Annotated in this window: 50 protein-coding genes (2 of these 50 only partly in view); 24 read left to right on the top strand and 26 right to left on the bottom strand. The window is 71.6% G+C overall.

What is annotated here, in order from left to right:
• Together ACWH95_RS06315 and ACWH95_RS06310 are read right to left on the bottom strand one after the other, a co-directional pair.
• Positions 1-959 carry the 5' portion of an ABC transporter substrate-binding protein gene (locus tag ACWH95_RS06315; protein WP_136030061.1) on the bottom strand. Its footprint begins 577 nt before the window's first position, so 959 of the gene's 1,536 nt are visible here — the first part of the coding sequence; the start codon lies at positions 957-959; its stop codon lies beyond the left edge, outside the window.
• A gap of 144 nt (positions 960-1,103) precedes the next feature.
• Entirely contained in the window at positions 1,104-2,465 is a 1,362-nt protein-coding gene (locus ACWH95_RS06310; protein ID WP_136030063.1) for an MFS transporter, read from the bottom strand.
• A 149-nt stretch (positions 2,466-2,614) separates the two neighbouring features.
• Between ACWH95_RS06310 and ACWH95_RS06305 the strand changes: the two genes are divergently transcribed.
• Positions 2,615-3,277: a GntR family transcriptional regulator gene (locus ACWH95_RS06305; protein WP_136030065.1), complete on the top strand. Its 663-nt coding sequence runs from the start codon at positions 2,615-2,617 to the stop codon at positions 3,275-3,277.
• Complete coding sequence (locus ACWH95_RS06300; protein WP_247638114.1) at positions 3,274-4,131, top strand: SDR family NAD(P)-dependent oxidoreductase; 858 nt, start codon at positions 3,274-3,276, stop codon at positions 4,129-4,131. Before ACWH95_RS06305 ends, ACWH95_RS06300 begins: the two co-directional genes overlap by 4 nt.
• 206 nt (positions 4,132-4,337) lie before the next feature.
• Here ACWH95_RS06300 and ACWH95_RS06295 read toward each other — a convergent pair whose 3' ends face one another.
• The 8 genes from ACWH95_RS06295 to ACWH95_RS06260 form a co-directional block, all read right to left on the bottom strand.
• Entirely contained in the window at positions 4,338-6,041 is a 1,704-nt protein-coding gene (locus ACWH95_RS06295; RefSeq protein WP_454120382.1) for a glycoside hydrolase family 26 protein, read from the bottom strand.
• Between the two features lie 284 nt (positions 6,042-6,325).
• Entirely contained in the window at positions 6,326-8,473 is a 2,148-nt protein-coding gene (locus ACWH95_RS06290; protein WP_247638112.1) for a peptidase C14, read from the bottom strand.
• Positions 8,474-8,633: 160 nt separating this feature from the next.
• On the bottom strand, positions 8,634-9,650 hold the full coding sequence (locus ACWH95_RS06285) for a hydroxyacid dehydrogenase (RefSeq protein ID WP_136030481.1): 1,017 nt from the start codon (positions 9,648-9,650) through the stop codon (positions 8,634-8,636).
• On the bottom strand, positions 9,647-10,732 hold the full coding sequence (locus ACWH95_RS06280; protein ID WP_241115065.1) for a dihydrodipicolinate synthase family protein: 1,086 nt from the start codon (positions 10,730-10,732) through the stop codon (positions 9,647-9,649). The genes ACWH95_RS06285 and ACWH95_RS06280 overlap by 4 nt, the downstream gene beginning before the upstream one ends.
• Entirely contained in the window at positions 10,732-11,766 is a 1,035-nt protein-coding gene (locus ACWH95_RS06275; protein WP_206252045.1) for an NAD-dependent epimerase/dehydratase family protein, read from the bottom strand. Before ACWH95_RS06275 ends, ACWH95_RS06280 begins: the two co-directional genes overlap by 1 nt.
• A gap of 19 nt (positions 11,767-11,785) precedes the next feature.
• Entirely contained in the window at positions 11,786-12,691 is a 906-nt protein-coding gene (locus ACWH95_RS06270; RefSeq protein ID WP_136030487.1) for a carbohydrate ABC transporter permease, read from the bottom strand.
• Positions 12,688-13,593 carry a carbohydrate ABC transporter permease gene (locus tag ACWH95_RS06265; RefSeq protein ID WP_136030489.1) on the bottom strand — a complete coding sequence of 302 codons (906 nt, stop codon included), beginning with the start codon at positions 13,591-13,593 and terminating at the stop codon, positions 12,688-12,690. The genes ACWH95_RS06270 and ACWH95_RS06265 overlap by 4 nt, the downstream gene beginning before the upstream one ends.
• Before the next feature lie 68 nt (positions 13,594-13,661).
• Positions 13,662-14,903, bottom strand: a complete 1,242-nt coding sequence (locus tag ACWH95_RS06260; protein ID WP_454120380.1) for an ABC transporter substrate-binding protein — start codon at positions 14,901-14,903, stop codon at positions 13,662-13,664.
• Between the two features lie 188 nt (positions 14,904-15,091).
• Here ACWH95_RS06260 and ACWH95_RS06255 point away from each other — a divergent pair, with 188 nt between their 5' ends.
• The 6 genes from ACWH95_RS06255 (at position 15,092) to ACWH95_RS06230 (ending at position 21,728) form a co-directional block, all read left to right on the top strand.
• Complete coding sequence (locus tag ACWH95_RS06255; RefSeq protein WP_136030493.1) at positions 15,092-16,261, top strand: ROK family transcriptional regulator; 1,170 nt, start codon at positions 15,092-15,094, stop codon at positions 16,259-16,261.
• Positions 16,258-17,304, top strand: coding sequence for a Gfo/Idh/MocA family protein (locus ACWH95_RS06250; RefSeq protein ID WP_454120379.1), 1,047 nt, complete (start codon positions 16,258-16,260; stop codon positions 17,302-17,304). Before ACWH95_RS06255 ends, ACWH95_RS06250 begins: the two co-directional genes overlap by 4 nt.
• Complete coding sequence (locus ACWH95_RS06245) at positions 17,301-18,335, top strand: Gfo/Idh/MocA family protein (protein ID WP_454120378.1); 1,035 nt, start codon at positions 17,301-17,303, stop codon at positions 18,333-18,335. The genes ACWH95_RS06250 and ACWH95_RS06245 overlap by 4 nt, the downstream gene beginning before the upstream one ends.
• Before the next feature lie 264 nt (positions 18,336-18,599).
• Positions 18,600-19,394, top strand: coding sequence for an SDR family NAD(P)-dependent oxidoreductase (locus tag ACWH95_RS06240; RefSeq protein ID WP_452312143.1), 795 nt, complete (start codon positions 18,600-18,602; stop codon positions 19,392-19,394).
• A gap of 398 nt (positions 19,395-19,792) precedes the next feature.
• A complete protein-coding gene (locus tag ACWH95_RS06235) occupies positions 19,793-20,797 on the top strand; it encodes a magnesium and cobalt transport protein CorA (protein WP_136030501.1) in 1,005 nt (334 codons plus the stop codon).
• A 64-nt stretch (positions 20,798-20,861) separates the two neighbouring features.
• Positions 20,862-21,728, top strand: coding sequence for an alpha/beta fold hydrolase (locus ACWH95_RS06230; RefSeq protein WP_454120377.1), 867 nt, complete (start codon positions 20,862-20,864; stop codon positions 21,726-21,728).
• Positions 21,729-21,737: 9 nt separating this feature from the next.
• Here the strand turns inward: ACWH95_RS06230 and ACWH95_RS06225 are convergent, their stop codons facing one another.
• Complete coding sequence (locus ACWH95_RS06225) at positions 21,738-22,265, bottom strand: cytochrome C5 (RefSeq protein WP_136030505.1); 528 nt, start codon at positions 22,263-22,265, stop codon at positions 21,738-21,740.
• Positions 22,266-22,319: 54 nt separating this feature from the next.
• Between ACWH95_RS06225 and ACWH95_RS06220 the strand changes: the two genes are divergently transcribed.
• Positions 22,320-23,051, top strand: a complete 732-nt coding sequence (locus ACWH95_RS06220) for an SGNH/GDSL hydrolase family protein (RefSeq protein ID WP_378803160.1) — start codon at positions 22,320-22,322, stop codon at positions 23,049-23,051.
• Positions 23,052-23,128: 77 nt separating this feature from the next.
• Here ACWH95_RS06220 and ACWH95_RS06215 read toward each other — a convergent pair whose 3' ends face one another.
• Positions 23,129-24,166, bottom strand: a complete 1,038-nt coding sequence (locus ACWH95_RS06215; RefSeq protein WP_454120376.1) for a lactonase family protein — start codon at positions 24,164-24,166, stop codon at positions 23,129-23,131.
• Positions 24,167-24,257: 91 nt separating this feature from the next.
• On the opposite strand from ACWH95_RS06215, the gene ACWH95_RS06210 reads away from it, so the two are divergent.
• From ACWH95_RS06210 to ACWH95_RS06200, 3 genes are read left to right on the top strand one after another with little or no spacing between them, the layout of a single operon-like run.
• Complete coding sequence (locus tag ACWH95_RS06210; protein WP_454120375.1) at positions 24,258-25,040, top strand: Type 1 glutamine amidotransferase-like domain-containing protein; 783 nt, start codon at positions 24,258-24,260, stop codon at positions 25,038-25,040.
• A 30-nt stretch (positions 25,041-25,070) separates the two neighbouring features.
• On the top strand, positions 25,071-26,426 hold the full coding sequence (locus tag ACWH95_RS06205) for an anaerobic C4-dicarboxylate transporter family protein (RefSeq protein ID WP_136030513.1): 1,356 nt from the start codon (positions 25,071-25,073) through the stop codon (positions 26,424-26,426).
• 20 nt (positions 26,427-26,446) lie between these two features.
• The gene (locus tag ACWH95_RS06200) at positions 26,447-27,814 is read left to right on the top strand and encodes a threonine/serine ThrE exporter family protein (RefSeq protein WP_454120374.1); all 1,368 of its coding nucleotides are present in this window, start codon (positions 26,447-26,449) and stop codon (positions 27,812-27,814) included.
• Positions 27,815-27,889: 75 nt separating this feature from the next.
• On the opposite strand, the gene ACWH95_RS06195 is transcribed toward ACWH95_RS06200, so the two are convergent.
• The 3 genes from ACWH95_RS06195 to ACWH95_RS06185 form a co-directional block, all read right to left on the bottom strand.
• Positions 27,890-28,486 (bottom strand): DUF305 domain-containing protein, encoded by a 597-nt coding sequence (locus ACWH95_RS06195; RefSeq protein ID WP_206252055.1) that lies wholly within the window; start codon positions 28,484-28,486, stop codon positions 27,890-27,892.
• 73 nt (positions 28,487-28,559) lie between these two features.
• Positions 28,560-29,018: a DUF6153 family protein gene (locus ACWH95_RS06190; protein WP_454120373.1), complete on the bottom strand. Its 459-nt coding sequence runs from the start codon at positions 29,016-29,018 to the stop codon at positions 28,560-28,562.
• A gap of 43 nt (positions 29,019-29,061) precedes the next feature.
• A complete protein-coding gene (locus tag ACWH95_RS06185) occupies positions 29,062-29,613 on the bottom strand; it encodes an ECF transporter S component (RefSeq protein WP_454120372.1) in 552 nt (183 codons plus the stop codon).
• Between the two features lie 116 nt (positions 29,614-29,729).
• On the opposite strand from ACWH95_RS06185, the gene ACWH95_RS06180 reads away from it, so the two are divergent.
• Both ACWH95_RS06180 and ACWH95_RS06175 read left to right on the top strand, forming a co-directional pair.
• A complete protein-coding gene (locus ACWH95_RS06180) occupies positions 29,730-31,094 on the top strand; it encodes a hypothetical protein (protein ID WP_454120371.1) in 1,365 nt (454 codons plus the stop codon).
• A gap of 69 nt (positions 31,095-31,163) precedes the next feature.
• Positions 31,164-32,270 (top strand): LuxR C-terminal-related transcriptional regulator, encoded by a 1,107-nt coding sequence (locus ACWH95_RS06175; protein WP_454120370.1) that lies wholly within the window; start codon positions 31,164-31,166, stop codon positions 32,268-32,270.
• A gap of 55 nt (positions 32,271-32,325) precedes the next feature.
• Here the strand turns inward: ACWH95_RS06175 and ACWH95_RS06170 are convergent, their stop codons facing one another.
• The 3 genes from ACWH95_RS06170 to ACWH95_RS06160 all read right to left on the bottom strand — a co-directional run bounded on the left by ACWH95_RS06170 (position 32,326) and on the right by ACWH95_RS06160 (position 40,167).
• The gene (locus tag ACWH95_RS06170; protein WP_454120369.1) at positions 32,326-36,630 is read right to left on the bottom strand and encodes a DUF7927 domain-containing protein; all 4,305 of its coding nucleotides are present in this window, start codon (positions 36,628-36,630) and stop codon (positions 32,326-32,328) included.
• A gap of 253 nt (positions 36,631-36,883) precedes the next feature.
• Complete coding sequence (locus tag ACWH95_RS06165) at positions 36,884-39,400, bottom strand: FtsX-like permease family protein (protein ID WP_454120368.1); 2,517 nt, start codon at positions 39,398-39,400, stop codon at positions 36,884-36,886.
• On the bottom strand, positions 39,400-40,167 hold the full coding sequence (locus tag ACWH95_RS06160; RefSeq protein WP_454120367.1) for an ABC transporter ATP-binding protein: 768 nt from the start codon (positions 40,165-40,167) through the stop codon (positions 39,400-39,402). The genes ACWH95_RS06165 and ACWH95_RS06160 overlap by 1 nt, the downstream gene beginning before the upstream one ends.
• Positions 40,168-40,275: 108 nt before the next feature.
• On the opposite strand from ACWH95_RS06160, the gene ACWH95_RS06155 reads away from it, so the two are divergent.
• The 6 genes from ACWH95_RS06155 (at position 40,276) to ACWH95_RS06130 (ending at position 44,504) form a co-directional block, all read left to right on the top strand.
• Positions 40,276-41,508 (top strand): sensor domain-containing protein, encoded by a 1,233-nt coding sequence (locus ACWH95_RS06155; protein ID WP_454120366.1) that lies wholly within the window; start codon positions 40,276-40,278, stop codon positions 41,506-41,508.
• The gene (locus tag ACWH95_RS06150) at positions 41,496-42,134 is read left to right on the top strand and encodes a LuxR C-terminal-related transcriptional regulator (protein ID WP_136032203.1); all 639 of its coding nucleotides are present in this window, start codon (positions 41,496-41,498) and stop codon (positions 42,132-42,134) included. The genes ACWH95_RS06155 and ACWH95_RS06150 overlap by 13 nt, the downstream gene beginning before the upstream one ends.
• Positions 42,135-42,255: 121 nt before the next feature.
• Positions 42,256-42,606 carry a PadR family transcriptional regulator gene (locus ACWH95_RS06145; RefSeq protein WP_136032205.1) on the top strand — a complete coding sequence of 117 codons (351 nt, stop codon included), beginning with the start codon at positions 42,256-42,258 and terminating at the stop codon, positions 42,604-42,606.
• A 1-nt stretch (position 42,607) separates the two neighbouring features.
• A complete protein-coding gene (locus ACWH95_RS06140; protein ID WP_136032206.1) occupies positions 42,608-42,976 on the top strand; it encodes a DUF1048 domain-containing protein in 369 nt (122 codons plus the stop codon).
• On the top strand, positions 42,973-43,740 hold the full coding sequence (locus ACWH95_RS06135) for an ABC transporter ATP-binding protein (protein WP_136035319.1): 768 nt from the start codon (positions 42,973-42,975) through the stop codon (positions 43,738-43,740). The genes ACWH95_RS06140 and ACWH95_RS06135 overlap by 4 nt, the downstream gene beginning before the upstream one ends.
• On the top strand, positions 43,737-44,504 hold the full coding sequence (locus ACWH95_RS06130) for an ABC transporter permease (protein WP_454120365.1): 768 nt from the start codon (positions 43,737-43,739) through the stop codon (positions 44,502-44,504). Before ACWH95_RS06135 ends, ACWH95_RS06130 begins: the two co-directional genes overlap by 4 nt.
• A 105-nt stretch (positions 44,505-44,609) precedes the next feature.
• Here the strand turns inward: ACWH95_RS06130 and ACWH95_RS06125 are convergent, their stop codons facing one another.
• The 8 genes from ACWH95_RS06125 to ACWH95_RS06090 all read right to left on the bottom strand — a co-directional run bounded on the left by ACWH95_RS06125 (position 44,610) and on the right by ACWH95_RS06090 (position 53,726).
• Positions 44,610-44,972, bottom strand: coding sequence for a hypothetical protein (locus tag ACWH95_RS06125; RefSeq protein ID WP_136035321.1), 363 nt, complete (start codon positions 44,970-44,972; stop codon positions 44,610-44,612).
• Between the two features lie 255 nt (positions 44,973-45,227).
• Positions 45,228-46,703, bottom strand: a complete 1,476-nt coding sequence (locus ACWH95_RS06120; protein ID WP_454120364.1) for a lipase maturation factor family protein — start codon at positions 46,701-46,703, stop codon at positions 45,228-45,230.
• A 121-nt stretch (positions 46,704-46,824) separates the two neighbouring features.
• Entirely contained in the window at positions 46,825-47,802 is a 978-nt protein-coding gene (bsh, locus tag ACWH95_RS06115; RefSeq protein ID WP_136032217.1) for a choloylglycine hydrolase, read from the bottom strand.
• A 105-nt stretch (positions 47,803-47,907) separates the two neighbouring features.
• Entirely contained in the window at positions 47,908-48,687 is a 780-nt protein-coding gene (locus tag ACWH95_RS06110) for a CPBP family intramembrane glutamic endopeptidase (protein ID WP_454120363.1), read from the bottom strand.
• Positions 48,688-48,842: 155 nt separating this feature from the next.
• A complete protein-coding gene (locus tag ACWH95_RS06105) occupies positions 48,843-49,748 on the bottom strand; it encodes a glycine betaine ABC transporter substrate-binding protein (protein WP_454120362.1) in 906 nt (301 codons plus the stop codon).
• A gap of 175 nt (positions 49,749-49,923) precedes the next feature.
• Positions 49,924-50,892, bottom strand: a complete 969-nt coding sequence (locus tag ACWH95_RS06100; protein ID WP_378822294.1) for an ABC transporter permease — start codon at positions 50,890-50,892, stop codon at positions 49,924-49,926.
• Complete coding sequence (locus ACWH95_RS06095) at positions 50,892-52,196, bottom strand: quaternary amine ABC transporter ATP-binding protein (RefSeq protein ID WP_454120361.1); 1,305 nt, start codon at positions 52,194-52,196, stop codon at positions 50,892-50,894. The genes ACWH95_RS06100 and ACWH95_RS06095 overlap by 1 nt, the downstream gene beginning before the upstream one ends.
• A 330-nt stretch (positions 52,197-52,526) precedes the next feature.
• Complete coding sequence (locus tag ACWH95_RS06090) at positions 52,527-53,726, bottom strand: class I SAM-dependent methyltransferase (protein WP_454120360.1); 1,200 nt, start codon at positions 53,724-53,726, stop codon at positions 52,527-52,529.
• 90 nt (positions 53,727-53,816) lie between these two features.
• Between ACWH95_RS06090 and ACWH95_RS06085 the strand changes: the two genes are divergently transcribed.
• The 4 genes from ACWH95_RS06085 to ACWH95_RS06070 form a co-directional block, all read left to right on the top strand.
• Positions 53,817-54,803, top strand: coding sequence for an ABC transporter ATP-binding protein (locus tag ACWH95_RS06085; protein ID WP_206252069.1), 987 nt, complete (start codon positions 53,817-53,819; stop codon positions 54,801-54,803).
• Positions 54,803-56,425: an ABC transporter permease gene (locus ACWH95_RS06080; RefSeq protein WP_447653431.1), complete on the top strand. Its 1,623-nt coding sequence runs from the start codon at positions 54,803-54,805 to the stop codon at positions 56,423-56,425. The genes ACWH95_RS06085 and ACWH95_RS06080 overlap by 1 nt, the downstream gene beginning before the upstream one ends.
• Positions 56,426-56,429: 4 nt before the next feature.
• On the top strand, positions 56,430-56,969 hold the full coding sequence (locus ACWH95_RS06075; RefSeq protein ID WP_378803147.1) for a GbsR/MarR family transcriptional regulator: 540 nt from the start codon (positions 56,430-56,432) through the stop codon (positions 56,967-56,969).
• A gap of 514 nt (positions 56,970-57,483) precedes the next feature.
• Positions 57,484-57,671, top strand: partial view of an SIR2 family protein gene (locus tag ACWH95_RS06070; RefSeq protein ID WP_452312132.1) — the 5' portion only. Its footprint extends 1,015 nt past the window's final position; 188 of the gene's 1,203 nt are visible here — the first part of the coding sequence; its start codon is at positions 57,484-57,486; the stop codon falls past the right edge of the window.

Genomic DNA, 57,671 nt, shown 5'->3' with positions numbered 1-57,671 from the left:
CCGAGGGCGTTGTTGGTCGGGGAGACCGTGCCCTGGCCGTAGTACGCGGCGTCGAGGATCGCCTCGCGGTCGATCGCGTATGCGAGGGCCTGCCGCGCACGCACGTCGTTGAACGGCGGGGAGGTGGTGTCGACCTCCCACGACGGCCACTGGCTCGGGTTCTCCGGCTTCACGAGCGCGATGTCGCCGCCAGCCTCCAGGCCCTCGACGTCGCCCTGCGGCACCGACCACAGCACGTCGATGTCGCCCGAGCGCAGTCCGGTCACGGCGGCCGTGGACTCGGCGGCCTTCACGATCCTGATCTCGTCGAGCGCGGGGGCGTCGCCGAAGTACTCGGGGTTGGGCACGAGCGTGAGGCTGTCGTCGGGTGTGAAGGCGTCGACGATGTAGGGACCGGTGCCGATGGGCTCCTTGTCGATGGTGTCGAGCGCGTCGACGTCGAGCATCTTGACCCACACGATGCCGGCGTCGAACGTGGCGATCGGCTCGGAGAGCGTGATGACGACGGTCTTGTCGTCGGGGGCGGTGACGTCGGTCACCATGTCGATCTTGTTCTTCTCCTGCGTGGCGGTCTCGGGGTCGAGGTAGTACTCGAAGGAGGCCACGGCGTCTTCCGCGGTGAACGGGTCGCCGTTGGAGAACGTGACGCCGTCGCGGAGCGTGAACGTCCACGTCTTCTGGTCGTCTGAGGTCTCCCAGCTCTCGGCGAGGTCGCCGACGATCTCGCCGGACTCGTCGGTGGTGGTGAGGCCGTTCCAGAGCAGCGGGAACAGCACCTCCTCCCACGCGAAGGTGCGGATGGCCGGGTTGAGCTGCGGGATGCCCTGGGCCGCGGCGACGGTGAGCGTGCCGCCGTCCTGGGCGGAGCCGTCGGGGGTGGATGAGGTGCTGCAGCCAGCGGTGATCAGCGCGGCGGTGAGCAGCGCTGCTCCGCCGAGAAGGACGCGACGACGCGACATGGGTGCCTCCAGGTGTCGGGTGGTGCTTCGGGTGATGCTTCGGGTAAGGGTGTTCGCTATAGCATGTAGCAAAAGCGCGAGGGCGTCTAGAGCGAACCGGATCGGCGGGGTTACGTTCTCGTTACGCCCGCCGATCCGGACGGCTCAGCGCGCGGCGGGCGCCGACTGCGGCGCCGGTGCGGGCGCCGTGGTGAAGTCGGCGCGACGGCTCAGCACGAACGCGATCGTCGCCCCGAGCAGGGTGAGCCCGGAGATGAGCAGCAGGCCCCACACGGCGGATCCCGTGGTCTGGCTGATCCAGCCGATCGCGTACGGTCCGGCGAACCCGGCGAGATTGCCGACCGAGTTGATGAACGCCAGTCCCGCCGCTGCGGCCGTGCCGGTGAGCACCATGGGCGGCAGGCTCCAGAACAGCGGCGTGGTCGAGAACAGGGCGGACATCCCGACGCACAGCGCCGCGAGCGCGAGGATCGGAGTGCCCTGCGCCGCGACCGCTGCGATGAGCGACAGGGCCGTGATGCTCAGCGTGATGCCGATCTGGAGCGGGATGTTGCCCTGCTTCCGCGCGGCGCGCTCCCACGGCAGCATCACCAGCGCCGCGCAGAGGTTGGGCAACGCCACCAGCCATCCGGTCGTGGCGTTGGAGAAGTCGCCCATGCTCTTCACGATCGTCGGCAGCCACATGCCCAGGCCGTACGCCCCGAACACGACGCCGAAGAACAGCACGATCAGCGTCCACAGCCGCCCGTTGCGGAAGACCTCGCCCAGGCGGAGGCGGCCGTGGCGCTGCTCCGTGGCCTGCGTCTCGGCGGCGAGCGTGTCGGTGATCCACCGCTGCTCGGCCGGGTTCAGCCAGCGGGCGTCCTGCGGGCGGTCCGGCAGCCAGAAGAACACGACGAACGCGAGCAGCACGGCGGGCACGCCCTGCAGGAGGAACACCAGCTGCCAGCCGTCCAGACCCCACAGCCCGTGGAGCTCGAGCATCCAGCCCGACAGCGGTGCGGCGACGGCGTTGGCGATCGGGTTCGACAGCACGAACACGGCGAGCACCTGCGTGCGGTACTGCCGCGGGAACCAGAGCGTGAGGTAGAGCAGCACGCCGGGGAAGAACCCGGCCTCCGCGATGCCGAGGATGAAGCGCGCGATCGCGAACTGCGTCTCGTCCTGCACGAAGGCGGTGAGGGCGGCGACGATGCCCCACGAGATCATGATGCGCGCGATCCACTTGCGGGCGCCGAACTTCTCCAGCAGCAGGTTGCTGGGCACCTCGAAGAGGAGGTACCCGATGAAGAAGATGCCGGCCGCGAAGCCGAACGCCGCCTCGGTGATGTTCAGCGCGGCCGTCATCTCGAGCTTGGCGAAGCCCGCGTTGTTCCGGTCGATGTAGGCGACGAGGTAGAGCAGTCCGAGGAACGGGCCGAGCCGCCAAATCGCCTTCTTCATGGCCGCGGCTCCCACCGCGGCGTCGGCGGCGCGCTCCTGGGCGGCCGAGTCAGTGCCGGACATGACAACTCCTTCGTCATCGCTGGGTTTTGCTATAGCATCTAGCACCAGCGTCGTTCTGTCCAGTCCTGTCGCGGATGCCATAGCATCGAGCGAGCGAAGAGGCCCCGCGCGACGAGCACCGGGCCGCGCGAAACCGAGAAGGGCCCCGGATGCGCAGCGTGTCGGATCAGAACATCGCCGAACAGGTCACCGACGAGCTTCGGGCCGCCATCCACTCGGGCGAGCTCGCGCCGGGCGAACGGCTGGTGGAGCGCAAGCTCGCGGAGCGGCTCGGCGTGAGCCACATCCCGGTGCGCGAGGCGCTGACCCGCCTGGCCGAGGAGCGCCTGATCACACGCGAACCCCGCCGCGGCGCCCGCGTGGCCCAGCTCACCGCGCAGGACCTGGAGGAGATCTCGAGCCTGCGCATCGTGCTCGAGCAGTTCATGGCCATCCGCGTGCAGGAGCGGTGGAACGAGGAGTCGGCGGCACGCCTCGGCGCCATCATCCAGGCGATGTCCGATGCGGCGCCCGGCGACATCGCGGAGGTGCTGCGCCAGGACCGGCTGTTCCACGAGACGCTGGCCGACCTCGCCGAGCACCGGTTCCTCGACGAGCTGAGCGCCCAGCTGCGTGGTCGGATCGCCGGGTTCATCCAGGCCGCGAACGCCGCGCTCGACCCCGCCGAGCAGGAGGAGCACGTGCGCAGCCACCAGCAGATCATCGACGCCGTGGCCAGCGGCGACCCCGATCGCGCTCGCGCCGTGATCGCCGAGCACGTGACGCGCGCTGTCGAGCGCATCACCCCGACGGTCGAGGCGGAGGCCGAGTGACCGCGACCGGCCGCCGCACCATCGTCCTGACCGGTGCTTCCGACGGCATCGGCGCTGCCGCCGCGCGTCAGCTCGCCGACGCCGGGCATCGGCTGATCCTGGTCGGGCGCTCCCCGGAGAAGACCCGCGCCGTCGCGGAGGAGACCGGAGCCGAGCATCACGTGGCCGACTTCGCGCGGCTCGACGACGTCCGCTCCCTCGCGACCCGCATCGACGCGGCCGTGGGTGACGACGGCATCGATGTGCTGGCCAACAACGCCGGCGGCATCTTCGGCGACCGCACTCCCACGGTCGACGGCCACGAGAAGACGCTCCAGGTGAACCACCTGGCGCCGTTCCTGCTGACGAATCTGCTGCTGCCCCACCTGCTCCGGGCGCGCGGCGCCGTGATCAACACGTCGAGCGTGGGCCACCGGCTGTTCGGGCACCTCGACCTGGACGACCTCGACAACCATCGCCGCTTCAGCCCCAACAAGGCCTACGGCGACGCGAAGCTCGCCAACATCCTGTTCGCGAAGAGCCTGCACGAGAGGTTCCACGCGCGGGGCCTCAGCGCCGTGGCGTTCCACCCCGGCACGGTCCGCACGAACTTCGCGGCGGACTCGTCGAGCATCATGCGGCTGGTGTACCGGTCGCCGCTGCGGCACGTCCTCCTGATCGGGACCGACCGCGGAGGGGCGACCCTGCGGTGGTTCATCGACGGGACCCCGGGCGAGACCTGGACCTCCGGCGCCTACTACGACGAGCGCGTCCTCACCACCCGGGTGAACCCGCAGGCGAACGATCCCGTGCTCGCGGAGGCCCTGTGGCAGCGGAGCGCCGAGCTCGTCGGACTCCCCGCCGCCGAGGACTGATCCCGCGGACGCCGGTCGCGTCGCCTGATCCCGCGGACGCCGGTCGCGTCGCCTGATCCCGCGGACGCCGGTCGCGCGTCGCCGGATCCCGCGGACGCCGATCGCCCGCGGTCGTGACACGAGGAGCGCCCCCTCGCGCACCGGTGTGTGAGGCACCGGCGCCCGAGGGGGCGCAGTCCTATCGAGCGGAGCGGCTCGACGCGGGGTCAGTTCCCGCGCGTGTTCACGAACGGATCCAGACCCGCGTCCTTGAACGACTCGAGCATGCCGGGGCCGTTCTCGATCTGGAGCGTGCACTTCTCCCCCGTGCCCAGGGCACCGGGCGAGTTGAACCGCACGAGCGCCTTCAGGTTCGGGTAGTCCTTCAGCGCATCGGGGATGTCGCGGTGCCAGTCCTGCGCGAGCGCCGGGTCGGACGTGTTGTACGAGGTGCCGTACTCGGACAGGATCTGCGGCTTGGTGCCCAGGCTGCCCTGCGTGAAGAAGTGGTACTTCTGATCGATCTTGTCGGCGAACGTCGTCCACCCGGTGCCGTTGCACGTGTAGAAGTTGTACGGGTCGTAGCCCACCCAGTCCACGTAGGAGTCTCCGGGGTAGCCCTGCATGATGCGGTCGTCGTTCCCGTCGCCGAGGTACCCCGTCGACACCCAGGCCCACGCGACGTTGGTCACGCCCTTGGCCTCGAAACGGTCATGGATGTGGCGGTAGGCGCTGGCGTAGTCCGCCATCGTTCCCTTCTCCTCGTTCGGGCCGTTGTCGAACTCGGGATCGAACGCGATCATGACCTGCTTGCCGAACGCCTTGACCCGGTCGGCGGCGGAATCGATGTACGAGTCCATCTCGCCCTTGGTGATGCGCGACCACGCGATCATGGTGTTGGTGTCGGAGACGCGCGACTGCCACGAGAACAGCAGCGTGCGGTCCTGACCCAGCGTCTGCTCCTCCGCGTCGGGGAACTGCCCCTGATGCACGTGGGTGGAGAAGTCGTGGTACCGCATGGTCATGTCGAATTTGCGCCCGACCTTGGCCTCGAGATCGGTGACCGAGGTCACGAGGTTCGATCCGCCCTCGGTGGCGTACACGCCCCACAGGGCGCCGCACGACGGGGCCAGCATCGCCTGAGCACCGCAGGCATCGGGGTCGCTCGTCGCCGACCCACTCCCGTCCGTCGCCGGCGCGGGCGCGGGAGCGGGGGCGGGGGCCGGCTCGGGTGCGGGAGCGGGCTCCTCGGCCGGAGGTTCCTGCTCGCTCGCCGGCGGCGCGACCTGCGTGGAGTCGTCCTCCGGAGCCGGGGCCGGAGCCGGAGCCGGGGCGGGCGCGGGAGCCACGGCCTGACCCGACGGGGTGTCTTCCCGCACGAGGTGTGCGTCGAAGCTCACATTGGGGGTCGCGTGGTAGTTGGCCAGCACCTGCACCGCGATGGTGTTCTCGCCCTCGTGGAGAAGGTTCACCGGGATCGAGAACGACACCGGGTTCGAGCGGGCGGAGGTGGTCGACGGCGCGGCGGTGGCGTAGCTCTTCGCCGTGATGTCGCCCTTCGGCGCGTTCTTGCGCCCGACCTCGGTGCCGTTGATCCACACCACGATGCCGTCGTCGGCCCAGGTGTTGAGCCACGACCACTCGGGGAGGTCCGAGGTGAGCGTGAAGCTCTTGGTGAAGAAGGTCGACAGCGGGCGATCGGTCGACGACGGGATCTTCGTCGCGACGCGTCCGACCCGCGAACCGGCGCCGAACGGAGCCTTCGCGGTGTCCCACGACGACGAGCCGGTCTGCCAGTCGGACGAGGGCGCCGTGGTCGACCGGTAGTACGACCACTCCGACCCCCTCTCGATCACGGAGGCGATGGCGTTCGACGCCGCGTCTGCGGCGGAGGCCGAGGAGGGTGCCGCGATGGCACCGGAGCCGATCACCGCGACGGCGGCGAGAGAGGCGAGCAGGGTAGAGCGGACAGGGTGAATCGAATTACGTAGTGATCTCATCATTTCGAAGGGTCAGGAAGACCGCCCGGATCTCTCGGGATGTCACCGGGTTCTTCTGGTTCGGATGCGGGCCGAGCTTTCCCCCTCGTGCATCCTGCGAACAGATAGCGGTGTCCACCCTATGCGACAGAATGTAACGCGTTACCCATATTCCAGAGCGATACGATCCTGACGGCCGCGGGAGAGCCGACGAACGGCCCTCCCGCGGCGCACCCTCACACCAGCAGATTCGCGGTGTCGACCACGCGGTCGCCCGCGTCGGGGAAGGCGGTGCGAGTCACCCCGGCCTCGACGTTCCCGGTGTGCAGCAGCGTCGACTCGGCACCGAACGCGTCGGCCCCCAGCTCGAGCCTGCCGCCCTCGAACCGGTTCCCGACCGCGCGGTAGTGCGTCGCGCCCGAGGTGAGGGAGACGTGGGTCGTGCCGCCGTCGCCGCGGAAGGTGCTGTCGCTCAGGGTCACGTGCAGCTCGCCCGCGCCCGTCCGCCCGATCCCCGTGCCGCCCTTCGCCGCGACGTCCGCACCCGCGAACTCCAGCGTCTGCCGCTCGCCCCTGGCCGCCGCGATCCGCACGTTGCGCAGGGTCGCGCCCTCGAACCGCAGCCGCTCGGACGACGACGCGAGGGGCGCGGAGTCCTCCGCGGCGGTGAGGGTCGAGCCGCGGAACGTCACGGCGCCCGCCCCGCCGATCTTCACGCCGCCGACGTTCGTGAGCACGGTGTCGACGAAGGTGACCGGGGTCGTGACCGTCGCGTTGGTGAGGTCGCCCGGAGCGACGAACGTGATGTGCGAGTCGGCGATCACGGTCGGGCGGGCGGAGTTGTCCGACGCCTGCGTGATGATCAGGGTGTCCGACGCGGTGCACCCGCGCAGCTGCGCGCCGTCGGCGTTGATCCACAGCATGCCGGAGCCCGACAGCGACGGCTTGCCGATCACCTGCACGTCCTCCAGCGTGAGGTCGGTGATGCGCACGCGCGCCACGAACCACGAGCACACGTGCTTGCGCACCGTGATGCGCTTGGCGGCCGAGCCCCACGCGGCACCCGAGTTCGCGAACGTCATCAGGCCGGAGTTGCCCGTGTAGGTCAGGTCGTGCTCGTACTGCCCGTGCGTCACGAACGGGCCCTGGTCGTCGCCGTCGCCGTGGCAGTTCTCCACCAGGCAGTAGGCGCTCGCCGTGAAGTCGTTGAGGTGCCGCGCGTTCGCGGTGTGGCAGTTGGCGACGTACCCGTACAGGCAGTAGATCTGCTGCGTCAGGTAGCCCGCGCCACCCCACGTGACGGAGGTCGGGTTCTTCAGCGTGCAGCTCTCGGTGCTGAAGTACGTGTTCCAGCGACGCTGGATGAGCGGCCAGAACGTGGCGGTGCCGTCGATGTGGTCGACGTCGCAGCGCACCGCGTACTCGAACGCCAGCGGGTGCGAGCCGGTGTACTCGTCGGTCCCTCCGCCCAGGAACTTCAGGTTCGACACCGTGATGTCCTGCACGGGCTTCACGTGCCGCCACGTCATGGTGCGGTCCTTGCCGAGCGGCCAGCCGTTCTTGTAGTTCACGCGGATGTGCGTGCCGTCGACGATCTGGGTCACCTGCACGAGCCGCTGCAGTTCGCGCTCCCAGCGACCCGAGAGCGCGTTCACCTCGGCCGCGTACCACTCGCCGACCGCGAAGAACGAGGAGTCGGCGACCGGGAAGACGTCGGCGAGGTCGGGCACGTTCTCGCCGAGCCGCGCCTCCTGCACCGCCTCGGTCACCTCGCCGCGGAAGAACATGACCGCGGCGAACGGGTCGTCCTTGCCGGCGTTCTCGATGCCCTGTGTGGTCATGAGGTGGTGGTGGAAGTCGAACGCCAGGTTGGAACGGGTGAACCGGTGCCGGCGCACGAAGTTGAGGTCGGAGTACGCCTCGATGCGGCGGACGCTCGCGTCGCCCACCAGCGCGTCCAGCGCGTCGTCGGCCGGGACGGAGGCGTCCATGATCCCGAACACCCGGAAGTCCACCGTGCCCTGGTGCACCAGCACCCAGACGCCGCCCTTGGGCCCCGCGAGCACCGTGCCGCCGTTGGCCGCAGGGCCGTCCTTCTTCACGAAGCGGTACAGGCCGGCGCCGCCGTCGCCCGGAGCCGCGTAGCCGCTCGTGCGCACCAGGTCGCCGTCCTTGCCCTTGCGAGCCGCGAGCGCCGCAGCCGTGCCGGCGTTCGCCACGGTCTTCGAGCCCGACGAGTCCTGTGGAGCCACGGGGCCGGCGGCCTGCGCTGCGCTCGGGGCGGCCGCCGCCGCGACACCGCCGAGCGCGGCGGCACCGAACCCGGCGAGCAGCATGCGCCTGCTGCGCAGCGCGGCGGTCTCGGTCATCTCCTGCTGGGTCATGCTCATCCTCCTTGCGGCGTCGTCGCCGCGGTCAGGCGTCCGGCCGTCCGGCCGAGCCGCGTCCTCCCTCGAGTCCCCCGACCCCAGCACCCCGGGCTCCCGCCCGGACGATCCACCCCGCGTCAGCCGGCGGGGTCGTCCCCGCGCGCGATCACCGCGGTCATGCCATCCACGCCAGCGCGGCGCGATCCACCGTGTGGGCGAGCGGTCGGCCCTCGAAGAACGCCGCGACCTCGTCCGCCACGATCCGGCCCTGCCGCAGCCGCCCCTCGTGGGTGCCGGCGGCGCGATGCGGCGTCACGAGCACCCCGGGGAGCGTGCGGAACGGGCTGTCGGCGCCGAACGGCTCCTCGTCGAACACGTCCACCGCGGCGCTCAGGCGGCCCGTACGCACCTCGTCGATGAGCGCGGCCTCGTCCACCAGCCACGAGCGGGCCGTGTTCACCAGCCCCGCGCCGTCGGGCATCAGCGCGAGCTCCCGCCGACCGAGGAGGTGATGCGTCTCGGGCAGCGTCGGCGCGTGCACCGCGACGATGCGGGCGCGACGAAGCGCCTCGTCCAGCGGCACCAGCTCGGCACCGAGGGCGGCGGCCGCGGCGGCGTCGATCGTGGGATCCACCAGCAGCGGCTCCGCGCCCAGCGCCGAGATCAGCGGCAGGTACGCACGACCCGTCCGCGACGCGCCGATCACCGCGATGGGCGCCCCGAGGATCTCGTGCTGCGTGCCCACCGCGGCCGCGTCGTACCAGCCGCCCGCGCGCACCCCGTGCGACAGCTCGGGCAGCCGGTGCAGCAGCGCGAGCGTGAAGGCGAGCGACACCTCGGCGACCGGGCGGGCCATGGCGTCGCCCGCCTGGGTCACCGCGACGCCCCGGTCGAACAGCTCCCCGGTCGCGAACGCCTTGACGGATGCGCCCGTGTGCGCCACGAGCTCCAGCGCCGGAAGACGCGCGAGCAGGGCGGGGTCGAACGGCGGGGCACCCCAGCTCGTGATCACGACCCGTGCCCCGCGCAGCTCGGCGGGGTCGAGGTCGTCGAGCGACTCGACCCGCACGAACCTCCCGCCCGCGGCGGCCGCGGCACGGTGCAGGCGCTCGAGGTCGGCGGGCGCGAAGAACTCCGCCGACAGCGCCTCCGGAACCGCCGCCACGACGACCGCGGGCGCCGCGGCGCTCATCGCAGCCAGTCCTCGAGGTGCGCGGCGATGAACGCGTCGTCGTTCAGGGCCGGGTAGGCACGGCGCACCCGGGCGATCTCCTCCGCCTGCCCTGGCGAGAGCCCCTCGGCCGGGTCGAGGCACCACGTGCCGTCGAGCAGGCCCTGCTGGCGCAGCATCTCGTGCACGCCCGCGATCACGCCGTGGAAGTCATTGCCCGGGTCGAACACCGCCTGGTTCACGTCGACCATGTCGGAGGCCAGCAGCCCCAGCTCGCGGTACGCCTCGGCGTCGCCCTCCATCGCCTGCCGCGCCCGCTCCAGCAGCGCGACGGCCGCCCGCGTGCCCACGGCCCACTGGCCGAGCAGCCCGCCGACGAAGCGCAGCGTGCGCGGGCCGGACGGCGAGTCCACGTGGAACTCGGACAGCAGGTCGGCGACGATCGCGTCGTCGTTTCCGGTGTACAGGGCGATGTCGTCGGCGCGACCGGACGCCGCCACCCCGCGCACCAGCTCCAGTGTGCGGTAGCGGTCGAACGGCGCGGCCTTCACCGCGACCACGGAGGGGATCGACGCGAACTCGCGCCAGAAGTCACGGCCGAGCACGGGCCCGCCGATCGCGGTCTGCAGGTAGAAGCCCACCACGGGCAGCACCTCGCCGACGGCGCGGGCGCGTTCGAGCAGGGCACGCTCGTCGGCGCCCGCGACGCGGGGACTCACCAGCACGGCGTCGTACCCCAGCCCGCGCGCGAGCTCGGCCTCGGCCACCGCCTGCGCCGTGCCGCCCGCCACACCGGCGATGCGCACGACCTCGGCACCCGCGCGGGCGTCGAGCTCCTCCGCGGCGAGCGCGAGCACGGGCTCGAACAGGGCGTGCTCCGGGTCGCGGATCTCGAACTGGGTCGTGTGCACCCCCACCGCGACACCACCGGCGCCCGCGTCGAGGTAGTAGCGCGTGAGGGCGCGCTGACGGCGTTCGTCGAGCGTGCGGTCGGCCGTCAGCGCGAGCGGGTGCGCGGGGATCACGGCACCGCGCGCGAGCGTGGCCGCGGCCTCGGGTCGCAGCACCGGCACGGTCGCGGTGTCCGCGGACGACGACGACATCAGAACTTCCCGTCCCGCACGGCCCACTTAGTGGGCTTGGCGATCATCGGCAGGCCCGCGTCGATCCAGGAGGCCTGCATGCGGATCAGCTCCTCGGCCGACACGGACGGGTAGCCGAACAGGGCCATGCAGCGGCGGGCGTCGCTGAGCAGCGCGGTCGGCTGCGGCTCTTCGACGATCGTGACCTCGCGGTCGAACAGGGTGCCGAAGCCGCGGGCGACCGACTCCACGCTCAGCAGCTCCGGCCCGGTGAGGTTGATGACGAACGGGTCGGTCGACGCGTGCACGAGGCTGCGCAGCACCACCTCGTTCGCGTAGCCCTGCCAGATCACGTTGACGTTGGCGGTGGCGACCGACACGGGCTCGCCCGCGTGCACGGCCGTGCCGATGTCGGCCAGCACCCCGTAGCGCAGGTCGACCGCGTAGTTCAGGCGGATGATGGCGACCTTCGTGCCGCGCTCCTGCGCACCGAACTCGAACACCCGCTCCCGTCCGAGGCACGACTGGGCGTACTCGCCGATCGGCGCCGGGGTCACATCCTCCGACGCGCCGCCCGACGACGCGGGCACGAACGGGTACACGTTGCCGGTGGACAGCACGGCGATCGCGCTGTCGCGGTAGCGGCGGGCCACCCGGTCGGGCAGGGCGGCGTTGACCTCCCACGCCCACGACGCGTTGGTCGCCGCACCGAACTTCGCGCCGACCATGAACACCACGTGGGGGGCGTCGGGAAGGGCGGAGAAGTCGTCGTTCTCGATCAGGTCGAACGGCACGACGGTCACGCCCGCGGCCTCCAGGCGCTCGCGGATCGCGGCGTCGCCGAAGCGCGAGACCGCGTACACGGCGTCGTCCGTCCGGCCGGCCGCGTCCATCCCGCGGCGCGCGAGCATCGCGAGCGTCGGGCCCATCTTGCCGCCGGCGCCGAGGATCACGAGGTCGCCCGATCCGCGTGCCAGGTCGGCCACGAGCGCGTCGCTCGGCGTGGCCAGGGCCTCTTCGAGCTCGGCCTCGGAGGCGAAGCTGTGCTGAGTCATGTGGTGCTTTCCCTTCTTCTCAGCCCTTGATCCCGGTGCCGGTCACGCCCTCCTGCACGTACCGCTGGGCGATCAGGTACGCGAGGAAGATGGGCAGCAGCGCCACGACGGAGCCGGCGAGCATGGTGCTGAGCGGCACGTTCTGCTGCTGCAGCGACGAGATGCCCACGGTGAGGGTGAACATCGAGTTCGACTTGGCGATGATGAGCGGCCACAGGAAGTCGTTCCAGTGCCACAGGAACACGAAGATGCCGAGGGTGGCGAGGATCGGCTTGCACAGCGGCAGCACGATCCGCAGGAAGATGCGGAACTCCCCCGCACCGTCGATCCGTGCCGCCTCGAACAGCTCGTCGGGCAGCCCCTGGATGAACTGCCGCATCAGGAACACGGCCTGCGCGTTCGCGAGCGTCGGCAGGATCAGGCCCCAGTAGGTGTCGATGCCGCCGAGGTTCGCCATCAGGATGAACGTCGGGATCAGCGTCACGTGGAACGGCACCATGACCATCGCCAGGAACGACCAGAACATGACCTCCTTGCCGCGGAAGCGCTTCTTGGCGAAGGCGTATCCGGCGAGCGCGGAGAGGAACAGCACGGCCACGACCGACACGAGCGAGTAGACGAGCGTGTTGAACAGCCAGCCGAGGATGTTCTGACCGCCGAGCACCTGCGCGTAGGAGTCGAACGAGATGTCCGTCCAGGGCAGCAGCGAGCCGGGCAGCTCGACAACCATGCCGGGCTTCAGGCTCAGCACGACCATCGCGTAGAACGGGAAGAAGCTGAGGATGCCCGCGAGGCTCAGCCAGATCCACCGCACGACCACGCCCCAGCCGGTGGGCTCCAGCGCGCGGAACGAGCGGCGCTTGCGGGGCGCGGGCTGCGGGGTCGGCGCGGCGGTCTGCGTCGGGGGCTGCAGGAGAGCGGTCATTTCTGCTTTCCGATCACGAGGCGCTGGATGAGGGCGACCACGAGGGTCATGACGAACAGGGCGACGCCGACGGCGGCCGCGTAGCCGTAGTCGAAGTAGCGGAAGCCCTGGTCGTACAGCAGGTAGACGAGCGAGTAGCTGGCGTTCGCCGGACCACCCTGGGTCATCACGTAGATCACGTCGAACACCTGGAAGGCCGCGGTGGTCTCGATCACCGCGAGGAAGAAGAACGTGGGGCGCAGGTGCGGGAGGATGATCCACCGGAACCGCTGCCAGGCGTTCGCCCCGTCGACCAGCGCGGCCTCCTCCAGCTCGCGCGGCACGTCCTGCAGCGCCGCGATGAGGATCATCATCCCGTAGCCGAACCGCGACCACACGCCCACCACGACGATCGCGGGGATCACGAGCACGGTGCTGCCGAGCCACGAGCCGCCCAGCCCGAGCGGGGCCATCAGGGCCGACCAGGGGCCGTTCGCCGAGAAGATCCACACGAAGATCGAGCCGGCGAGCACCAGCGAGGTGATGACGGGCAGGAAGAAGATCGACCGGAAGAAGCGGGCGCCGCGGAAGGCCCGTCGCACGCCGAGGGCCATCACGGTCGACAGCACGAGCGCGATCGGCACCGCCAGCACCGTGTAGATGACGGTGGTGCCCAGCGCCCGCCAGAACAGCGGATCGGCGACCAGGCGCTGGAAGTGGTCGAGTCCGCGCCACGCGATCTCGCCGGAGATGTCGTAGTCGAAGAAGCTCAGCGCCACGCCCGCGATGCTCGGGCCGAAGCGGAAGGCGATGAACAGCAGGAAGGCGGGGAGCACGAACAGGAACGCGATGCGCGCTTCCCGCCGGGCGAGCACCCGGGCGACGCGCCCTGCGGGCTTGGGTGCCGTGGTGGCCGTCGTCATTGTCGTTTCCTCACGTCGGGGGCGGAGAGGAGGGGGCGTGCGGCGGGTGTCCGCACGCCCCCGTCGCCTCACTTCTGCAGCAGCGGGGCTGCGGCGGCCGCGGCGTCCTTCAGGGCGTCGGCGGGCGACTTCTGGCCGAGCAGGGCGGCCTGGATCTCGGGCGACAGCACGCCCATCAGGGCGCGGGAGCTGGCGTCGAGCTGACCGACGGTGGTGTCGGGCACGTACTTCTCGACCTCGCCGAGCAGCGGGTCGTCGGCGTACAGCGGCTCGGTCGTGCTGAGCGCAGAGAAGTAGCCGGCGGCGGTCAGGTACGGCTCGACCACGTCGGCGCCGGTGGCGTACTCGGCGAACGCGGCGGCGGCGTCCTTCGCCTTCGAGCCCTTGAGCACCGAGAGCGAACCGACGGTGCCGTACGCGACGGACTCCTTGTCGCTGAGCGGCGCGAGCACCTTCACGTTCTCCTCGCCCCAGAACGGCGCGACCTCGGTGACCGCGTTGTTCCAGGTGCAGGCGACCTTGCCCTGCGCGATCGCGGTCTGCTCGAGCGGCACGTTGGTGGTGAGCGCCTCGGGGTCGAGCGCGCCCTCCTCTGCCAGGTCGGCGAGGAAGGTGAGCGCCTTCTCGCCGGCCTTGCTGTCGAAGCCGACCTCGCCGTCCTCGGTGTAGACCTCGCCGCCCGCCTGCCACAGCAGCGGGTAGTAGGTGAGGTTGAGGGTGTTCTCGGCGGACGCCGGGTAGTTCAGGGCGTACATGCCCTTCTCCACGAACGCGGGTGCCATCTCGGCGACGTCGTCCCAGGTCTCGGGGTACTCGGTCACGCCGGCGGCCTCGAACGCGGCGGCGTTGCAGATGAGCGGCTGGGCGCTGGTGAGGATGGGGGCGCCGAGGATGTCGCCGCCGATGGTGACGGACTCCTTGACGTTGGGCAGCAGGTCGTCCTGACGCTCGGTGCTGAGCAGGTCGTTCAGCGGAGCGATCGACTTCTGGTAGGCGGCGAGCTGGTCGGGGATGAGGTAGACGACGTCGGGACCCTTGCCGGCCGCGATCGCGGTCTGGAGGGCCTCGTCGCGGTTGGCCCACGGGAAGATCTCGTAGGAGACGTTGACGTTCTCGTTCTCCTTCTCGAACGCCTCGATGGTCGAGTCCCAGAAGTCCTTGTGCACCGCCTCGTCGGCGATGACCGGGTAGAGCCAGACCGTGATGTCCTGCTCGCCCTCTGCGGTGGTGCCTCCGCCGGCCGAACATCCGGCCAACAGGGTGGCGGCCGCGACTCCCGCGACGACGCCGGTGATCTTGCTGACGCGCATGGTGCTCCTTTGCGTAAACCGTGCTGAGTACGGTTCATTATGACATTGGGCTGGGATAATTCGTCAAGTACAAGTTCTCAGACGCTTGTTTCCAGCGTGTTTCTCGATCGTCAACGACAAAACACGATGTGAGAACCGGGTGTGCTAATTTGATCGCACCAACGACGGGGACGAAGGAGGCACCGCACATGGGCGTGACGAGTCCGCTGTCGATCGTGGCGCGCTGCGCCCTCCAGCTGCGCGACACGGGACCGGCGACCGTGAGCGATCTGTCCCGCTCGCTGGAGGTCTCCCGCACCTCGGTCGAGAACGCCGTGACCGTGCTCAGCGACTCCGGGCTGCTGGTCGACGCGCCCGCGCAGAACGGGGGAGGCGCCGGACGACCCGCCCGCCGGTACGCGTTCCACGCCGCCGCCGGCACCGTCGTGGGCGTCGACATCGGCGTCGCGAGCGTCCGGGTCGTGCTGTCCGACCTGGCCGGAGCGGTCGTCGCCCAGCGCACCTACCCCGGCGTCTCGGCGCAGACCGACGGGGCCGCCAAGCTCGCCGCCGTCATCTCCCACATCCGCGGCACCCTCGCCGACACCGGAATCCCCGCGTCGCAGGTGCGCGCCGTCGGCGTCTCCCTCCCCGGGCTCGTCGACGACGCCGGCCGCGTGACCACCTCGGTCGTCATCCCCGAGTGGTCGGGCATCGACATCGGATCGCAGCTGCGGCACGCGTTCGGGTGCCCGGTCGCCGTCGACAACGGCGTGCGTCTCGCCGCGGTCGCGGAACACCACCTCGGGGTCGCGCAGCTCGTCGACGACGTGATCTACCTGTCGGTCGGCAACCGCATCGCGATGGGCCTCATCCTCGGCGGACGCCCCCGCCGCGGCATCCACAACGCGGCGGGCGACATCGGACGCCTGGCCTTCCGCGGACTCAACAGCGAGACCGGGCAGATCCCCTGGCGCACGGCCCCCACCGCCGCGGAGGTGTTCGCCCTCGCGCGGGAGGGCGACCCCGGGGCACGCGAGGAGCTCGACGCGTTCATCGACGAGCTCGCGCACGGCATCGCCACCCTGATCCTCACGGTCGATCCCGCCATGGTCGTCATCGGCGGCGGACTCTCGGCGGCGCACGAGCAGCTGCTCGACCCGCTGCGGGCCGCGCTCCCCGGGCACCTCGGGCTGCCGTTCCAGGTGCCGGTCGCCGAGGCGCGACTGGGCGCGGAAGCCGCCGCGCACGGTGCGGTCGTGCACGCGTTCCAGCGGCACCCCGCCGAGATCTCCGGCATCGACGACATGCCCGCCCCGCCCATCACCCCCCTGCCGCACGAGCCGGTCACCGGCGACGACACCGAGGAGAAGCAGTGAGCACGTTGACAGTCGGACTCATCGGCGCGGGCGGCATCTCCCGCGTGCACGCCGACGCGTGGCGGGCGCTGGGCGTGCGGGGCTACGTGACCTCGCTCGACGGTGCCGAGGAGATCGCCGCGGAGTACGGCTTCGAGCTGGTCGCCGACGTCGACGCGCTGATCGAGCTGGTCGACCTGGTCGACATCGTCACGCCCAGCAGCACCCACGCCGACTTCGCGCTGCGCGCCATCGCCCGCGGTCGCGACGTGATCTGCGAGAAGCCGCTCGCCGCGACCGCCGAGGCCGCCGCAGAGGTGACCGCGGCCGCCGCTCGCGCCGGTGTCCGGCTGTTCCCCGCGCACGTCGTGCGGTACATGGGCGAGTACGCGCAGATCAAGGCGGGCATCGAGGCCGGGCACGTGGGCGAGCTCGCGGTGCAGCGGTTCAGCCGTGCGGGCTCCGCGCCGCAGACCGGGTGGTTCTTCTCCGAGCGGGCGGGCGGCGGCGTGATCCGCGACCTCATGATCCACGACATCGACCAGGCGCTGTGGTTCGCCGGTCCGGTCGCCAGCGTCTACGCCGTGCAGAACCCGCCGACGGTGGACGACCGCGTGCCCGCGCCCGTGACCGCGCACGTCGTGCTCACCCACCGCAACGGGGTGCTCACTCACCTGCACGCGAGCTGGGTGCAGCCCGGCATGCCGTTCCGCACGAGCGTCGAGGTCGCGGGATCGGCGGGCCGTCTGCGGTACGACAGCGCCGAGGACCACACCCTCCGCACCGACGCCGTGGTGCCCGAGGGCGACGCCGACTACCTGCCGCCGATGTCGCCCGAGGAGAGCCCGTACTACGCCGAGATCGCCGACTTCGTGGCCGCGATCCGCGAGGGCCGTGCGGCGCGCGTCGCCCCCGCCGACGGGATCGCCGCGGTCGCGGTCGCCGAGGCCGCCTACGCCTCCATCGCCTCGGGCTCCGCGGTCGCCCTCCCCGGGGAGACCGCCGCGGCCGACTCCACCGCTCCCGTTCCCGCCGCGCCCGCCACCGAGGAGGCCACCCGATGACCGCCCCCGCCCCGCTGCGCATCGCCGTCCTGTCGTTCGCGCACACGCACGCCCTCAGCTATGTGCACGCGCTGAAGGAGATGCCCGGCGTCGAGCTCATCGCGACCGACCCCGACGGCGCGGCCGCGCCAGACGACGCTCCCCGCGGCGCCGAGCTCGCCGCCGAGCTGGGCGTGGCCTACGTCGACACGTACGACGAGGCCTTCGCGTGGAAGCCGGACGCCGTCGTGATCGCGGCCGAGAACTCCCGGCACCGCGCCCTCGTCGAGCGTGCTGCGGCGGCGGGCGTGCACGTGCTGTGCGAGAAGCCGCTGGCCACCACGGTCGAGGATGCGATCGCCATGCGCGACGCGTGCGAGACCGCGGGTGTGCTGCTCATGGTCGCCTATCCCGTGCGGTTCTCCCCCGCGGTGCGCGACGCGATCGCCGAGCTGCGCAGCGGACGACTCGGGCGCATCCTCGGCGTGACCGGCATCAACAACGGCAAGCTCCCGCAGGACAGGGCCTGGTTCACCGACCCCGAGCTCGCGGGCGGCGGCGCGCTGGTCGACCACGTCGTCCACTGCGCCGACCTGCTCGACGAGCTGCTCGGCGAGCTGCTCGGCGAGCGAGCGGCGTCCGTGCGCGCCGTGTCGAACCGGGTGCTGCACGCGCAGCGCGAGCTGTCGGTGGAGACGGGCGGGCTCGTCACGATCCAGTACCCGGGCGGCGTGGTCGCCACGATCGACTGCTCCTGGAGCTGGCCGATGAGCTCGGCCACGTGGGGCGGCCTCACGCTGCAGGTCGTCGCCGAGCGCGGCACCGTCACCGTGAGCCCGTTCGCGAAGGGCGTCGCCGGGCACGACGCGCACGGTGAGACCTGGAGCCCGGTCGGCGCCGACCTCGACGCGCTGCTGCTGGAGGAGTTCGTGCGTGCCGTGCGCGACGGCCGTCAGCCGCAGCCCGACGCCGGGGTGGGCATCCGCACGGTCGAGATCGTGAAGGCCGCGCAGGCCTCCGCCGCCCGCGACGGCGAGGTCGTGCACCTCTAGCCGGCGCCCCACCCGCTCGATGCGGGGTCAGAATCGCGCCTTCAGGGCACCGCACACGCACCTTTTCGACCCTGGCACCACCGCGGCGGACACACCCGCTCGACGCGGGATCGAGACCGTCCCCGCGGAGCCCGCCCCCGGCACCTTTTCGATCCCGGCACACGGCTCACGCCCGCGGGAGGAGGTGCGCGGGCATGGATGGAGGCGGGCATGGATGGAGGCGCGGCGGTGTTGCACACGGCAGCACCGACACGGAGGAGCATCATGCGCATCGACCTGACCGGAAAGACCGCCCTCGTCACGGGCTCCACCCAGGGCATCGGCCGCGCCATCGCCACGGCCCTCGCCGACGCCGGAGCCCGCGTGGCGGTCAACGGCCGCAGCGCCGACACGGTCGCGGCGGTGGTCGCCGAGTTGCGGGAGGAGAACCCCGAGCGGAGCCTGGTGCCCGCGCCGGGCGATGTCACCACCGACGACGGCGCCGCGGCGGTGCTCGACACCACGGGCGACGTGGACGTGCTGGTGAACAACCTCGGGATCTTCGGCGCGACCCCGGCACTCGACATCTCCGACGACGAATGGCGCCGCTACTTCGAGGTGAACGTGCTCGCCGCCGTGCGGCTCATCCGGGCGACGCTGCCGGGCATGATGCAGCGCGGCTGGGGGCGGGTGCTCGACATCGCCAGCGACTCCGCCGTCGTGATCCCCGCGGAGATGATCCACTACGGCATGTCGAAGACGGCGCTGCTGGCGGTGTCGCGCGGCTTCGCGAAGGAGGCGGCGGGCACCGGCGTCACGGTGAACTCGGTGCTCGCGGGGCCCACCCACACGGGCGGCGTGGAGGACTTCGTGTACTCCCTCGTCGACCCGGACCTGCCGTGGGACGAGGCGCAGCGCGAGTTCATGCGCCTGCACCGCCCGCAGTCGTTGCTGCAGCGGCTGATCGAGCCGGAGGAGATCGCGAACATGGTCGCCTATCTCGCCTCGCCGCTCGCGTCGGCCACGACCGGCGCGGCGGTGCGGGTCGACGGCGGCTACATCGACGCGATCGTCCCGTAGTCGCCGCTGCGATCGGTCCCGGTCGCAGGCCGCCCGGACCGGGGGCCGCGTCAGGGCGCGAAGACGGTGAGGTCGTCGGCCGCGGAGGAGTTCTGCGTCATGGCATGGATGCGTCTGTCCGGACGGTCGAACCTCCGCCGCGCCCCCGTCCAGGTTCCGGGAGTATGCTGGCACGTCGGGTCGTGTGACCCCCGAGAGTCCGGAAGGCGGTGATGGCGATGTCCGACGATAGTAACGACGCCGCCCTCGCTGCGTCGCGACTCCCTGCGCTCTCGCGTTGACCTCCCGGTCCGCGTCCGCACGTCCTGTTCCGCAGCCGTCGGCGGCGTCTCCCGCCCCCTGACGAATCCGCGCACGGAACCTCCGCTGCCGTGCGCTCGCGAGAACGGAGCCGCATCATGGCGCTCATCGACAACGGCGTGTACGTCCACGGACGTCGCGTGGAGACCCCGAGGAACCTGGACGAGACCTACCGCATGCTCGACGCGGCGGGCGGCATCGCCTGGATCGGCCTCTACCGCCCCAGCCCGGCGGAGGTCGAGTCCGTCGCGCGCGAGTTCGACCTGCATCCCCTCGCCGTGGAGGACGCGCTCTCCGGGCATCAGCGCTCGAAGGTGGAGCGCTACGGCGACACCCTGTTCGCGGTGCTGCGCCCGGCCCGCTACCGCGACAAGGAGGAGTCGATCGAGTTCGGCGAGCTGCACCTGTTCGTCGGGCCCGACTTCGTGGTGACCATCCGGCACGCCGAGTCGCCCAACCTCGCCGCCGTGCGCTCCCGCATGGAGGCGAACCCGGAGCTGCTGGCGATGGGACCGGAGGCCGTGCTGTACGCGATCCTCGACGAGGTGGTCGACGGCTACGAGCCGATCGTCGCCGGTCTGCTCAACGACATCGACGAGATCGAGGACCAGCTGTTCGGCGACGGCGCGGACGACAGCGCACTGTCCCGCCGCATCTACGAGCTGTCCCGCGAGGTGATCAACTTCCAGCGCGCCGTGCACCCCCTCAGCGGGATGCTGGAGTGGCTCCGCCGCGGGTCGGAGAAGTACCGCATCGACGAGGAGCTGCAGCGGTCGCTGCGCGACGTGCTCGACCACACGATCCGCGTCAACGAGCGGGTGGACTCGTTCCGCGCGATCCTGGAGAACGCCCTCACGGTGCACTCGGCGCTGGTCGCGCGGCGGCAGACCGAGGCGGGCCTGGCGCAGAACGACGAAATCAAGAAGATCTCCTCCTGGGCCGCGATCATCTTCGCCCCCACGCTCGTCGGCACGGTGTACGGCATGAACTTCGACGTGATGCCCGAGCTGCACTGGGCGTTCGGGTACCCGATGGCGATCGGAGCGATGGCGGCGTTCGCGGTGGGCCTGTACGGGGTGTTCAAGTACAAGAAGTGGCTGTGACCGCCCCTGGTGGAACGTCCGTGACGGCACGTACGATCCACGGGGACGCGCGAAGGAGATCGACATGACGCAGCACACCCTGGAACTGCCCGACGTGGATCTCGTGTACGACGTGCACGGCCCGTTGCCCACGGCCGACGGGCGGCGTCCGCTGGTCATGATCGGTCAGCCGATGGACGCCAGCGGGTTCCAGGCCCAGGTGGCGCTCTTCCCCGACCGCACCGTCATCACGTACGACCCGCGCGGCCTGGGGCGCAGCGTGCGGCACGACGGGGGCGTCACCAACGAGCCGAAGACGCAGGCGGAAGACGTGCACGCGCTGATCGAGGCGCTCGGCGCCGGACCGGTCGACCTGTTCGCGAGCAGCGGCGGCGCAGTGACGGCGCTCGCCCTGGTCACCGCCCACCCGCACGACGTGGCCACCCTGGTCGCGCACGAGCCGCCGATCGATGCGGTGCTGCCCGACGCCGAGGCCGCCCGCCGCGCCAGGGCCGCCTACACCCGCGCGTATCAGGACCGCGGCTGGGGCGCCGGGATGGCGGGCTTCCTGGCGATGACCTCGTGGGAGGGCGAGTTCACCGAGGAGTTCCTCGCGCAGCCGCTGCCCGACCCCGTCGCGTTCGGGATGCCCGCCGACGACGACGGATCCCGCGACGATCCGCTGCTGTCGGAGCGGTCGTGGGCGGTCGTCGACTACACGCCCGACATCGCGGCGCTACAGGCGGCACCGACGCGGATCGTGGTGGCGGTGGGCGAGGAGTCGCTGACGGGGTACACCGGACGGACCGCGCTCGCGCTGGCCGAACGGCTGGGCCAGCAGGCGACCGTCTTCCCCAGCCACCACGGCGGCTTCCTGGGCGGGGAGTCCGGCTATGCGGGCCAGCCCGAGGCGTTCGCCGCCACGCTCCGTGAGGTGCTCGACGCGGAATGACGAGGGCGCTCAGTCCTCGTCGGAGCGGCTGATCTCGTCGAGGAGGTCGTCAAGGGTGTCGAACTCCATCGTCTCGGAGCCGTCGAGCGCACGCACCTCGACGCCGTCGACCTCCAACTCCTCGTCGAGCTGCACCAGGATGCGCGACTCCGGGAACTGTTTCGGAGCGACGAACGCGAGCAGCACGGCATCGGCGAACACCACGACCGACGTGGCCTCCAGGTCGTCGCGCAGATCGATCTGCTCGACCACGGGTTCGTCGTCCACCGCGTCGTCGATGTCCGACGCGACCTCGTCGACGATCGCCCGCCACCGCGACTCGTTCACCGACAGCACGCGCTCCAGCGTGGCGACCAGCGCGTCATCGTCGACCTCGTCGTGCTCGTCGAGCTCCGGATCGACGTTCACCGAGACCGTGGCGCCCGCCGCGTCGATCCCGGCGCGGCCGTACACCAGGCCGTTCTCCGCGACGGGGTCGTCGAGCAGACCGGAGTCGGCGATGCGGGCGAGGAGACGGTCGAGCGCAGACGAGGTCATCCGTCCAGTCTCCCGCATCCGGGGTCGCCGTGGTCGGCCGATAGGCTCGGAGCCGTGCCGAACGCCGAATCCCCCGCCCCCGCTTCCGCCACCGCCGACCTCCAGCGCCTGACCGCCGCCCTGGCCGATCCGGCGCCGCTGAACTGGCTGATCACGGGCGACTCGATCACCCACGGGCTGGTGCACACGCAGGGCGGACGCAGCTACCCCGAGCACCTGCACGAGCTCATCCGCGGCGAGCTCGCCCGCGTGCGCGACATCGTCATCAACTCGGCGATCAGCGGCAACCGCATCGCCGACATCCTCGACGACTGGGACCGCCGCGTCGCCTCCTGGAACCCCGACGTGGTGACCCTCATGATCGGCACGAACGATGTGTCGACCGGCGGCGAGCGCCCCGTGCTCTCGGCCGCCGAGTATGCGGAGTCGCTGCGGGAGTTCGTGCGGCGTGCGCGCGACCTCGACGCGGTCGTGGTGGTGCAGACGCCGCCCGCGGTGGACGGCCTCAACGCCCCGGAGCGGTCGCGGATCGCCGAGTTCGCCGAGGCCGTGCGGCGCGTCGCCGCGGAGGAGGACGTGCTCCTGGTCGACCAGTACGCCCGCTACGCCGAGCTGGGGAACGGCGGGGTGCCGTGGGGCCTGATGGGCGACCCGTTCCACCCGAACGCGGCCGGGCACGCGGCGCTCGCACTCGAACTCGCGCGCACCCTCGGCCTGACGCCCGCGGGCAGCCGCACCCTGCCGCTGCTCGAGGCGCAGGTCGGCGCCGCCCGCCTCAACGCCTGACCCCGCCGCGCGGAACCGCCGGAGCCACCGGAACCGCTGGCGCCCCGAGCTGCCCGAGCGCTGACCGCAACGTCGGCTCAGCGCCGCGGCGGCAGCGGCTCGATCCAGATCGCGCCGGGCACCCGGGTCTCCGCGGCGACCTCGGCCGTGGGCACCCCGTCGCGCAGGCGCAGCGCCACGACCGCGCCGTCGGCGGAGTGCACCGCCAGCAGGTGCCGGCCGGTGAGCACGAGATGTTCCGGCCGGGAGCCGCCGCCGGGCACCTCGGACACGCGCACCAGGCGGTCGCCGTCGGTCCGGGCGGTCAGGATCGTGTCGGCGCCGCGGTTCGCGACGTGCACCAGGCCGCGCACGGGATCGTGCACCACCGTGCTGGGCGCGTTCGACCCGCCGGAGCCGTGCGCGGTCGCAGGCAGCACGTCGAGCACGCGGCGCTCGGTGACCGAGGCCAGCACGAGCGTCGAGCCCAGCTCGCCCGAGAGCGCGACCCGTCCGCCGCCGAGGTCGGCCACGTGCCGGGGTCCCGTGCCCGCGGGGAGCCCCAGCGGCGCCCGCTCGGCGAGGGTCGTCGGGTCGAGGATGCGCAGCACGTCCGCGCCGAGGTCGGTCACGCCGATGCCGGCGGCGAGCGCGAGGGCGTCGTGGGCGTGCGGGCTGTCCTGTCGTTCGGGGTCGGGCCCACCGCCGGTGAACGCGACCACTCGGGCGGCCCCGGCGAAGCCGCCGTCCCGGTCGAGGTCGACCACCCCGAGCGCCCCGTTCCCGTACCCGGGGATCAGCAGGCGCCGCGAAGCCGCGTCGAACCGCACCCGGCACGGCAGCTCCACCCCCGGCAGGGCGAGGCTCTGCCGCACGACCCAGTCGGCCGCGCCGTCGCCGGGCCCGCGCGTGAGCCGATGCACTGCGCCCTCGGGGGTGAGGCCCGCGGCGTACAGGGAGCCGGACGGGTGGGCGGCGAGCGCGAACGGCCGGTCGAGCGCGACCGCGGCGTCGCGCGCCTCCCACCGTTCGGTCTCGGGATGCCAGACCAGCGTCCACAGCGCCGGGCGCTCGGACATCGCGCACACCGCGAACTCGCTCGATGCCACCGTGGGCCCTCCCGCCGTCGTCGACACGTCCCCTCCCACTATGGCGTGCGCCGACGGCCGCACCGTCCCTCACGTCGAGCGGGTGAGGAGTGCTGGACGCGCCGGGTCCCTCACCACTATGTTGACGCCTGAGAGCAGCCGTCGAACCGGGGGGTCACCGATGTCACATGTTGTCGCAACCGGAGCCGGGAAGGCCATGATGGAGCGCCGGAACGATCCGACGCACGACTACATCCTGAGACTCACCGGCAAGGACAGACCGCGGGTGCTGTTCGTCGGCACCGCGACGGGCGACGACACCGCCTACATCGTGAGCTTCTACTCCACGTACGACTCCGACCGGTGCGCGCCGCACCACCTGCCGCTGTTCCACCGTGCGGTCGACGACCTCGCCGGGTTCGTGAAGGGCTTCGACGTGATCCACGTGGGCGGCGGCAACACCGCCAACATGCTCGACGTGTGGAAGCGGCAGGGACTCGACGAGATCATGCGCGAGATGTGGGAGGACCCGGCGTCGAACGTGGTGTTCACCGGCGGCAGCGCGGGCGGGATCTGCTGGTTCGAGGGCGGCACGACCGACAGCTACGGCCCCACGCTGCAGGTGCTGCCGGAGGGCCTGGGCTTCCTGCACGGCAGCTTCTGCCCGCACTACGACGCCGAGGACCAGCGCCGGCCGCTGTTCCACGCCTCCCTGCTCAGCGGGCAGCTGTCGACCGGCTACGCGGTGGGCAACCTCCAGTCGCTGCACTTCGAGAACTCCGAGTTCGTGACGGCGATCAGCCCGGTCGACGACGCCCTCGCCCTGCGGGTGGAAGCGGTGGACGGGCAGATCGTCGAGACCGAGCTGCCCGTGCAGGTGCTCACCGGCACCGGGCCCATCGCCACCGGACCCTCCTCCTGACCGGGCCATCCTGATGATCGGGGCATCGTCATGAACGACAACGTCTTCCTCCTCATCGCCCAGCTGATCGTCGTCGTCCTGGCGATCTTCATGGGCACCCGCACCAGCGGGATCGGCCTGGGCGTGTGGGGCCTCGTCGGCGTCGCCGTGCTGGTGTTCGTCTTCGGCGAGGCGCCGGGCAACGCCCCCGTCGACGCGGTGTTCATCGTCATCACCGTGATCACGGCCGCCTCGACCATGCAGGCCGCCGGAGGCATCGACTGGATGGTGTCCGTCGCGGCGAAGGTCATCCGCAAACGCCCCAAGTCGGTGGTGTTCCTCGCCCCCGCGATGTCGTTCCTGTTCACGGTCGGCGCGGGAACGGGCAACATCTTCTATCCGCTGCTGCCGGTGATCTACGACGTGTCGTACCAGCAGAAGATTCGTCCGGAGCGGGCGCTGGCAGTCTCGGCCGTGGCCTCGCAGGTCGGCATCCTGTGCTCCCCCGTGTCGGCTGCGACCGCCTCGATGGTGGTGCTGCTCGCGCCGCAGGGCGTAGACCTCGGCGGGCTGCTGCTCATCATGTGGCCGGCCTCCATCGCGGGACTCCTCGTCGCGGCGCTCGTGATGATGCGCCACGGCAAGGACCTGGAGGACGACCCGGAGTACCAGAAGCGCCTGGCGGACGGGCAGATCAAGCCGCCGGTCGTCGACGCGCACGAGAAGACGCTGCCGAAGACCGCGGTGCTCTCCGCATCGCTGTTTCTCGCGGGCGTCGCGGTGATCGTGTTCTTCGGCCTGTTCGAGAATCTGCGACCGGTGATCGGCACCGATGACGGTGGCGACCCCGTGCGTCTGAGCGTGACCGTCATCATCGAGGTCACCATGGGCATCATCGCCGCCCTCATCTTCGTGTTCTGCAAGGTGAAGGCGGCCGACGTGCCCAAGCAGCCCACGTTCCCCGCCGGCATCGTCGGCGCCATCGCCCTGTTCGGCATCGCGTGGCTGGCGAACACCTTCGTCGCCGCGAACCAGACGCTCATCGTCGACGGACTCGGCTCCGTGGTGTCGGGGTCGTCGGCGTTCCTGGGCGCGCTGCTGTTCGCGCTGGCGCTGTTCGCGGTCGCGATGCTCACCACGAGCCAGTCGAGCGCGACGAACGCGATCGTGCCGATCGGCATCACGATCGGGCTGCCCGCCCCGCTGCTGGTGGGCCTGTGGCCGGCGACCATGGGCATCTACACGCTGCCCGCCAACGGCAGTCAGGTCGCCACGGTCGCGTTCGACCAGACCGGCACGACCAAGATGGGCAAGTTCGTGGTCGACCACTCGTTCCAGCTGCCGAACCTGGTCTACGTCGGCACCGCGATCGTGGTCGGCGTCGCCCTGTCGTTCCTGTTCGCGTGACATGACCGCGGTGGGGTGACATGACCGACGTCGTCGACCGGTCGGCGCTGCGCCAGTTCCTGCTCGGGCTGGCGCAGGGGATGAACGCCTCGGCGGAGTCGGTCGACCGCATCCGCGACACGATCGCCGCGGTGGCGCGCGCGTCCGGCGGCGACGACACCGACTTCGTGGTGCTGCCGACGATCATCATCGTGGAGACGGGCGACGAGGAGGAGGAGCGCGTCGCCATCCGTTCCGCGACCAACGCGTCGTTCCGCTTCGACCAGATCGCGGCACTGTACGAGCTGATCGCGCAGGCCCGCACCGGCGCGGTCGCGCCGCGCGACGGCATCCGGCGGCTCAACGAGATCGGCGCGATGCGACCGCGCCTCGGCTGGTTCACGCGCACGCTCGGGCACGCGATCCTCACCACCGGGCTCGCCCTGCTGCTCGCCCCCACCTGGCAGGGCGCGACCGTCGCGTTCGTGCTCGGTTTCGGGATCGGGCTGCTCAAGCTCGTGCGCTCGCCCACGCTGCAGCTCATCATGCCGATCGCGGCGGCGTTCGTGTGCGCGACCGCGGTGTTCCTGCTCGCGGAGGCCGTGGAGGTCGGCGACCCGATCCGCGTGCTGATCGCCCCGCTGGTCACGTTCCTTCCGGGCGGGGTGCTGACCACCGCGACGGTCGAGCTCGCCGCCGGCCAGATGATCTCCGGGGCGTCGCGGCTGGTCTACGGGTTCGTGCAGCTCGCACTGCTGGCGTTCGGCATCCTCGCCGCGGGTGCCGTGGTGGGGGTGTCGTCCGACTCGTACGAGCCGCTCGACGCCTCCTCGTTCCTGCCGTGGTGGGTGCCGCTGCTGGGGATCCTCGTGTTCGCGCTGGGCAACTACCTCCATTTCTCGGCGCCGCCGTCGACCTTCGGATGGGTGCTGCTCGCGCTCGTGGTCGCCTACGTGGGCCAGTGGGCGGGCACCGAGTTCATCGATCCGGCCGTGGGCGGCTTCGTCGGCGCGCTCGCGGTGACCCCGGTGGTGTTCTGGATCGCGGGGCTGCGGCACGGGGCGCCCTCGCAGCTGACGTTCCTTCCGGCGTTCTGGCTGCTCGTGCCGGGGGCGGCCGGACTGGTCGGACTGACCGAGGCGTTCGCGACCGACAACGGCCTGGCCGACTTCGCCGCCGCCCTCGTGTCGGTCATGTCGATCGCGCTGGGCGTGCTGATCGGCACGGCCCTGTACCGCGTGGTGCACCACGGCGCCGAGGAGTTCGTGCAGTTCGCGGTGGCTCCGCCGCCCGCTCCCGACGACACCCCCGCCCCCACGCTGTGGCAGCGGCTCGCGCACCCGCTGCGACGTGTGGCGCGCCGCGTCGGGAGGGCCGAGCGGACTCCGCCGCGCCCGGATCAGCGATAGCCCTCGCGGCGATGTCCGGCGGCGGGGGACGGGGTGAGCCCCGCGCCGCGCGAGGGCGACGCGGGGCTCTCGGCGTCAGAGGCTCGCGAGGATGTCCTTCATCTCCGCGATCTCGGCCGTCTGGGCGTCGACGATGTCCTGCGCGAGCGCCACCGCAGCGGCGTTCTCGCCGTCCGCGAGCTGCACCTCGGCCATCTCGACCGCGCCCTCGTGGTGCACGATCATCTGCTCCAGGAACAGCCGCGACGCCTCGGGCCCGGTCGCGGCCTCGAGCGCGGCGAGGTCGTCGTCGCTCATCATGCCGTCGCCGTGGTCCATGGCGCCGGAGTCGGCCGCGTCGACACCCCAGTCGTCGAGCCAGCCCTGCAGCTGCTCGATCTCGGGCCCCTGCGCGGCCGTGATGCGTTCGGCGAGGTCGACCACGCGCGGGTCGACGCCGTCCTTCGCGAGCACGATGTCGGACATCTCGACCGCCTGCTGGTGGTGCACGATCATCATCGACGCGAACATCGCATCCGCGTCGTTCGCCCCGGCGGCCGGGGCGTCACTCGGGGAGTGGTCCATGCCGGAGTGGTCGGCGGGGCCCGCGGGCTCGCTCGACGCGCAGCCGGCGAGCGCGAGCGACCCCGCGATCACGAGGGCGGCCGCGGTACGGGTGGTTCGATTCTTCATGGGTCTCTCTTCTCGGTCTTCTCGATCGGATGGGCGAGCGCGGTCGCGGTCGCCCCGGGCGCACGACGGCGCCTCAGGTCCGGCTGATGCAGAGCACGTGAAGAGACGGAGGTCGCGGGATCGGCAGGGTGCCGCGCGCGCGGAGGACGACCGTGGCCGCCGGTGCCGCGAGGGCCGGGGACTCCCGGTGGCGCAGGAGCAGGAGGAGCCCGCCGAGCAGGGCCAGCACGCACGCGGCGGCGCCGTCCGCTCCGCCGGCCGACGGCGCGGCGAGGTCGTGCGACGGCGGGGTGCTGCCCTCGTGCGAGGCGAGCGGCGCGGCGCGGTCGCCGCGGTCGTGGGCCGCGGAGCCCGGGCGGTCGTGGGCGGCGTCGCCCTGGGACGCCGTCGCGACGACCGCGGCGTGACCGGGGCCGTGCGCCCCGGTGGTGCCGTGCAACCCGAGCGCGTGCATGCCGAGCAGCCCGAGCAGCACTCCGCCCGCGAGCACCACCGCGAGCAGTGCCCCGCGCAGCGCCCGTCGTTCGGTCATGCCCCGATACTACCCGCAGGGGGTATGGGTATTCGGGGCATGTTCAGCGGACGACGCCCGCGCGGGCCAGCAGCCTCCGCACCGCGATCACGACCCCGGCGACCGCGACCTCCCCGACCATGCGCGCGGCCAGCGTCGCCACGAGCACCGCGGGCACCAGGTGCTCCGGCGAGAACACCGGCAGCGCGACCAGGAACAGCGCGATCCCCGCGACGGCCCCGGCCGCCAGGATCCGCCCTGCCCCCACCCGAGCGTCGCGCCGCAGCGGAAGCACGAGGTCGAGCACCAGACCGCCGAGCAGGAGCGGGACCAGCCCGAGTGGTCCGATCGGCGACACCGCGACCGTGAGCGCCCCGGCCACGAACGCCGTCAGCGTGGCGGCGCCCGGCGTGCGCGTGACCACGCGCGCCAGGAACGGCAGGGCCGTGTGCACGGCGGCGACCAGGGCGTAGGCCGGGGGCGAGGCGGCCGCGAGCACTCCGGTGACGGGAACGACCGCGAGGAACACGAGCGCCTGGATCGCACCGAGCGCCGCACTCACCAGCAGGGCGCTGGTCGGCACGCGTCGCACCGTCTTCGCCCGCCCGTCCGTCACGTCTCCGAGCCTAGAGGCCACGGCGGCCGGCCGATCACCGACGTCGCCGCGGCGTCATGTCACCCGCCCGATCGTCATTTCGGAATATTGTGGAGGCGGGGACCTGGGGAGGGGACATGACGGATTCCGTCGCGCGTGAGAGCAGGCATCTGCCGCGCGTCTCGACGAACGTGATCGGGCGACCGCGGCTCAACGCAGCCCTCGAGACGGACACCCCGCTCACGCTGCTCCGCGGGGCATCGGGCTCGGGCAAGACCACCGCGGTGGTCGGCTGGGCGTTCGTCACCTCGTCCCGCGTGGTCTGGCTCACCGTGTCCCCCGGGCGTGAGAGCAGCTCCGACCTCGCGCTGGCCCTGCTGCGCGCCCTTCGCGAACAGGCGCCAGAGGGCAGGGCTTCCGCAGACCCCCCGACGGAGGCACCCGGGGAGCTGTGGGCCGCGGTCACCGAGCATCTGTGCCCGCTCACGGAGCCGCTGGTGATCGTGCTCGACGACGCCGCCGCGCTCGACCGCGAGAGCGTGTTCGACCTGTGTCGCACGATCGCCGCGCTCCCGCTCGTGCGACTCGTCGTCGCGACCAACCGGCCCAGTCCCTTCGACAGCGCCGGGCTGCGCCTGGTGATCGACACTGCGCTTCTCGGCCCGCAGGAGCTCATGTTCGACCACGACGAGATCCGCGCGATGCTCGACCCCGCCGTCGACGATGACACGGTCCGGGCGATCCAGGAGGCGACGGGCGGCTTCCCCGCGGCCGTCCGGGCGGCGGCCCTGCACGGGGGCGGGTCGGCCGTCGTCGAGGCGGCATCCGCGACGATCGAGGACTACCTCCGGGCTCGCATCGAGCGGGACGACTTCGCCGAGCGGACCCTCGACGCTCTCGTCCGGCTCAGCATCACCGACGCCGTCGACACCCCCCTCGCTGCCGCACTGACGGGCAACCCCGACATCGTGCACGCCCTCGAGGAATCCGAGGTGTTCGGCTTCGGGCACTGGGAGCCCGGTGAGCCCCGCCTGTTCCGGCTGGCCCCGCACGCCCGCACCCTGCTGCGCCGCGAGCTCCGCCGCACACACCCGGCCGAGATCCCCCGGTTGCGGCGCCTCGCGGTGGAGGGCGCCGTGCGGCGGGGCGCTCCGTTCGAGGGGCTGCGTCTGGCCGTGGAGGAGGACGACCTCGCCCTCGCGGCACACGTGATCATGTCGGGATGGAGCCACCTGCTCGACCACGACGGAAGGGCGGTCGTGCGACTGCTCGGCGACCTCCCGATGGCACGCCTCAAGCAGGAGCCGCTCGTGGCGATGCTCCTCGGCATCTGCCTCAACGCCAACCGGCTGCGCCGCCTGCGCGGACTCCAGCTCCTGCGCCTGGCGGTCTCGGCAGCGAACGGGCGGAAGACCCGCCTCTCGGCGACCGAGCGCCTCTTCATCTGGACCGCCGAGAGCGCGGCCCTGCGGGTCATCGGCATGCCCGACCGGGCGGGATAGGTCGCGGCCCGTGCCCTCGCGCTGTTCACGGAGACCCCCGAGAGCGAGTGGCACCGCTACGCCCGGGAGATGCCGCTGCTGTGCACCCACCTCGCGCTGTCGCTGTACTACGGAGGCCGCCGCGAACAGGCGGTGGGGCTCTTGGAGGAGGCCGCGGCTCTCGCCGGTGCGCAGGGCACCGGCAACGGGTTCCACGCCATGAGCCTGCTCGCCGGTATCCACGCCAGGGCCGGAGACCTCCCGGAGGCGCGGCACTATGTCGGCCTCCTCCGCGACGGCGGTCACAGCCAGGAGCTGCTCGACGGCTACCGCGGCACGTTCTACCGCGTGGCCGAGGCGATGCTCGCGGTCGAGGACGGCGACCTCCACGCCGCGAAACAGCACGTGCGGGCGTTCCTCCCCCACCGGGCGACGAGCGAGCACTGGACGACCATGGCCGCCGTGGAGGCGTGGATCGCGCTGCACGACGGCGACGCCGCGGGCGGCCTCGAACGCCTGGAGTCCTTCGCCAGGATGCGGGGACGCGAGGGCGCAACACCCCACGCACGCCAGGCCCTCAGCCGCCCGCGGATCCTGCTGCACCTCGCGCTCGGCGACGTCCGGGCCGCCCGCAGCATCAAGCAGCGCGACGCGCCGGGCGACCGCTTCGCGACGCTGCTGGAACGCGCCAGGGTGGCCCTGGTCGACGGTCGTGCGCCGGAGGCGGTGCGCATGCTGGCGCAGACGCGGCTCCAGCCGACCACGTCTCGCGAACGCGCGGAGGCCGCGGCCGTGCAGAGCGCCGCCCTGCACCGCGTGACCCCGGCCGCCGCGCAGCCGACCACCGACGCGCTGGCCGCGCAGCTCGCCGACCGGGAGCTGCGGACCCCGATCGCCCTGCTCGGCGCCGAGGACTTCGCGGCCGTGCGCGCCGACCTGGCCCCCCTCGGCGGCGCGCCCCTGCCCACGCGTTCCGCGCTGCCGTCGTTCGCGACGCGGCCGCGACTGTCGTCCCGCGAGCAGGTCGTGCTGCACGCCCTCACCTCGGGGGCGGCGCTGCCGGACATCGCCGCCGAGCTGAGCGTGTCGCCGAACACCCTCAAGACACAGCTGCGCAGCATCTACCGCAAGCTCGACGCGGCCAATCGCACCGAAGCGCTGGAGCAGGCCGCCCGGCACGGACTGCTCCCCGACTGATCCCGAGGGCTCCCGGCCGCGCGTGGGGCGGCGGCCGGGAGCCGGCGGGGGGTCGTCAGGCCTGCATGCGACGCCGGCGCACGATCAGCAGCGCGGCTCCGGCGAGCAGCAGGGCGATCGCGAGCATCAGGACCCAGGGCGCCAGCTGTCCGCCGGTGACGGCGAGGGGCGTCAGCACCCGGTTCTCGGTCGTGCCGGCGGGCGGGGTGATCGTCTCCCCTCCGGGCGGCGTGGCCGAGGCGACGGCCACGTTCCGCAGCGAGGCGCCTGCCGCGTCGGCGTGCACGGTCACGGCGTAGGTGATCACGACGCTCTCCCCCTCCGCGAGACTGCCCGTCCAGCGCAGCGCCGTCCCGTCGATCACGGGGGCGGCCACCTCGCGGTCACCCACCGTGGCCGTCGCCGTGCCCCGCAGGTCGGCGTGCCGCAGCACTCCGGCCAGGTCGTCCCGCACGACCACCTCGTCCAGCCCGGTCTCGCCGGTGTTGGTGCCGGTGAGCGTGTAGGTCACGACGCTTCCCGTCGCCACGGCCGTGCCCGAACCGGGGTCCGAGGTCTTCGCGAACGTGAAGCCGGGGGTGCCGACCGGGTTCTCCGTGGTCGTCGGCGGGGGCGTGATCACCGCGCCACCCGGAGGCGTCGCCGTGCCCTCGACCGTGTTGGCGATGGTCGCACCGCCCGCGTCTGCGTGCACGGTCACCGAGTAGGTGATGGTGACGCGCTGGCCGACCGCGAGGTCGCCCGTCCACGTCAGCTCGTCGCCGGCCACGACCGGGGCGGGCGCGACGCCGTCGACCACGGTGGCCGTCGCGTCGCCGTTGTAGTCGGCGTGGGCGAGCACGCCCGACAGGTCGTCGTCGATGCTCACGGGTGCCAGAGCGGTCTCACCCGTGTTCACGCCGGTCACGGTGTACGTGATGACGCTGCCCGGGTCGACGCGGGTGCCGTCCGCGGGGTCGGCGGTCTTGCGCAGCTCGAAGCCGGGCGCGTTGACCGGGTGCTCGGTCGTGGCGGGCGGCGTCTCGATCGGCGGCACGCCCCCGGGCGGGGTCGCGGAGCCGGAGGCCCGGTTCGCCAGCACGGTGCCGCCCGCGTCGGCCGCCACGGTCACGGAGTACGTGAGGGTGACGGTCGCACCCACCGGCAGTGCACCGCTCCACGACAACCGGTCGCCCGCCACGGTGGGAGCCGTGGCCGGGACGCCGTCGATCGTGGCGGTCGCATCGCCGGTGAACGCGGCGTGGGCGAGCACGTCGGACAGGTCGTCCGTGATCGCGACGGGGTCGAGCGCCGTCTCACCCGTGTTCACGCCGGTCACCGTGTAGGTGACGACCGCGCCGGGGTCGACCGCGGTGCCCGTCGCCGGGTCCGCGCTCTTCGACAGCGAGAAGCCCGGACGGTTCACCGGCGTGGTCGTGGTGCCGGGAGGCGGCGTGATGACGGAGCCGCCGGGCGGCGTGGCAGACGCGGTCGCCGCGTTCTCGATCACGGTGCCGACGCCTTCTGCGGTCACAGTCACGGAGTAGGTGACGGTCACGGTCTCCCCGACCGCGAGCGACCCGCTCCAGGCGAGTGTCGCGCCGTCGACGGTCACGGCACCCGCGGACGCGCCGCCGATGGTCGCGACAGCGTCGCCGTTGTACGCCGCCGAGGGCAGCACGCCGGACAGGTCGTCCGTGATCGCGACCGGGTCGAGCACGGTCTCGCCGGTGTTCGCGGCGGTCAGCGTGTAGGTCAGCACGGTGCCGGGGTCGACGGCGGTGCCCGTGGCGGGGTCGACCGTCTTCGCGAACGTGAAGCCGGGCTCGTTCACCGGGTGCTCCGTGGTGGCGGGCGGCGGCGTGATCGGCGTGCCAGGCGTGGTCGGGCTGTCGGGTTCGCTCGGATCCGTGGGGATGAGCGGGGTCGCGGCGCCGGTGGCGGTGTTGGCGATGAGCTCGCCGCCCGCGGTGGCGTCGACGGTGACCGAGTAGGTGATCACCACGTCCTGCCCCGGGAGCAGTCGGCCGCTCCAGTTCAGCTTTCCGTCGGCCACGCGGACGTTGCCGCGGGTCGCGGTCGCATCGTCGTTCGAGCTCGCGTGGGCCAGCACGTCGCGCAGGTCGTCCGTGATCGTCGCCGGGTCGAGCACGGTGTCGCCCGTGTTGGTGCCCGTGACGGTGTACGTGATCACGCTGCCCGGGTCGACGCGGGTGCCCGACGCGGGGTCGGCCGTCTTCGAGATCGTGAAGCCGGAGCCGAGCACGGGGTGCTCCGTGGTGGAGGTCGGCGGGACGATCGGCTCACCGGGCACCAGCGGCCCGGTCGGGTCGCCGGGGTCGGGCGTGACCGGGGTGCCGGAGCCCGCGACGGTGTTGCGGAGGATCTCGCCCGAGGCGTCCTCTCCCACGGTCACGGAGTAGGTCACGGTCACGGTCTGCCCGGGCTGGAGGGCCCCGGTCCAGGCGAGGGTGCTGCCGGTGAGGGTCGCGCCGCCCGTGGTGAGGGTCGTGCCGTCGATCGCGGTCGTGAGGTCGTCGTTGTACGCGGCGTGGGCGAGCACGCCGGAGAGGTCGTCCGTGAGCGAGGCGGGGCCGAGCGGAGTCGCGCCGGTGTTGGTGCCGGTCACGGTGTACTGGATGGTCTGGCCGGGCTCGACCGTGCTGCCCGAGGCGGGCGACGAGGTCTTGACGAGCTCGAAGCCGGCGACGGGGTGCTCGGTCGTGACGGCCGGGGGGACGATCGGGTCGAAGCCGCCGGGTGGCGTGCCCGACGCGGTGACGCTGTTGGCGATGCGCTCGCCCTCCGCGCCCTCGTCGACGATCACCGAGTAGGTCACGGTCAGCACCTGGCCGGGCTCGAGCGCACCGTTCCAGGCGAGCTCGTCGCCCGCGACGGTCGCGGCGCCCGAGGTCACCGGGTCGCCGTCGATCGCGGTCGCCACGTCGCCCTGGTAGGTCGCGAAGGCGCGCACGCCGGACAGGTCGTCGCTCACGGTCACCGGGTCGAGGCGCGTGTTGCCGGTGTTCTCCGCCTCGACCGTGTAGGTGACGCGCTGCCCCGCGGTCACGGCGGTGCCGTTCGCGGGATCCGAGGTCTTGCGCAGGGCCAGGCCGGGTGCGAGGCGCAGGTTCGTGTACGTGCAGGTGACGTCGGTGCCCAGCGGACCGGATGGCTGGGTGACCTGGCCGTCGGCGGTCACCGCGACCGGGGTCGTCGAGCCGTCGGGGTTGACCTGCACGCAGACCAGGGACGCGTCGTAGCGGGCCGGGTCGGTCGTGCCGGCGGGCGACTCGGAGAGCTGGAAGGCGTCGCCCTGGTTGGTGAACACCGGACCCGCGTAGTCGGGCTGCAGGCCGGGCTGCGCGCCACGCGTCGTGGCATCGGTCTGCGGCACCTGGTAGCCGGTGGGCGACTGCACGCGCAGCGCGAACTGGTCGGTGTCGGCCTGGCGCCCGTTCGGGAGGTCCTTCTTGAGCGTGAGGGTGTTGGGGAACGTGCAGCTGGCCATGTCGGTGGGCCCGAAGTTCCCCAGCGACGTGGTGTTCACGGTCGCCCCACGGGGCAGGTCCACCTCGATGATGCGGTTGCCGCCGCCGGACACCGACACGAAGATGTGCCCGAGGTTGCCGAACGCGATGCCGTTGCCCTGCACGCCCGCGCCCATGTCGTGCACCTGCTTGGCGTCGATCGTGGCGGTGCTCGGCTGCAGCGTGCTCGGCAGGTCGGACGAGTAGATGTAGTTGTCGGCCACGAGCACGAGCTGACCGGAGGCGCTGAAGGCCATGTCGCCGTTGGCGCCGAACGCGCTGCTGCCGGTGGTCGGGCGCAGCGTGCCGACCTGCACGTAGGTCTGCGGGGTGACGTTCTCGTTCCACGCGTAGAGGTTGATGGCGCCGTTGATCGTGCCGCTGGCGAAGTAGTACACGCCGGTGACGGGGTGCACGGCGCCGCGCAGGACCGAGGAGTTGAGCGAGAACGAGGTGCGCGTGGTGGTGTCGGTCACGCGGTCGTGCTTCGCGAGCATCTTGCTGCCGGCGGCGTTCGTGACGGTGTACGCGTAGCGTCCGTTGGACGAGAGACCGAGCGCGTTGTTGGAGTGGTTCGCGCCGAGGTTGATGCTGCTGAGCGTGCCGCCGTCGCCGGGGGCGCCGCCCTGCTCGTTCACCGCGAACTCGCGCACCTCGGAGGTGCTCTGCACGTACACCGCTCCCGGCGTGCAGAGGAACGGCTCGGCTGCTGCGGCCGGCGCCGCGGTGAGCGTGCCGCCCACCACGATCATCGACGAGGCGACGAGCGCGGTGCTCACCACACCGCCGATCAGCTTCCTGGTCCGGCTCCAGCGGCTCGGCCGCTGCTCACGGGCATCACGGAATCCCACGACTTCACTCCCCATCCATCGCTGTCCGCGGCGCGTGCGCGCACACGGAAGCCCCGCCCCCTCAGGCGACCGCCGAGCACCATCGGGTATGGCGTACTCGGTCCGGGCCTCCGCCAGACTGCCCGGGTGCGCAGCTCCGTCCCGGCCGGACCGGGAGAATTCACCCCGCCTTTTCACCCCACCCGGCGGGCGGATCCCCCTCGCCGGATGCTGACGGGGACGCCCGCCGCGCGGACGCCCCCGTCACACCGCACTACTCGCGCGAACCGATCTCCTCGATCGGCCGACGCCGCAGCGCCGCGCCCGTCGCGACGCGGAGGGCGACCAGCGCCAGCGCCCCCATGCCGCCGATGATCGCGAGCGAGCCGAGGACCGGCATCGCGGGGACCGGCTGCCCGGAGATGCCGTAGCTCATCCCCATCAGCGGCGGGATCGCCACGAGCACGCCGAACACCATCGAGATCGCGGCGACGAGGATCGCCTCGACCCGCATGGTGGCACGCACCTGGCCGCGGGTCGCCCCGATCAGCTGCAGCAGCGCCAGCTCGCGCGAGCGCTCACCGGTCGCCATCACGAGGGTGTTCACCACGGCGATCGCGATGTACCCGAGGATCACCAGCAGCGCGACGAGGTTCACCCAGCCCTGCTGCGAGACCGCATCCGCCCCGGTGGCCTTCTGCCCGGACGCGGGTGCGACGAGCAGCCCGCCCGCCGCGAGCGCATCGGCCGTCTGTGCCGCGTCGCCCTCCACGGACACGAGGGCGAACGCGTCGAGCCCCGCGGAGGTGTGGGCGCGCACGTGCGCGGCGTCCATGGTGAGGGCGCCGAAGCCGAGGCCCCGCTCGTAGACCGCGACGACGGTGGCCTCCAGCGCTGTGCCGTCGCCCATCGTCCCGGTGACCGTGTCGCCCAGGCCGACCCCGAGGGTGTGTGCGGTGTCGACGCTCACGGCGATGGCACGGCCGCCGTCGAGTGCCGCCAGCGCCCCCTCCTGCACCTGCAGGTCGAGCAGCCCGTCCACGGTCGCGGGGTCGACGCCCTGCAGCACGTACTCGGTGCGCTCGAGCTGGCCCTCGATGTCGCGCGAGTCGATCACGGCCGCGCTGAGCGCCACGCCCGAGGCCCCGGTCACCCCCGGTGCCTCCCGCAGCGCCTCGACCGTCGCGGGCGAGAGTCCCGCGGGCGCGGACACCCGCAGTTCCGCGGTGACGCCGTCGCGGGCCTGCTGCGCCGCCTCGTCCGCGACGATCGCCGGTCCGCCGATCTGCACCAGTCCCAGCCCGATGCCGAGCGCGATGGGGAGGATCGCGGCCGCCAGCCGTCGACTGCCCGCCGCCGTGTTGGCGGCGGCGAGGAAGCCCGCCGCCGAGAGCCGACGCAGCAGCGAGCCGACCAGCCGCACGCAGACCGCGACCAGCCACGGGCCGAGCAGCCCCAGCGCGACGATCAGCATCAGGGCGGCACCCGCCGAGGCGCCGACGGCCGCATCCCCGCGCACCACCAGCGGCACGGTCGAGACCGAGACCCCGGCGGCGGCGAACACGATCCCGGCGATGATGCGCGGCAGGCCGATGGGTCCCGGCCCGGTCGACGACTCGCGCAGCGCCTCGATGGGGTCCAGGCGCGCGGGGCGCCGAGCCGCGATCCGGGCCGCGCCCCACGCCGCGCCGAGCACCAGCAGCAGAGCACCGGCCGCGGGGATCGGGCTCACGGCGAGCGCGAAGTCGCCCGGGATCACCCCTCCGGCCACGAACGCGGTCTGCAGCACCGTGGAGAGCAGGTAGCCCGGGGCCAGGCCGAGCACCGCGGCGACCACGGCCACCGCGAGCACCTCGCGGGCGATCAGCGCGTGCACCTGCTGCGGTGTCGCGCCCACCGCCCGGAGCAGCGCGTACTCCCGCCGTCGCGCCTGCACCGACAGCGACAGCGTGCCCGCCACGATGAACAGCGCCACGAGGATGCACGTGCCGACGAAGGCGCTGCCGATCGCGACGAGCATCGTGCGGGCGGCGCCGGAGTCGAGGAACTCCACGTCGCCGCGGGCGTCGCCGGTGCGGGCGACCACCCCGGGCAGGGCCTCGCCGATGGCGGTCGCCACGGCCTCCGCGTCCTCGCCGTCCACGAACACGCCGAGCACCTGCGGGGCGCCGCCGTGCGGGTCGAGCTCGGCGATGCGGTCGTCCGTGAGGAACACGGCCGCCCCGCGCTCGGGCGACACGGGCGCGGTCACCACGCCCACGACGCGGTAGTCCGCCGGCACGCCGCCGTGCGCGAGCGAGAGGGTGTCGCCCACCGCGTGCCCGGAGTCCGCGGTGACCACGACCTCCTCGGCGTCGGCGGGCTCGCGGCCGTCGCTGAGCGTGAAGCCCGTGAGCGCCGTCGCCGCCCAGGGGTGCGCCTCCACGACCGCCGTCGGGTCCGGGGCTCCCGAGGCCGCGAGGGGTACGGTCACGTCGGCGACCACGGCCTCGACCCCGGGCAGCTCCGCGATCTCGCGGGCGGCGTCGGCGGGCAGCGGCGCACGCTCGCGCAGTGCCACGGGCAGGTCCTCCGGCACGTCGACCTGCTGCGCGGCGCCCACCACGACCTCGGCCGCCGTGTAGCGCTGCGGGGCGAGGCCGCCGCGGATGCCCGACTCCACGAGCACGCCGAGCCCGGTGACCAGGGCGCTCGCGACGAAGATCGCCACGAACACTCCGGCGAGGCTGCGCCGGTGGTGGCGCAGGTCGGCGCGGACGAGCCGTCCGAGGCCGAGCGACGCGGCGGCCATCACCACTCCCCGAGCGTGCTCATGCGGGCGGTGATCTCCTGCGCGGTGGCGCCGTCGAGGTGTCCCGCGAACGCGCCGTCGGCGAGGAAGACCACCCGGTCCGCGTGCGAGGCGACGACGGGGTCGTGCGTGACGACGACCACGGTCTGGTGCAGTTCCCGCGCGGTGTGGGCGAGCAGGTCGAGCACCTGGGCACCCGTGCGCGAGTCGAGCGCGCCGGTCGGCTCGTCGCCGAACACCACGTGCGGGCGGGTGATGAGCGCGCGGGCGATGGCCACCCGCTGCTGCTGGCCGCCGGAGAGCTCGGCGGGGCGGCGGTGGCGTCGGTCCGCGAGCCCCACCGCGTCGAGCAGTGTCTCGAGCCACCGGTGGTCGATGGCGCGTCCGCCCAGCCGCAGCGGGAGGGTGATGTTGTCCTCCACGGTCAGCGCGGGCAGCAGGTTGTACGCCTGGAACACGAAGCCGACGTGGTCGCGGCGGAACGTCGTGAGCTGGCGCGCCTTCAGGGCGGAGATCTCGGTGCCGCCGAGGTGGACGGTGCCGCTGGTCGGACGATCGAGCCCCGCCGCACTGTGCAGCAGCGTGCTCTTGCCCGAGCCGGACGGCCCCATGATCGCCGTGAAGGAGCCCTTCGCGATGGCCAGGTTCACGCCGCGGAGAGCGGTGACGCGCGCGGCGCCGGAGCCGTACGTCTTGACGAGTCCGGAGAGGCGGAGGGCCTCGATGGGTGCCGCCTCGACGAGCGGCGCAGGGGGTGTGGTGGTCATGCTTCGACGCTAGGAACACCGAGCGGGCGGCCCCATCCCGCCCGGTCCCCGATCGATGGTGGAGCTGGCTATACCGTGCCGCGCACTCTGCTCCGGCAGACTGGCAGGGTGAAGGACGGATGGGGGCGCCGGTGGCTGCGCGACGCCGGGTATCTGGGGGTCGAGCTCGGGGCGTCGGTCGTCTCCCTCGGGCTGTTCTGCGTGATCCTGGTGCTGTTGCCGCTCATGCTCATCACGGGCGGCGTGCTGCTGATGCCGCAGGCCGTGCAGGTGCTGCACCGGTGGAGCGACGTGAACCGGCGGCGCATCGGGCGGCGGCGGGGTGAGGAGCTTCCGCCGCTCGCGCGCACGCTTCCTCGCGGCTCGACGATCGATGAGCGGCTGCGCTTCGCCTTCTCGCGCGCCACGGCCCGCGACGCCCTGTGGCTCACGGTGCACGCGTTCCCCGTGATGTGGCTGTCGCTGCTCACGCTCGCGCTTCCCGTCTCGGCCGTGAACACCCTCGCCGTCACGTGGTACTGGCAGTTCGCGCCGGCCGACGACCCGGTGGGCTCGCCGTATCCGGTCACGTCGTGGGAGCTCGCGTGGACGATGCCGCTGGTGGCCCTCGGCTACGCGATCGCCGCGGCGTTCCTGGTGACGGCGGTCGCCCGCCTGGTGGCGTTCGTGTCGGCGAAGCTGCTGGCGACGCCCGCGCGGTCGCGGTTGGCGGCCCGGGTGGACGCGCTGACGCTGAGCCGGGCGGCGGCGCTCGACGCACACGCGGCCGAGTTGCGCCGCATCGAGCGCGACCTGCACGACGGGGCGCAGAACCGGCTGGTGAACGTGGTGATGATGCTGGGGATCGCGGAGCGTGCGCAGGAGACGGGCGGCGATGTCGGAGAACCGCTGCGGCGGGCGCAGGATGCCGCGGCCGACGCCCTCGCCGGTCTGCGGCGCACGGTGCACGACATCTATCCGCCGATCCTCGACGAGCTGGGCCTGGAGGGCGCGCTCGCGTCGCTCGCCGGGCGCAGCGTCGTGCCGTGCGCGCTGGAGACCGCCGGGGTGGGCCGGGTGCCGGCGGCGGTGGAGTCGGCGAGCTACTTCGTCGTGGCGGAGGCGCTGACCAACGTGAACAAGTACGCCGCGGCGACGCGCGCCACGGTGCGGGTCGAGCGGGAGGGCGAGCTGCTGTTGATCGCGGTGGAGGACGACGGCGTCGGCGGGGCGGTCGAGCGGCCGGGTGGGGGTCTCGCCGGGATCCGTCGCCGGATCGAGGCCTTCGAGGGCACGCTCGACGTGACGAGCCCGGCCGGCGGGCCGACCGTGCTGAGGACGGAGCTGCCGTGCGGATCGTGATCGCGGAGGACGACACCCTGCTGCGGGAGGGGCTGGCGCTGCTGCTGCGCAGCGAGGGCTTCGACGTGATCGGTGCCGTGCCCGACGCCGAGGGCTTCCTCGCGCTGCTCGACGATGCCGATGCGGCGGTGCTCGATGTGCGGATGCCGCCGACCTTCACGAGCGAGGGTTTGAAGGCGGCCGCCGAGGCGCGGGCCCGCCGTCCCGGCTTCCCGGTGCTGGTGCTGTCCGCCTACGTGGAGGATCGCTACGCGGGGGAACTGCTCGCCGCGGGAGCCGACGGTCTGGGCTACCTGCTGAAGGAGCGGGTGGGCAAGGTCGCGGCGTTCGTCGACGCGCTGCGCCGCGTGGCCGCCGGGGGCACCGTGATGGACCCGGAGGTGATCTCGCAGCTGCTCAGCCGCCGTCGCGCCGACGACCCCGTACAGACCCTCACCCCCCGCGAGCGCGAGGTGCTGGGCCTCATGGCCGAGGGGCTCGACAACACCACGATCGCCGAGCGGCTGTTCGTCACGGAGACCGCCGTGAGCAAGCACATCGGCAACATCTTCGCCAAGCTCGGCCTCTCGTCGAGCGACAGCGGGCATCGCCGCGTCCTCGCCGTGCTCGCCTACCTGCGCAGCTGACCCCGTCGCACCTCTCCGAAGAAGTTCGGTATTCGGTGTTGCTAGGTACCGGTACTCAGTGTTACTTTGTACCGGTACCCAGCATCACTGAGTACTGAACCGAGAAGGAGAGGGGGACCACATGGGCAAGCAGATGACCGAGATGCTCAAGGGCACCCTGGAGGGCATCGTGCTGGCCCTCCTCGCCGAGCAGCCGGCCTACGGCTACGAGATCACCACGCGCCTGCGCGACCACGGCTTCACCGACACCGCCGAGGGCACCGTCTACGCCCTGCTGGTGCGCATCGAGCAGAAGAAGCTCGTCGACGTCGAGAAGGTGCCGAGCGAGAAGGGCCCGCCCCGCAAGGTGTACACCCTGAACGCCGCGGGCCGGCAGGAGCTGGAGGAGTTCTGGACCACCTGGAACTTCCTCACGACACACATCGAACGACTGAACACCACTCACACGAACACCCCCAGCGAGGAGAACTGACATGGCCGCCAAGTGGATCGAAGCGCTCACCGGATCGCTCGAGCAGAAGAAGCAGTACAAGCAGGCGAAGGCGCGGATCGAGGCTCTGCCCGAGCCGTACCGCACGGTCGCCAACGCCCAGCACCGCTACACGATGTACTACGGGGGGATCACCGACGGCGACACGCTCGTGCAGATCTTCCTCGACCTCGCCGACCTGTGGGAGCGCGCCGCGATCGACGGCACCCCGATCGACGACATCATCGGCGCCGACCCGGTCGAGTTCGCCGAGACCTACGCCGAGGCCTACGGGGGCACCCAGTGGGTCGACAAGGAGCGCGCCCGGCTGACCAAGGCCGTCGAGGACGCGAAGAAGAAGGAGCAGTCATGACGAACACCGCCCTCTCGGTGCGAGGCATCGAGAAGTCCTACAAGGACCTGCACGTGCTGCGCGGCGTCGACTTCGAGGTGGAGCGGGGATCGATCTTCGCCCTCCTCGGGTCGAACGGTGCCGGCAAGACCACGATGGTGCGGATCCTCTCCACGCTGCTGAAGGCCGACGCCGGCACGGCGACCGTGCAGGGCGTCGACGTCGCCGCGAACCCCCTCGGCGTCCGCGAGAAGATCAGCCTCACCGGGCAGTTCGCCGCGGTCGACGAGATCCTCACCGGGCGCGAGAACCTCGTGCTGGTCGCGAAGCTGCGGCACCTGTCCGACCCGGGCGGGGTCGCCGACCGCCTGCTGGCGACCTTCCGCCTGACGGACGCCGGTGGCCGCAAGGTCGGCACCTACTCGGGCGGCATGCGGCGGCGGCTCGACATCGCGATGAGCCTGGTCGGCGACCCCGAGGTGATCTACCTCGACGAGCCGACCACGGGCCTCGACCCCGAGGCGCGCATCGAGGTGTGGGACGTCGTGAAGCAGCTCGCGCACAGCGGCACCACGGTGCTGCTCACCACGCAGTACCTCGACGAGGCGGAGCAGCTGGCCGACCGGATCGCGATCCTGCACGAGGGCCGCATCATCGCGAACGACACCCTCGCCGGGCTGAAGCAGCTGCTCCCGCCCGCGCAGGTCGAGTACGTCGAGAAGCAGCCCACCCTCGAGGAGATCTTCCTCACCCTGATCGGACCCTCACGAAAGGACGCAGCATGAGCACGCACTTCGCCGCCGACGCGGCGACCCTCACCGGCCGCTCCATGCGGCACATCTTCCGCAGTCCCGACACGATCATCACCACCGCGGTCACCCCGATCGCGCTGATGCTCCTGTTCGTGTACGTCTTCGGCGGCGCGCTCCAGCAGAGCACCGGCACCGACAACTACGTGAACTACCTGCTGCCGGGCATCCTGCTCATCGCGATCGCGTCGGGCATCGCCTACACCGCGTTCCGGCTGTTCACCGACATGCAGAGCGGCATCTTCGAGCGGTTCCACTCCATGCCGATCGCCCGATCGAGCGTGTTGTGGGCCCACGTGCTGACGTCGCTCACGGCGAACGCGATCACCCTCGCGATCATCTTCGGCGTCGGCTTCCTGATGGGCTTCCGCACCGGGGCGAGCGTGTGGGCCTGGCTCGGAGTGATCGGCATCCTGATGCTGTTCACCCTCGCGCTGACGTGGCTGGCGATCATCGCCGGCCTGAACGCCAAGACGGTCGACGGGGCGAGCGCGTTCTCGTATCCGCTGATCTTCCTGCCGTTCATCAGCTCGGCGTTCGTGCCGACCGACACCATGCCCGCACCCGTGCAGTGGTTCGCCGACAACCAGCCGGTCACCTCGATCGTCAACACCATCCAGGCGCTGTTCGCCGAGCGGCCCGTCGGCGATGACATCTGGATCGCCCTCGCCTGGTGCGTCGGCATCCTCGTGGTCGCCTACGTGTTCGCGATCATCTCCTACCGGAAGAAGGTCAGCTGATCGTCGCCAAGCGGACCGGAACGCTCCGTCCGGGGTCTCGCACCCCGGCCGGGGCGTTTCGCTGCGCTCGGCCGCACGGTATGGCAGGCAGAGATCTCCTTCACATCATGGGGAAACCGGGTACGCGGAGACCATGAGCACGGACGCGACAGTGATCACGGCAAGACTCAGACCGATCGCCACACCACCGATCACATGCGGCGAGGCCCTCTTGATGAGTGCGATGACGAGCATGGCCACCTCGATGAGCGTGATCACGAGGAGAGCCGCCTTCGTGCCGTCGATCACGACGTTGGCGACATCGTCTCTGCATGAGAACGCGCACCCGTCCCCTCGCATCGCAGTGAGAAAGACGAGAAGCACGCCGCCGCCGGCAACCACGATCTGAGCCGCCGCCCAGAGTCCCGCAGCGACGTACCGTCGCCGTGGGACGCGCGGGAACCGCGCCTGACTGCGGGGCTCGGTCACGAGAAGTCCGTCATCATGTGTTGGACGAACGCTCGCGGATCGGACATGTAGCTCTTATAGGAGCGATGGATCCGGCTGTCAATCGGCGCCCCCGCCTGGCATCTGGCGGCTTCGCGACCAGCCCGTCGGCGAGGACATCTGAATCGCCCGACTCCGGCCGCGCGGTCTGCAGGATCTCGCGCCCGGAAGGAGCCGAGCGCGCCGACGCTCGTTCAGGGCGGGAGGTCTCCTTCACGCCCCCGGAACGCGCCGTCCTCAGCGCAGGCCGAGCGGACCGAGGATCACACGGCGACCGCTGCGCACCCACACGGCACCGTCGGCGCGATGCTCCGCGCGGGTCGCGAAACGGTACCGGTACGACACCGCTCGCACCCATCGCGGCCTCTCGCCGTGGAACGGGTCGACGCGCAGCATCCGCAGGGTCGGGCCGTCGGCCTCGAGCAGTCGCAGCAGGAACACCGTGAACCAGTCGTCCAGCGAGTGCCCGAGCGGCAGGAACCACATCAGCCAGTCCAGCCGCAGGTGGTACGGGGCGAACTGCCGCGGCACGCGCCGCACGTCTCCTGGTTTGCCGCGGAACCCGTACTCCCGCCAGTGCACCCCTTCCTCGTCGTCCGACCCCTCCACCACGATCTCGATGCGTTCCCGCGTCACCGTGCCGAAGGCGCCGTAGGCGTTGGCGAGCTGCCACCGGTGGAAACTCGCGTTCATCAGCTGCCGCCGCGCGAACAGGTTCCGCACGGCCGGCACGCTCAGCACCACGAACAGCACGCCGACGGCCGAGGTCACCACGACCCACCACAGCGGCATCCCCGACACGGTCCAGGGCAGCGCCGTCTCGGGTGCCGGCTCGGCCGCGCCCACCCCCGGCAGCCCGATCGCCGAGAAGCCGAGCACGATCGTCGCCGCGTTCAGCCACGCGAAGTTGCCGGTGAGCACGAGCCACAGCTGGGTCGCGATCACGACACCGCCGGCGACCGCGCCGACGATCTGCGGCACCGGCCCCGGCACCCACAGCGACAGGACGGGAGCGAACAGGAAGAACGGCACGACCAGCTGCGCGACGTGGTTGCCGATGACCTCCAGCCTGTGGAACCACCGCGGCAGCAGGTGCGCCTGGCGGCTGAGCGGGCCCGGCATCGGCTGCGTCTCGTGGTGGAACGTCATGGCGGTGAGGTCGCGCCACTCGCGCCCGCCGCGGATCTTGATCATCCCGGCACCGAACTCCAGGCGGAACAGCAGCCACCAGAACAGCACGATCACCACGACCGGCGGCGGCTGGTCGTTCGACCCCAGGAACGCCGCCAGGAACCCGGCCTCGAGCAGCAGCATCTCCCACCCGAAGGAATAGAACGTCTGCCCGATGCTCACGACCGACATGTACCCGAACCACAGCGCGAGGAAGCACACCATCGGCAGCCACGGCGGCCCGAGCTGCGGCACCCCCGCGACCAGCAGCACGCCCACCGCGATCCCGGCCCACGACAGCGCCACGAGCCGCCGGTCGGTGTAGCGCCAGCGCGTGAACAGCGTGGGGTGCAGCAGCTTCCGTCGCTCGCTCTTCTGCGCGACCCAGTCGAGCAGGGCCGGGGCGGGCAGCAGTCCGTGCTCGCCGAGCAGGGCGCGGAACTGGTTGAGCGTGGAGACGAACGCGACCACGTACAGCGCCGCGATGCCCCGCTGCAAGACCTCGCGGGCGAACCCGAAGTCGACCGCCGCGAACCCGTCCACGGCCACAGGCTACGCCGGCCGCCGCACGCCGGTCAGGGGGTTGCGTCCGTCGTTCGAGGGCTGCGCTCCTCGCTCAGGCGGCCGCTGAGCGAGCGAATCGAGACGACGGGCCCGAGGCGCGTCAGTTCTGCATCGCGATCTGCTGCCCCTCGACGAGCGGGTGCACGGCGAGCGCGGTGCCGTCGAGGTCTTCACGGTGCATGTCGACCCCCGTGATCTGACTGTTCTCGTACGTCGTGTAGTAGTAGACGCCCCGGTCGGTGTTGCAGCAGGACGAGTAGATCGTGATCTCGTACTTCTCCTCGTCGCCCACCTGCACGCACCCGCGCTGCTGGGCGACGGAGCCGAGGATCTGGAAGAACTGGCTCAGCGACTCCGACTCGGTGGTGCCGCAGACCGAGTTCATGCGGGTGAACACCGCCTTGATGAAGCGCGACGACGACGACAGGTCGCCGGGCAGCCCGATCCCGCCCATGCCGCGGCTGTACAGGTCGAGCGACTGATCCGGCGCGAACGTGTTGTCGGGCTGGCGGCGCGTGAGGTGCCGGTAGTCGTTCAGGCGGAAGCTCTGGATGTCGAACGTGGGATTGTTCGTGAGCACCCCCCACGGGTTGTCGTACACCTTCAGACCGTCCCGCACGCTCTCCACCACGATCGAGGCGGTCCGGTCGGCGATGATCCAGTGCAGCGGCGACAGCGGGAACTCCGCGCTGAAGGAGATGTCGACGAGGCTCACGGATCGCAGCGCGTCCTTCACCTGGGCGACGGTCTCGAACTGCCCGAGCACCCAGGGGATGAACTCGAACGGGGTGATCTCCGTGCCGCCCGCTCCCTCCGCGGGGTAGAAGGCGTTGTCGGGGAAGTTGAGTCCGGCCATGCTCAGGCCCTTCTCGTTCGTGCCGTCGTAGTACAGCGGGTAGCCGTCGGAGACGGTCGCGATGCCGATGATCGCGTGGTGGGTCGACAGGGGCGGGATCCGTCGGAACTCGAAGGGGAAGTTCCGTGGTGTCACGGTGACGGTCTCGTGGTACGAGAACTCCAGATCGAGGTTGCGCCCGAAGTAGTGGTCGGCGGTGGTGAAGCTCAGTCCTGTGCACATGGTTCCCTCTCCCGTTGCCGGGGCCCGGCCGGGTCCGCGAACGGTCATGGTCGCACCTTCCCCCGCGGAGCGTAAGGGGGGTGCCACCCGCGGCGGACGAGTGCTCTACGGTGTCGCGGTGCGCTCGTCGGCGCCGCGGATCACGAACGCGACGCCCACCAGCGCCACCACCACCGCGACGATCTCCAGCACAGGACCCAGCCCGGCCAGCGGCCCTGCGGCGCCGTGCCCGACCGCGAAGGTCGAGAAGTCCCAGAACCCGTGCAGCACCATGGCCCAGATCAGGCTGCCGGTCACGCGGCGCAGGACGTAGAAGATGGTGCCGGCGCCGAAGGCGAGGAACACCTGCTGCAGCGTGGGGGCGAGGGGCTGCCCGCTGAGCGCGTTGATGAGGTGCATGAGTCCGAACAGCGCGGAGGTCAGCAGCCACACCCACACCTCGGACAGGCGGCTGCGCAGCCCGACGAGCAGCAGTCCGCGCGTGGTCAGCTCCTCCGTGAAGCCGACCAGCAGCAGGACGATCGACGCGGCGAAGAAGGCGCCGTCGTAGGAGGCCCAGTCGGTGGAGGCGAGGTTCACGCCCAGGGCCACCGCCATCAGCACCGGGGCGATGATCGGCCAGCGATGCGCGGCGCGCGTCCGCTCGAACAGGGCGGGACGCCACCACCCGAGCAGGCTCGTCGTGATCGCCAGGAGCACCGCTCCGCCGATGAGGGACAGGCCGGCGCCCAGGAAGAGGTCGCGTCCGCTGTCGCCGAGGGCCGTGTAGGGAATGCCGGTCGCCTGCTGCACGGTGAAGACGACCGCGACGTACGCCAGGTAGATGACGAGGCCGATCCAGATCCGCGGCCGGACGCGGAGGGGTGTGGTGCTCTCGGTGGCCATCTCGTCCTCGGGTGTCGCGTGCCGGGTGGGGTTCGGGTTCAGTGAAGCGCACGCCGACCCGCCACCGCAATCGCGAAGGCAAGCCCCGCCCGGGGGAGACGTCGAAGGGAGGGCCCCCGGACGGGAGCCCTCCCTTCGTGCAGAGACGGGTCAGCTCAGCTGACGGTCCAGTCGAACTGGTCGCCGTACTTCTCCAGCCACGCGTCGACCGCGTCGGCTTCCTTGCCCTCGCCGTACTCGTTGACCACGAGGTCTTCGAGCGCACCGTACTGCTCGTCGTCGAGCTTGATCTTCTCGATCAGCTCGGCCGCCTCCGGGAACTCCTCGGCGAAGCCCTTGGTGCCGAGGAAGTGCAGGCGCTCGGCCTCGCCCATGGCGCCCTTCGGGTCTTCGAGGTCCTTCACGGGGAAGGCGTCGTTGGCCCAGAACGGACGCCACAGCGTGACGACGATGTCCTCCTGCTTGTCGGTCGCGGTCTTCAGCTCGGTCAGCATCGCCGCGGTCGACGAGGTCACCAGCTCGTACTCGCCGTCGAGCCCGTACTCGGGCATCATCTTCTGCGTCTGCGCGGTGAGGCCGGCGCCCGGCTCGATGCCGTAGATCTTGCCGTCGAAGTCCGCCCCCTTGCCCGCCAGGTCTTCGATGGAGGTGAGATCGGAGTACTCCGGCACCGCCAGGGTGAGCTTGGCGTTGTCGTAGTACGCGCCGAGGTCTTCGATGTCGTCGCCGTACTTCTTCATGTACTCGGCGTGCGTGAGCTCGGGCCAGGCCGACGGGTACATGTCGACATCGCCCTGCGCGAGACCCGTGTAGAGGGGACCCGCCTCGGTGAGCGTCTTCATCTCGACCGTGTAACCGATCTTCTCCAGCTGGTCCTGCAGGAGGTACGCGGTGCTGAGGCCGTCGGTCCAGGAGGGCAGGAAGCCGAGCGTGATGGTGCCCTTGTCGTCGGCGTCGCCGCCGCCCGCGCTGGTGCCACCGGCTCCGTCGCCGCTGCATCCGGCGAGGGTGAGCGCTGCTGCGGCGCCCAGGGCGGTGAGGGTCAGGATCTTCTTCTTCATGTGCTTCTCTCTCTTGCGTTCCGTATGTGATTTCAGGAGTGCGGACGAGCCGCGGGACAGCGGGTGGGCGGCGTGCGGGATGGAGAACGGGCCGGAACCCGCCCCCTCGGGCTCCTCTCCGACCCCGCACCCGCGCGTGGGCGGGGGCGGGGCGGGACGTCGCGGTGGGGTGGGGTCAGGCGCGAGTGAGCTCGGGCTCGACGGCGTCGGACGACGCGGGGGTCGCGGACGCGGGGGTTGCGGCGGCGGCGGGCGCAGCGCCCGAACCCGCGCCCGACCGGCGGCGCTTCCACAGGCCCCACAGCGACGAGCGGTTCTCGCCCGGAGCCCCCAGCGCGGCGGTGACCCGGTCGAGGAAGACCGCGATCAGCACGACGCCCAGACCGGCCTCGACGCCCTTCGGGATGTTGATCGTCGAGATCGCCTCGACCACCATCTTCCCGAGGCCGTCCGCTCCCGCCATACCGGCGATCACGGCCATCGACAGCGCGAGCATGATCACCTGGTTGACGCCGGCCATGATGGTCGGCATCGCCAGGGGCAGCTGGATGCCGCGGAGGATCTGGCCGGGGGTGGCGCCGAACGCATGCCCGGCCTCCACGGTCTCGGAGTCGACACCGCGGATGCCCAGCTCGGTCAGGCGCACGCCGGGAGGCAGCGCGAAGATCACGGTCGCCACGAGTCCCGGCACCACGCCGATGCCGAAGAACACGATCGCGGGGATCAGGTACACGAACGCGGGCATGGTCTGCATGAAGTCGAGCACCGGCTTCAGGGCCGCCCGGACCGTGGCGTTGCGCGCCGACCAGATGCCCAGCGGCACCGCGATCAGCACGGCCACGATCGCCGCGACGAGCACCAGGGCGAGGGTCTGCATCGCGGGCACCCACAGGTCCATCGCCACGATCAGCAGGAACGACACGGCCGTGCCGATCGCGAGCTTCCACGACCGTACGACCCAGGCGAGCAGGGCGGCGATCACGATGATCACGGCGAAGTGCGGGGTGAGCAGCAGCCGGGTGAGGCCGTCCACGAGGAAGCTCACCACGAACGACACCACGTCGAGCAGACCGTCGAGGTTCGCGGTGATCCAGTCGACTCCGGCGGCGACCCAGTCGCCCAGGGGGATGCGGAATCCGTCCATCAGCGCACCTCCTCCGTCTCGGGTGTCGTGGGCAGCGGCTCAGCCGTCCACCCGTCGTCGAGCACCGCGTCGATCTCCGCCTGCGGCATGGGCGTCATCGGCAGCAGGATCTCCTCGGTCGAGCCGGGGCCGGGGCCGAGGGCGGCGAGCAGGGTCACGCGGGGGATCACGCCCGCCAGTCGCCCGTCCGCGTCGGTCACGGCCAGGGGCAGCGGCGACTCCACCGCGGGCACGAACAGGTTCATGAGCACGTCGTCCTCGCGCACGCTCTGCAGCACGGGCTTGATCACGGAGTCGAGTCGCGTCACCCCCTGCCGCACGAGCTTCACCGCATCGCGGTCGGTGACCACACCGAGCAGTTGGCGGTCCTTGCCGACCACGTAGGTGGCCGACATGTAGGCGTCGCGCATCTGGCGCAGGGCCGTGCGCGGGCCGGCGGTCTCGGCGACCACGGGGCGCGGGCGCTCCATGACGTTCGCGGCGGTGAGCACGCGGGCACGGTCCACGTCCTGCACGAACTGCTCGACGTAGTCGTTCGCGGGGTCCATCAGGATGTCCTCCGGCGTGCCGATCTGCACGATGCGCCCGTCGCGCATCACGGCGATCCGGTCGCCGAGGAACATGGCCTCGTTGAGGTCGTGCGTGATGAAGACGATGGTCTTGTGCAGCTTCTGCTGGAGCTCCAGCAGCTGCTCCTGCATCTCGCGGCGGATCAGCGGGTCGAGCGCGCTGAACGCCTCGTCCATCAGCAGGATGTCGCTGTCGGCGGCGAGCGCGCGGGCGATGCCGACGCGCTGCTGCATGCCGCCGGAGAGCTCGGACGGCAGCTTGTCGCCCTGGCCCTCGAGGCCCACGAGCGCGAGGATCTCCTCGGCCTTCGGCTGCCGCTCGGCCGCCGCGACGCCCTTGAGCTCGAGCGGGTAGGCCACGTTCGCGGCCACCGTGCGGTGCGGCAGCAGGGCGAAGTGCTGGAAGACCATCGAGATGCGGTCGCGGCGGATCTCACGCAGACGACCCGCGGGGATGCCCGTGATGGTGTCGCCGCCGACCGTGACGGTGCCGTCGGTGATGTCGTGCAGGCCGTTGAGCATGCGGATGATGGTGGACTTGCCCGATCCGGACAGGCCCATGATGACGAAGATCTCACCGCGGTTCACGGTGAAGCTGGCGTCGATGACGGCGGCGGTGCCCGCGTCGGCGACGGCCGCGCGGCTCTCACCCGCCTTCAGTCGGCGGACGGCGGCGTTCGGATTCCTCCCGAACACCTTGTACAGATGGCGCGCTTCGAGTGCGATGTCGGACACGTTTCCCCTGCGGCTCGGCCTCGGGTGGCTGAGCCTGCTTCGGTCACGTCCGGGTGATCCTCACGAGGCCGTTCGACATCATCGCTGTGGCGGCGCGGGCGGTGGATTTCGGATCCGCCGCAGAGAGGACCGACCGTACGCCCACGCCTCTTCGCAGCACAGCTCATCGAAAGAAGGACGTGGTCGCGGACTGGTCTTCGGGCCGTCAGGCCCACAGACCAACGTAACGAAATGGCCGGTCAGGGACAAATCCTGGGCCGGGAACGTGCCCGGGTTTCCGGTGCTGACCGGGGGATAGTACGAGCGTCTAGCAATCTCGGCGACGGGGGTTCACGGGCGTCGCACACTGCGCGTCACGGTGAACTTCGGGGTGCGTCGGAGCTGCTCCGTCCGCCCGATCAGTCGCGTCAGCTCGGGGCGGTACGCGAGGCCGGAGTTGTACACCGTGAACAGCTCGCCGCCCGGCCGGAGCAGTCGCGCGGCGGCCTCGAACAGCCGGGTCGCGGCCCCCGTGTGCACGCTGCTGCCGAGGTGGAACGGCGGGTTCAGCAGCACCACGTCGAACGCCCCGTCGGGCAGGTCGGATCCGGCGTCGTCGTGGGTCACGGTGACGCGGTCGGCGACGCCGTTCGCGGCCGCGGTCGCCCGGGTCGAGGCCACGGCCGCGGCCGAGCGATCGGTCGCGGTCACCGCGTCCCCGGGGTGCGCGAGGGCCCAGGACACCGCGAGCGCGCCCGTGCCGCAGCCGAGGTCGAGCACACGGCGCGGATCCTCGGCGTTCACGACTCCGGAGAAACCCTCGTTCTCCGGCAGTTCCGGCGGGGATGCAGCCCCGGGGCGAGCGGTTCTCCGGCGTTGTGAACCGTCGAGCGCGAGCGCCTCGAGCAGCACGCGCGTGCCGATGTCGAGGCGGGGTCCGGCGAACGCGCCGCCGTGCGCGACCAGGGCGAGGCCGTCGTGCGCGGCCCGCACGGGGAAGGGCGGCTGCGCGGGGACGGCCAGCGGCTGCGACGCCACGAGCAGCCGCGACTTGCGCTCGGCCCGCTGCGGCTGCACCTCCCCGAAGCTCCGCCGCAGCACCTCGTTCTGCGCCAGGGTCATGTGCTTGACGCGACCCCCGGCCACGAGCACCGCGTCGGGCGCGGCCCAGCGGGCGACCGCATCCGCGATCTGCTCCAGTTCCGCGAGCGCCTTGGGCAGCTGCAGCAGCACGAGCCGTGCCCCGCGCAGCAGCGTCTCGTCGAGCTCGTGCGTCGTGAAGCCCTCGAGTCCCAGCTCCTCCGCGTTGCGGGCGAGGGCGCGGCGCCCGGTCGCGAGGTCCTGGTGCACCCGGATCCCCCGGAGCCCGGACGCCACGAGCGGCAGGGTGATCGCGCCGTAGTCGTCCCCGATCACGGCGATCTCGGTACCGGTGATCCCGCTGTCGAGCGCCCGCGACGCGAGCAGCAGGTCGGTGGCGTCGTGCGCCTGGAGGTTCTCGGCCTCGACGTCGGGCCAGCGGCGCAGGCGGGCGTAGGGGAACTCCGGCACCAGCCCACTGTACGCGGGCGCCGTAAGGATTCCGCATGCGTCCGCTTCACCGGATTCACAAGTTCGTGAAGCGGGCGTACGCTCCCGCGCATGAGCACCGTGATCGCCACCCAGAGCCTCACCAAGCACTACGGGCACGTGCACGCCCTCGACGGTCTCGACCTGAGCGTCGAGTCCGGTCAGGTGCACGGATTCCTCGGGCCGAACGGCGCCGGCAAGTCCACCACGATCCGCATCCTCCTGGGCCTCGCCCGCCGCACCGGGGGCGCGGTGACCGTGTTCGGCGAGGACCCGTGGCGACGGGCCGTCGAGCTGCACCGGCGCATCGCCTCCGTGCCGGGCGACGTGAGCCTGTGGCCCAACCTCTCCGGGGGCGAGGCCATCGACCTGCTCGCCCGGCTGCGCGGAGCCCGCACGCACGACGCCGCCTACCGGCGCGAGAAGGCCCGGCTGCTGGAGGCCTTCCAGTTCGACCCGCGGAAGAAGGGCCGCGCGTACTCGAAGGGCAACCGCCAGAAGGTGGCGCTGATCGCGGCCTTCGCCGTGCCGGCCGACCTGCTCATCCTCGACGAGCCGACCAGCGGGCTCGACCCCCTCATGGCGGTGATCTTCCAGCGCGAGGTCGCGCGGGCCCACGAGAACGGCGCGACCGTGCTGCTGTCGAGCCACATCATGAGCGAGGTCGAGCAGCTGTGCGACCGCGTGTCGATCATCCGCGCCGGGCGCATCGTCGAGACCGGCACGCTCGCCGACCTGCGGCACCTCACCCGCAGCGACGTGTCGTTCACGGCCCCGGGTGTCCCGCTCGACCGCGTCGCCGCGATCCCCGAGGTGCACGACGCCACGGTGCACGACGACCGCTTCCGCCTCACCGTCGACAGCGACCGCACCGCCGCGGTGCTGCCCGCCCTCGCCACGCTCGGGATCTCCGACCTCCGCGTGGCTCCGCCCTCGCTCGAGGAGCTGTTCCTGCGGCACTACGGCGACGACCTCGCGACGCTCGAGGCGGCGGAGGACGGCGGGTCCGACGCGGAGCCGTCCACCCGGCGCTCCCGCCACGCGAAGGGTCGTGCGTGATGGACCGCTTCGGGGTGCTGCTGCGCCAGCGCATCCGCCGCGACCGGGTGCAGGTGCCGCTGTGGATCCTCGGGACGGCGCTCATGGCGTTCGCGGGGTATGCGGGCGTCACGCAGTCGTACTCGACCCTGGCCGACCGGCAGAACATCCTGGCCGCGGCGCTCGCGAACCCGGTGATCCTGATGTTCCGCGGCCTGCCGTCCGGCACCTCGGAGGGCGCGTTCCTGGCCTTCGAGATCCTGCCGTGGCTGGCGATGCTGGCGGCCCTCATGAGCACGTTCCTCGCGGTGCGGCACACCCGGGGCGACGAGGAGTCGGGGCGCGCCGAGCTCGTGTGGGCGACACCCGCCGGACGACACCTTCCCACCGTCGCGACGATCGTGCACGGCCTCCTCGCCAACGTCGTGCTGGGTGCACTGACCGCGGTCGCCCTGCTCGCGACCGGGCTGCCCGTCGCCGGTTCGCTGCTCTCCGGCGCCGCGGCCGCCTCCTGCGGCGTCGCCTTCCTCGGGATCGCCCTGCTCGCGGCGCAGCTGCTGCGCACGTCGCGCGGCGCGAACTCCGCGGCTGTGTGGGTGCTCGTGGCCGCCTTCCTGCTCCGGGGCATCGGCAACGCCGCCGGGACCCCGAACGACGAGCTGACCGCGATCGCGAGCGCCTGGCCTGCGTGGCTGTCGCCGTTCGGCTGGGCGGAGCAGACGCGTCCGTACGACGTCGATGCGGCCTGGCCCGCGGTCCTGGGACTGGCGCTCGGCCTCGTCCTGGCCGCCGGGGCCCTGGCACTGCAGGGCCTGCGCGATGTGGACGCGGGCTTCGTGGCCGAACGCCCCGGCCGTTCCGCGGCGCGGCCCGCCCTCTCGTCGCCGCACGCGCTGGTGTGGCGACTCACCTCGGGCGCGGTCGTGGGGTGGGCGGTCGGCGGACTGCTCACCGGGCTGCTCGCCACGACCCTGGGCGGCGTGGTCGACCAGATCGCGGGCGAGAATCCCGCCGTGACCGACATCCTGGAGAAGATCGGCGGCGCGACCGGCGGGCTCGACGAGGTCGTGGTGACCGTGTTCTTCACGCTGCTGGGCATCCTCGCGGCCTGCTGCGCGGTGCAGACCGTGGTGCGCGCGCGGCAGGAGGAGGCGCGGGGCACGGTCGAGCTCGTGCTCTCGACCCCCACCGGACGGGTGCGGTGGCTGGCCGACCATGTGATCGTCGGCGTGGGCGCGGTGCTCATCGTGGTCGCCGCCGCCGTGCTGGGTGGCTGGCTCGGCGTGTGGTCGCGCGACGGCGACAGCGAGCTGTATCGCATCGTGGCCGTGGCGGGCGCGGGACAGGCGGTCGCGGCGGTGGTGTTCGTGGCGCTCACGGCCCTCGTGTTCGTGGTGCTGCCGCGCGCAACCATCCCCGTGGCGTGGATCCTGGTCCTGCTCGCGGCGCTGCTCGGCATGTTCGGCCCGCTGTTCGGGCTGCCGGACTGGACCGCGAACCTCTCCCCGTTCGCGGTGACCCCGGTGGTCGACGGCGACGGCGTCGACGTGCGCGGGCTGTGGTGGGTCGTGCTCGTGGTCGCCGGGGCCACGGCGGGCGCCCTGGCCCTCATGCGTCGGCGCGAGCTCGCGACGGGCGGGTAGTGCGATGACGCGGGCACCGGGCGGGGAGGCCGCGAACGCCGACGACGGGTCGGACGCGACGGCGGGCGATGCCGAGCAGCAGCGCGAGCACCGGGGCGTGGAACCGGCGGAGCAGGCGGCGGCGATGCTCACGGCGGCGGGGATGCCGCGGATGCCGGCGCGCGTGATGATGGCCCTGGTCGCGGCGCCCGAGGGCGGGTACACCGCGGCCGAGCTGGCCGAGCGGCTCGGCGTCTCCCCCGCGGCGGTGTCGGGGGCGGTGCGCTACCTGCAGCAGCTGCATTTCATCCAGCGGCGCCCGCGGCCGGGTGAGCGCCGTGACCGGTACGCGTTCGTGCACGATCCCTTCTACCGCTCGATCGTGGGCAACCTTCCCGTGTACGCGCGGCTCGCGGAGTACATCGACGACATCGCGGGCGCGCACGGCGACGATCCCGACGCGCAGGCGCGGGCGGTCGAGCTGGCCGCGTTCTTCCGGTTCCTGTCCGCGCGCATGCGGCAGATCGTGGAGGAGTGGCACGAGTCACGGCACGACCGGAGCTGATCGTCGCGATCCCGAGGGTTGACACACGCGTGGCTTACACCTCCCGGACTCGACTCCAGCCTGGCCGTTGCACCGGTCAACACACCGTGCGCACTTCGAACCGAAAGGCGCTGGCATACGAAACCATGGTCCGGTGCGCAGTAGAGTGCCCTTCTTCGAGAACCCGCTAACGGGCGCAGTCATCGATCGCGTCTCAGAAGAGGACGCACCTCTTCTCTTGTACTGCGGCGCTGGCGTAACGATTGACAGAACGGGCCATAGCTGGAGCGCGCTTATCCAGTCTTGCTTCCCGGACCGACACTCCAAGAACTACGCAAATGGGCCAAGGCGGGCGGATATTGAAGCTCTTGATTCAATCGCGCCCGAACAACTTGCCTCGAGCCTTATTCACACACTCCGAATGGTCGCCGCTGGGTCAAAGCAATCACTGCAAGACACTCTTCGCAAACGGATAAAGCGATCGCTGTATGGAACCGCTGCTAGCTGGCAAGGCGGACGGCTCTCGCGGAACATTGTGCAGCTCGCAGTCTTTCGCTCGCTTCGCGACCGCCAAACCACGATCTTCACCACTAACTACGACGACTACATCGAGCAGCGCTATCGTGAGACTCGTGAGTCCATCGAGACTCTGACCGAGGTGGGAGTGCCCGGCCTCCGCGTGACGGGCCTCGGACGCGAGGACCCCATCTACGAGATTGAGCC

This window comes from Microbacterium sp. NPDC055502, assembly GCF_053643635.1.
Note: the sequence above shows the minus strand (reverse complement) of the source record. Positions and strands in the feature narration are given on the sequence as shown.

Coding starts and splice junctions, on each gene's coding strand:
- ACWH95_RS06310 (WP_136030063.1), bottom strand. CDS start 2,465: ATGTCCGGCACTGACTCGGCCGCCCAGGAGCGCGCCGCCGACGCCGCG.
- ACWH95_RS06305 (WP_136030065.1), top strand. CDS start 2,615: ATGCGCAGCGTGTCGGATCAGAACATCGCCGAACAGGTCACCGACGAG.
- ACWH95_RS06290 (WP_247638112.1), bottom strand. CDS start 8,473: ATGACCCAGCAGGAGATGACCGAGACCGCCGCGCTGCGCAGCAGGCGC.
- ACWH95_RS06285 (WP_136030481.1), bottom strand. CDS start 9,650: ATGAGCGCCGCGGCGCCCGCGGTCGTCGTGGCGGCGGTTCCGGAGGCG.
- ACWH95_RS06280 (WP_241115065.1), bottom strand. CDS start 10,732: ATGTCGTCGTCGTCCGCGGACACCGCGACCGTGCCGGTGCTGCGACCC.
- ACWH95_RS06275 (WP_206252045.1), bottom strand. CDS start 11,766: ATGACTCAGCACAGCTTCGCCTCCGAGGCCGAGCTCGAAGAGGCCCTG.
- ACWH95_RS06270 (WP_136030487.1), bottom strand. CDS start 12,691: ATGACCGCTCTCCTGCAGCCCCCGACGCAGACCGCCGCGCCGACCCCG.
- ACWH95_RS06265 (WP_136030489.1), bottom strand. CDS start 13,593: ATGACGACGGCCACCACGGCACCCAAGCCCGCAGGGCGCGTCGCCCGG.
- ACWH95_RS06260 (WP_454120380.1), bottom strand. CDS start 14,903: ATGCGCGTCAGCAAGATCACCGGCGTCGTCGCGGGAGTCGCGGCCGCC.
- ACWH95_RS06255 (WP_136030493.1), top strand. CDS start 15,092: ATGGGCGTGACGAGTCCGCTGTCGATCGTGGCGCGCTGCGCCCTCCAG.
- ACWH95_RS06245 (WP_454120378.1), top strand. CDS start 17,301: ATGACCGCCCCCGCCCCGCTGCGCATCGCCGTCCTGTCGTTCGCGCAC.
- ACWH95_RS06240 (WP_452312143.1), top strand. CDS start 18,600: ATGCGCATCGACCTGACCGGAAAGACCGCCCTCGTCACGGGCTCCACC.
- ACWH95_RS06235 (WP_136030501.1), top strand. CDS start 19,793: ATGGCGCTCATCGACAACGGCGTGTACGTCCACGGACGTCGCGTGGAG.
- ACWH95_RS06230 (WP_454120377.1), top strand. CDS start 20,862: ATGACGCAGCACACCCTGGAACTGCCCGACGTGGATCTCGTGTACGAC.
- ACWH95_RS06225 (WP_136030505.1), bottom strand. CDS start 22,265: ATGACCTCGTCTGCGCTCGACCGTCTCCTCGCCCGCATCGCCGACTCC.
- ACWH95_RS06210 (WP_454120375.1), top strand. CDS start 24,258: ATGTTGACGCCTGAGAGCAGCCGTCGAACCGGGGGGTCACCGATGTCA.
- ACWH95_RS06205 (WP_136030513.1), top strand. CDS start 25,071: ATGAACGACAACGTCTTCCTCCTCATCGCCCAGCTGATCGTCGTCGTC.
- ACWH95_RS06200 (WP_454120374.1), top strand. CDS start 26,447: ATGACCGACGTCGTCGACCGGTCGGCGCTGCGCCAGTTCCTGCTCGGG.
- ACWH95_RS06195 (WP_206252055.1), bottom strand. CDS start 28,486: ATGAAGAATCGAACCACCCGTACCGCGGCCGCCCTCGTGATCGCGGGG.
- ACWH95_RS06190 (WP_454120373.1), bottom strand. CDS start 29,018: ATGACCGAACGACGGGCGCTGCGCGGGGCACTGCTCGCGGTGGTGCTC.
- ACWH95_RS06180 (WP_454120371.1), top strand. CDS start 29,730: ATGACGGATTCCGTCGCGCGTGAGAGCAGGCATCTGCCGCGCGTCTCG.
- ACWH95_RS06175 (WP_454120370.1), top strand. CDS start 31,164: ATGCCGCTGCTGTGCACCCACCTCGCGCTGTCGCTGTACTACGGAGGC.
- ACWH95_RS06165 (WP_454120368.1), bottom strand. CDS start 39,400: ATGGCCGCCGCGTCGCTCGGCCTCGGACGGCTCGTCCGCGCCGACCTG.
- ACWH95_RS06160 (WP_454120367.1), bottom strand. CDS start 40,167: ATGACCACCACACCCCCTGCGCCGCTCGTCGAGGCGGCACCCATCGAG.
- ACWH95_RS06145 (WP_136032205.1), top strand. CDS start 42,256: ATGGGCAAGCAGATGACCGAGATGCTCAAGGGCACCCTGGAGGGCATC.
- ACWH95_RS06140 (WP_136032206.1), top strand. CDS start 42,608: ATGGCCGCCAAGTGGATCGAAGCGCTCACCGGATCGCTCGAGCAGAAG.
- ACWH95_RS06135 (WP_136035319.1), top strand. CDS start 42,973: ATGACGAACACCGCCCTCTCGGTGCGAGGCATCGAGAAGTCCTACAAG.
- ACWH95_RS06130 (WP_454120365.1), top strand. CDS start 43,737: ATGAGCACGCACTTCGCCGCCGACGCGGCGACCCTCACCGGCCGCTCC.
- bsh (WP_136032217.1), bottom strand. CDS start 47,802: ATGTGCACAGGACTGAGCTTCACCACCGCCGACCACTACTTCGGGCGC.
- ACWH95_RS06110 (WP_454120363.1), bottom strand. CDS start 48,687: ATGGCCACCGAGAGCACCACACCCCTCCGCGTCCGGCCGCGGATCTGG.
- ACWH95_RS06105 (WP_454120362.1), bottom strand. CDS start 49,748: ATGAAGAAGAAGATCCTGACCCTCACCGCCCTGGGCGCCGCAGCAGCG.
- ACWH95_RS06100 (WP_378822294.1), bottom strand. CDS start 50,892: ATGGACGGATTCCGCATCCCCCTGGGCGACTGGGTCGCCGCCGGAGTC.
- ACWH95_RS06085 (WP_206252069.1), top strand. CDS start 53,817: ATGAGCACCGTGATCGCCACCCAGAGCCTCACCAAGCACTACGGGCAC.
- ACWH95_RS06080 (WP_447653431.1), top strand. CDS start 54,803: ATGGACCGCTTCGGGGTGCTGCTGCGCCAGCGCATCCGCCGCGACCGG.
- ACWH95_RS06075 (WP_378803147.1), top strand. CDS start 56,430: ATGACGCGGGCACCGGGCGGGGAGGCCGCGAACGCCGACGACGGGTCG.